Below are 49,694 nucleotides of genomic sequence, written 5' to 3' on the forward strand. Positions count from 1 at the left end.
TCGACTTTGCCCCGGGCCATCCCCACATGGAGCCGTCTTTGCGGGTTCCCTGCCCGTATTTTGTTACCATATCTTCATGCAACCCCAAAAAACTATCGTACGGGCACCTCTTTCGCCCATCAGGATTGGCACACGGAATTATAATCACCCTGCATTTCTGCAGCTTATTTCTTAAAGAACTCCAGTCTTTGCCACGGTAATCTTTTCCGGTTTCCATAATATGAACCAGGTTGACCAACCCAACTATCCCTTCCACTTCCTGCCCATGAACCGGACCGATAATGAAAATAACCGGTTTGGTGTCCTCGCCTTTTTCTGCATAATAGGCCGGGTTCCAGGCAGCAACAGCTGAATTGTAATTTGCCTGTGATTTAAAATCGTCCTTTTCGCCATAGTAAACAGCATAAACAGGAAATCCCCCCGGGGATGTGGCTATTGTTTCTACTTTCCCATGCTTTACAAGTTTCAACTCGTCTTCAATATCAGATAACCCGGATTTAAAAAATTCCGGAAGGTCAGTATTATTGGGAGGATCGCCCGCATCGATTGGTATCTGGGAATAGGAATTTATGAATGAAAATAAACTGATTAAAATGGTTCCAAAATAAAAAAGTACTGCTTTCATAGTATGAATATTTAAAATGATTAATGCACTGTTAAAAAATTACTCTTTTCGATAACCAAATTCCGGTGAAATAATATCCCCGAAAGCTTGCTCATCTCCAAAAGCAGGTCCATACCACACCCCACCTCCGAATGTTACGATAAATATCTTCTCCGGATTTCGTGGATCCATATCCACCCTTTTGCCCCATTTGAAATTGTATCCGTTGATGCGTTCCCAGGTTTCACCCCTGTCGGTTGAGCGGTACGCGGAGCTGTTAAAACCACAGGCATAATAAACTTTAGTACGATGGTCGTAGGTTATGTCGTGAATGTGTTGGTCTTTTTGCAAAACCGGCTTCCAAGTTTCCCCTTCATCTTTTGAAAGAAATATCCCGCCGCCCATATCAGGGTTAAACCGGCCACCGGTACTCCTACCCCACGCAGACAATAGCAGGCAGGCAGGATCTTCCGGATCAATCACTAAACTGGTTGGCCCGTTTGTTCCTGAAGGCAGATGTATTGGGTTCCAGGATTCGGCATGGTCATCGGATCGGTAAATTGCCCCGTCTCCCTTAGTACCAATGCTACCATCGTCACTTCGCCTGCTTTGGATAAGAAACAATACACCATCTTCCCTCCGGACAATCCTCCAGGCGAATGGCTCTTCATTTTTTAAGCCTCTATTTTTCAGTTGCCAGTTGATACCTCCGTCGGTCGATTTATAAACCCCTTTGCCAAAAGCACAGGAATACAATGTCCGGGACTCTTTATTGCTCGTTGGGTCGATTAGAATATGTGTAATGGCCGCCTCTCCGATATCGGCGCTAACCGGGCTCCAGCTTTTTCCTCCATCAACGGTCATCACCACCCCTCCTGTAAACCTGGCAATTCCATCCCTTCGCCACATTTTGGGGCGGGGCAGATCGTGCGTGCCACTCATTGCAGCCCAGGCTTTTCCCGGTACATCGGGGTCAAAAGTCAGCCAGTATGTGCTGTTTTGCCAGTTGCGGGGGATGCCGTTATTTTTTGTACCACTTGACCAGCTTTCCCCTCCGTCGTTGCTTACCATCAGGCCAATGTCAGTATTTGCAAGAAAAATGTGGTTCGTGTCAAAAGGATCAAATACCACAGCATAACCGGTATTCACTTCCAGCCCTCGTGATATCCAGCCGCCACCAGGCTTTTTTTGGGTGTACACCTGTTCCCATGTTTCCCCCCTGTTCGTTGTTTTGACCGTTCGGCCAAAGTCAGTGGCATAAGCCACATCCGGATTGGATGCCGATACGCCAATGGAAAAAGGATTTTCTCCCCATGTGGGCCCGAAACGTTCATTCAACCATCCTCCCCTAAAATTAGCGGAAGGAATATTTCCATTACCGGTTATTTGGTCTTTCCACGAAAGTTCCCAGGTAAGTCCGTAATCTTTACTCACTGCCACGCCCAGGCAGTTGGTATCGTTAGCTGTTTTCATGTTGGCGTAGGAGACATATACGACCTCCGGATGTTGTGCGCTGGTTGCGATACTCCTCCATTCCGGGAAATCATTCTTTCCATCTTGAAATGCGACCAAACCACCCTGCCGGTTTTCCCAACTTTCGCCTCCGTTTTCAGTATAGAAAATACCTGATTTACACCCCTTCGCATTAAAGTATCCTTTTCCTGAAATGGCATAAATGATAAACCTCTTTTTAAGCCGGTCGGCTCCCCCGGCAAATTCTGTAAACATGTCAACACCATCCGGTCCGCTATTCGTTTTCCAGGTGTTGTTTTTTCTCACCTTTATAAAATTCTTTCCGGCGATATAGATCGTACGGTTTTCTTTCGGCGTAAACGGATCGATATAAATATTTTTTGCTTCCCCCTCCAGTGCAGTTGATTTTGACCAGCTTTCTCCACCATTGTCTGAAATAAAAAAGCCCGATAATTCATCCACTGTGATAACGGCATACAGCTTTTTTGAGTCTTCCGGATCAACTGCGAATGCGTAAACCTTCCGATATGTACTGTCGCTGGTAACTACAGTTTCCCCGGCATGGTCCCCTTTGGAAACGACACCGGTAATTTCACCGGGAGGCGGATATAGTACACTCCAGGTATTTCCGCGGTCGGTGCTTTTGAACAAGGCAATGGAGTTAGCATAAACGGTATTAGGATCAATCGGGTCGAACACATAAAAATTTACGAACCCACGAAGGTTGAACCTGTGCCAGGATTCCCCTCCATTGTATGTTACAAACGACCCGGTCATGTCGCAACTTACAAAAGCATATTCCGGATCTTTCGGGCTAACAGTGGGATGAAACATGGCGCCACCACCGCCCGCACCAACAAATCCCCATGCCTCATTTCTTCCGTTGGAGTTCACAGGCTTACTTTCCTTTGTTGATGAAGTACAACCATAAATGATGGCCATTGCAACAATGAATACCCCAATCAAAACACAAGTTCTCCCAACCGGATGCTGTTTGGGTTCCGGTTTTATCGCGTAATCCATAAGCATATTTTCAGTTCCTACCATTCTTTTTCCGGTATTCCGTGCCAAACGCTTGAACCGAAGGTGGTGATATATATTTTCTCCGGTTCGTTTTGGTCAACTATAATTCTGTGCCCCCAATGAAAATCGTAATCTTTTATTTTCTCCCAGCTTTTCCCATAATCGTCACTACGCCAGGCTGCGTTATTAAATGTGCAGCAATAAATTCTTCCGGGATGATAAGGGTCAGTTGTTACATCATACACATATTGGTTTTTATCAAATAGGGAAGTCCAGGTTTCCCCTCCGTCTTCTGACACAAAAACTCCTCCCTGCATATTGATCACTTCATTCCCTCCGGTCTCCTCTGCAATATCTCCTCCAACCAGGTCGCTCAGTTGAATATCGGCCCAACACCCCAGATAAATCCGTTTTGGATTCTGCGGATCACAGGCAACTCCATTAGGAAAAATGGGGTCTTCGGCAACATCAAGCTTTTTCCAGCTTTCTGCTTTATTGTTTGACTTGTATATTGCCCCGGAATAATATCCCCGTCCTTTTACACCATCGGTATGTTTGGGCGTAGGACTTACCGTCAGGAACAAGCTTCCGTCGGGCGCCATGGTGAGTTCAAAAGCACAGGTGCTGCCATCAATACCTGTGTTTTTAAGTTCCCAAGACTTGCCATCATCAACTGATTTATATACTCCTTTGTTATATACAGCTGCGTAGATTGTCCGGTTATTGGGCGCCGATCCCTGGTCAAGTACCATTGAAGTTACAGGCGAGTCAAACCCCATTCCTTCATTGACCGGCCTCCAGGTCTTTCCACCATCAAGAGACAAGCATATACCTCCTTTTGCTGACTCTTTCCAATGCGGATTACGTGTCATTTTACCACGGGGAAAATCGTGCATCCCGGACCAGCCCGACCATATCTTATCTTTTATATCGGGATCGAATACAACCCAATAGCAGGTGTTACTCCATTCAACAGGCACTCCTTCGACTGATCGGCTCCAGCTTTTTCCACCATTAAATGAATGGTGGTATCCAATATCGGTGTAACTAATAGCTATATGACTGCTATCAAACGGATCAAAATGAACACCAAATGAAGTAGTTACATCCATTCCTCTGCTCGTGAACGTTCCATCAGGTTGTTTCTCGCTGTATATTTCAGCCCAGTTTTGCCCTCCGTCGGTAGTTTTCATTGTCCGGTACCAGTCAGTAACAATAGCCGTTTGCCCGTCGTACGGTGCAACCCCCACATCCAACAAACGGATATATTCGCCTCCAAACGCATTTTCCACCCAGGCATCTTTTAAGTTTGAAATTCCGATGCCGTCTTTTACTCCATATTGCCCGGAGCCTCCCCCACCTTTCCAGACCCATTCCCAGGTTTTACCGGTATCATTTGTTTTCAATACACCATACCAGTATGCCATTGTTCCGTCCTCTTTTTTTTCCTGATAGCGATTGCATACAAGGTAGGCATGCCGGGCATCAAACTCAGCACATGAAATCATTGAATAGCTTGGCATTAACCCGGATTTATCGTTGGTAACAATTGAATCTGTTAACCGGTTCCAGGGAATTCCAAAATCGTTGGAAAACCAGACTTCGGTATATCCAAACTCTCCCTGTATCGGTTTATTTTGATTGTGGTGCAATGCATAAAATATTTCCTTGCCGTTGCTTTGTTCGATTCCTGCGGCAAAGGAGAATGCCGGTGTCATTTCTTTTGGAAGTTTCTTTTCTATAAATGTATTTGAGGATTTATCGAAAATACAGATTGAATGTGACGTAAAAATATAAACGTCATTCTTTAACCCGGTTTTATTGGTATAAATAAAATCAATTTGTTGATTAAGATCTTTTTTGTGCCACGATTTGCCTGAATTTGAGGAATAATAAAAAAACGATCCCATACTAAAATAGATTGCTCCTGCAATTTCCGGATCTACACAAATAGTCTTTATCCTTTTAAATTCAGCACCGTATAATGATTTTTCGTTTGTTTTTACCTGGTAATTTGCATGGTCGCCGATGTACTCTTCCCGAATAACATCTTCCTTTGAAGGGAAGATTTGTTCCCAGTTTTTTCCCCCATCAGCAGAGTATTTTAAAACATTCGAGCCGATATAAATCTTATTGGCATCCTTTGGGTCAAAGGCATAGGCTGTTGCTCCATTGGGCACATTGATTTGTTGATACGAAGCCCCTCCGTTTTTAGTAAGGTAGGAACCTGTCATGTCGCAACGTACCATAAAATTATCAGGGGAATGATATGAAAAAGTTGGGATAAATGTTGAGCCTCCTCCGCCAGGGCCTAATTTTTCCCAATTCACGGGTTGTTCAGCGACTTCCTTTTTTGTAGTATGACAGCCAACCAGCAAAATCGCCATGCACAAAAGGTTTATTCCTCTATTCCAAATGCAATAGGTCATGGGTTTAAATTCGTTATTTATTATTTTGAATCAGGCGTTTAAGTACTGCTGTTACATTCATTATCAGCTACCGGGATATAGTACAGCCCGAAGGAACAAACAGGGCATTCTGTTTGATTCTTTCTTTGCATTACTGAACTCTGTCGCTCGTTTCCACCCAAAATGGAATTGAGTATGTTAAACCTCAGCAACGCTTAAAAATATCAAACAGAAATACCCTATATCCTGTTAAACTAAAATCAAAGCAGTAATTATGTCATTAAAAATTACAACCATCAAATTTTTATTCACTATACCCCGGATTTTGTTCCAGTAACTCGTTTAATTCCAAATCAACTTCAGGGATTGGGAATAAATAATCATCCTCACTAAAATTGGCCAGGTAATCGGGCCGGGTTGTTACTTCATCCAGTATCCTTTTCCGGCAGATGTCAAACCAGCGGTCGCCATTTTCGAAAACCAGTTCCCAGCTTCTTTCCTGTATCACTGCCTCATCAAATTCTGTTTGCGACATAGAGGTGGTCATTTTGGGATGCAAAGGGTTTTCAACGTACCCGTTTGCCCTGTCGATCACTTGATTGACAGCATCTACCGCTTGCTGGGTAGGCCCGCCGTTGGCCATATTGGCCGCTTCGGCATAAATTAAAAGCACATCGGCATATCGAATTATTGGCCAGTTAGCTGTTGATGCGTATCCGTTGAAATCATCCAATGAAATGTAAAAGAAGAATTTTTTACAAAATGGCGTTTGTTCCGGGAAATCAGAATAATGCGTTCCATTCCATTCGGTCATAAGATAAGCATCTTTTCTTGCCTGTGCCGGCCAGCTTTTTTCGAAAGTGGTGTCTATTGCAGCATCGCCCCAACCGCCATCACCATACACCGAAGGAGCCCAAATCTGAGGATCGGTAGTTTTATCATCAGAGGTAGAATTGTACCCCCACATCATTTCCGGTCCGTATTCGTTTTCCGGTTTGAAAACATCAACGACATCCGTAACTAACCAATATTTACCTGATTCCATAACTTCCCGGGCCATCTGCTCTGCTTTTTGGTAGTTCGAGGTTTCATTTAAAGGGAATGTAGCCATGGTTAGGTAAACCTTTGCCAATATACCTTTTGCAGCTCCCTGGGTTGGTTTGCCGGGTGCGTCGGGCCAGGACAAGGGAAGTTTTGATGCGGCAAATGTCAAGTCACTCACGATTAAACTATACACATCAGAAACTGAAGACCTTGGCATCGGGTTGGAAATCGGGTCCGGCGATTCATCCGTAATTAACGGAACTCCACCAAACATCCGTACCAACATAAAATAATTGTGGGCACGTAAAAACATTCCCTGGGCAAGCAGCCTGTCAATCGTTTCCTGATCTTCGCCTTTTACACGTCCTGCTTTGATTGCCGCAATTGCGCCATTGATACTTTGAATGGATGCGTAATGAACATTCCAAAGCCCATCTCCATTATCGGCGCCAATATTTAAGTTTCCTCCAACAAACTGGTCGTCATGGCGGAAAGGGTTATAACCATAACCATAGCCAGACCAATAGTCCCATAGGTGATTTAAGGATGCCGCGTAAGAAGCCTCGACCTGTGCAGCCGAACTTGAGAAAGTTTCAGGAGAAACAAAACTAAAAGGTTGTTCATCTAAATTTTTACACGAAAAACCTGTAAAAAAGACGGATAGAAGTAAAGCACAACGCAGTGCGAAATTTATATTTTTTTTCATGATAAAACAGTTTAGAATGAAACATCAATTCCGAAAGTGAATGTTTTCGCAGTGGGGTAATTACTCAGGTCAACACCGATCTGGGCATCGTTTCTATTGTATGCACTCACTTCAGGATCGTATCCTGAATAATCTGTAAGAGTAATCAGATTGGTAGCGCTTATATATAATTTCGCACTGCCCAGGCCAATTTTTTGTGTTAAGCCGGCAGGAATGTTATAAGCCAGTACGATATTCTTAAGCCTGACATAAGAGCCATCTTCAACCCACCGCTGCAAACGTTCGGAATCTCCACTTCCCAGATTAATTGTACTAACAAGGGCCGCATCCATCCTGGTTTTTTCATCAATAAAAGCGGGTACATCCGTGTTTTGGTTTTCAGGAGTCCAACGGTCAAGTAACCGTGCACTTGTTCCTTCACTTCCTCTCTCAAGACGTATTCTTCCCTGGTTAAATATATCGTTTCCTTTCGAGCCTTGTATAAGGATAGTCATATCGAAGTTTTTATATGACAAGCTATTAGTCCATCCAAAAATGAAGTTCGGCATAGAGTTCCCGATAATTTTTATGTCTTCTGTATTAATTTTACCGTCTGCATTCGTATCCGTGTATTTAATATCGCCAGGCAGCTGCCCGAATTTTGCAGCCTGAGTTGCTTCACTTTCTTTCCAGGTGCCCTCGGTTCCGTATCCATACATTTGGCCAAACGGCTCGCCAACGCGCAGCTGCATAAAACCATTTTTAAGACTATACCCGCCATAAGTTGTTCGAAACCTCAACGTTTCATTTTCACCTAAATCCAGTACTTTATTCCGGTTCCATGAAATATTAAACCCGGTATTCCATCTAAAAGCTCCCACGAAAGGATCGCCGGTGATTGATAATTCGACCCCTTTGTTTTCCACAGAACCAACATTGTCGATAACACTTCTAAGCCCGGTATATCTTGGTAAGGTGCGATTTAAAAGTAAGTCTTCTGTCTTTTTCTTATATATATCAACAGTAGTAGATAACCGTCCTTTGAAAATGCTTGCATCCAAACCAACGTTAAGCTGCGTTGTACTTTCCCACTTAAGGTTTGGATTGGCGGCGCTGGCAATTCTGAACCCTAAATTTGTTGAGCTCCCCCCGTTGTATGGGTAGTCGGAACCGGATTCCATTCTGGCAATTGTTTCATACGGGCTAATTGCCTGGTTTCCTGTAATCCCCCAGCTTCCTCTAAATTTCAGGTTTGTAAACAGGTTTAAATTCTGAACAAAGGGTTCTTTAGACACCCTCCATGCGAGAGAGGCAGATGGGAAATACCCCCATTTATTGTTTTTTCCAAACACAGATGAACCATCCGCACGGTAGCTCGCTGTTAGCATATATTTATCGGCATAAGCATAGTTAACCCTGCCTAAATAGGAGTTAATCACCCTTTCAGAAACACTTGAATATTTAGACGAAATTTCATCTGCTCCGCCTAAATCATTTATTCCGGTCTGGTCAACGGTAAACTTTGAGGCCACTAAACCGGAACCCTGATATTTATCGTACTGTTGCTCTGCAACAGCTATTGCCGTTAACTTATGAGTACTATTAAAGGTTTTATCGTAGGAAAGAATATTCGAATTTTGATAATGCGAATTTACTTGTTCGGTGAGAGTACCATATCCCACAACCCCTCCAACGGGTTTACCTTCCCAGGTTTTGCTGTTGTAGTAACTCTTATCATTAACATTGGAAATAGCTGCTCCTCCCGAAATTTTCAATTTCAACCCATCAATAATTTCATATTCAATGTATGTATTGACATTATTTCTGATGGTGTGATTCTGGATATCGGGCTCCACAGTTGCAGCCAGCGGATTCCAGGTGTCGTACGCTCCATATCCAACCGGGTGGCTATTGTAATTTCCGTTGGCATCGTAAGGAGGCGTTGTAGGATCCCAGCGGGGGGCAATGTTTACCGCCTGCCCCAGAAAACTTAATGCAGTCCCGCCGCCATAAGGAGGAGAACTTCCAAATTCTTTTGAACCTCCCCAATTCAATTCAAAGCTCACCTTTTCAGTAATGTCAGCGCTAAAGTTTGCCCGAAGCGTAAAACGCTCGTATTCAGAATTCAGCAAAATCCCTTGTTGATCCAGGTATCCCCCGGATACCATATATCGCATATTTTCCGTTCCTCCCCCCATCGACAATTGATGATTTTGGATTGGAGCTATCCGGTATATTTCATCCTGCCAATCGGTTCCGCCGGTTCTTTCCAGTTCCTGAATTTGCTGTTCCGTAAAAATGGGCACCGGGGTTCCCGACCCGTTTTGGGTGGCTCTAAATGCATTACGTGTCCTAGCATAATCAGCAGCCCCCATTATATCAAGCTTAGATCGAATAGACTGGGAACCGTAACTATAACTGTAGTTAATGGTGGGTTTCCCTTTTTTACCCCTTTTGGTTGTAACCAGGATTACCCCATTTGCCCCCATCGATCCGTAAATGGCAGTAGCAGAAGCATCTTTCAAAATCTCTAATGATTCAATATCATTGGGATTAATTGAATTAAGGTTTCCACCTTGCAGTCCATCAATTACCACCAGGGCATTATTCCCTCCATTGATTGAGTTCATCCCCCTGACACGGATGGTTGTTTGTGCACCGGGAGCACCGGCAGTATTCAATACCAAAACACCGGAAGCACGTCCCTGCAAAGCCTGGTCGACCCGTTGCATGGGCATTTGCGTAAGTTCATCTCCTTTTACCGAACTTACAGAACCAGTAATGTCACTTTTCTTTTGAGTGCCATAACCTATGGCAATAACTTCTTCAATACCAATTGTACTTTCATACATTACCAGGTTGATATTGGTTTTTCCTGAAACATTAACTTCCTGCGTTTCCATGCCCATAAAGGAAAACTGAAGAACATCCCCTTCTGCAACATCAGATAAAGTGTATTTTCCTTCAGCATTTGTAATGGTTCCCTGTGTGCTTCCTTTGACTATAATTGTCACACCTGGCAAAGGCAAACCATTCCTGTCTGTCACCTTTCCGGAAATTTCCTTTTTCTGTTGAACAGCATCCTCTATAACAGACACACTGGGCACCCTTACTTTTTCTTCTTTGGATACTCCAATAACTATTTGTCTGTTATTTATAAAATAGATGTTATTGGTACCTGCAAATAACTTATCCAAAATGGATTCAATTTTCTCATTTTTAACATGGACAGAAACTTTTCTATCTAAATCTATTTGCTGTTTCTGATAGAAAAAAATGAATTCACTTTGTTCTTCAATCTCAGAAATTATTTCCCGAATTGTTTTGTTTTCCAATTCTAAAGAAAATTTAGTTACCTGAGAATAGGAATTGGAACTAACAGCAACTGTAGTGCTTAAAATGATAAGAAACAGAATTAAACGCATAATTTGCATTACTTTAGAGAGATAAACATACAGTTCTCCCCATGGTTTTAGCATTTTTTTCATAAATTTGTTCGATTTTTATTTATAACAATAAGGATTACTTAAAAACCGGGATTTGTTTTGCCGCTCATCCCGGTTTTTTATTTAGTTACATAAGTTTATATCATAGGCATTACTCTTTTATTTTAATTACTATATTATTTTCTCGCTTTTGAATTTCAAATGGAATAGAAAACGAAATATTCTCAAGTACCTGGTGCAGCTCTTCTGCTAAATCGAGTTTCCCTGTAAACAATGTTTTCTTCCCGTTTCCTTCTACAATTATTTTTTGATTATAAAATCGCTCCAGTTTTTTCAGAACTTCGCTAATGGTTTCATCTTCAAACATGAGATAGCCATTTATCCAGGAAGAATACAATTCGATATTCACTTTATCTTTCTCGATCAAACGGTCTTCTTTATTGTACGTTATGCGTTCTCCGGGATTAAGATCAATTTCGCGGGCAAAAGTTTTGTTCTCTTTAGCCGACACTTTCCCTGAAAGTAAAATGGTTTGGGAAGTTTGATCCCCCGGATAGGAAGTTACGTTAAAACGTGTACCGGTTACTTTAATCCTCATATCCGAAATGATGACATGAAAAGGCTGCGAAGGATTGGATGTAACATCAAAAAATGCTTCTCCTGATAAATATACTTCGCGCTTATCATCCTCAAAACGGGAAGAATATAATAACTGGCTTCCTGCATTTAGCCAAACAGTTGTTCCATCGGCCAATGTAACTTTCGATTGTTTCCCGTATGGAACAATCAATCGGTTCGGTTCAGCATCTCTTGTATTCTCATTGTTTTTCAGCAGCCTGTCATTTACCCGTATTTCTTCCCCTTTTTTACCGTAAACAATCTCTGAATGATCGGAGTCTATTTTTATTTCTTCCCCATTATCCAAAATAAGCTTGGTTTCAGTGTAACCGGTTAATTCATTTGTTGGAAGCATAAATTCTGAATTATTCCCGGAAAAATAATACCATACCGAGGCCACCAGAAATATTACTACAATTGATGCCGCAATGCGTAAAAACAAATTTGGATGAAAACGTCTTTTCTTTTTGCTTTCATTCAAAATATTTTCCCAGGTTTGTAATTTCCGGATTGGTTCGGTTTTTATTTTTTCATCGTCGAAAAAGCGAATGAGTTGACGCGCCTTGTCAAAATCCTCCTTACAATCAGGAAATTCCTTTATCATCATCCGATAGTAGTCATCCAGATCTGGTCTTTCATTCCTTACCCAACCGCAAAAATCGATATTGAGTAAAAAATCTCCGAGTGAATATTTCTTGAAATCTTTTTTCATACTACATACAATAAGTAGCAGTTAGCTATAATACATAGACATTTTTTTACAAAAAAGTCATATTTTTTTCTGTCACATGATACAAGAACAGTCTCAAACAGCTAAATACCAATCCAATAGAATTCCCAAATCTTCCAACAGATTAATGTCGTGTGAAAGGTATTTGGTATTCATTCATCACTTTTCTATAATGTCGTTCGATGTGTTATCCTTATAACATATCATTCCGGAAAAATATCAGGAGAACGATATATTCCGGGACCGCATGAGCATAAAAAAAACAAGATTGGAATATTCACTATTTCCAAATTTCTCTTTTAAACTTTTGATTGTTCGGTACAGCAACGTTCTGCAAGATTCGACGCTGATATTCATCAGTTCTGATATCTGAGCATATTCAAACCCACAGTTAAACCGTAAATACAAAGCTTCTTTTTGTTTATTGGTAAGGTTTTCTTTTACCATATTCAAAAACCTGTCGCGTGTTTCTTCCGTATCTTTCGAAATAACAGTATGCTCAATACTGTATGTGATATTAAAATTTATTGTGCCCGACTCTGCAACGGGAATCAGCTTCTGAGTCTTTCGTTGCTGATACAATATTTGATTTTTTATGGATTTTAACAGGAAGAACTTAATATTGTTAATCTGTTTCCCATTCCCTTTATTTCGAATTAAATCCACAAAAATATTTTGAATACAATCTTCAACAAGGTAGCGGTCGGATGAATATTTCATGCCGAAATTTAACAGGACATCAAAAAAGTCGAAATATAAAGCGGAAAGTGCTTCCCGATCTCCGTCAATGAATTTTTGCCATATATCCTTATAAGAATCATTTTTCGTACTTCCAGACATAGACATACCTAAAAATTAATGATAAAAACAAAATATTCATTTTACTACCGGTACCATGCAAGTTATATCCCTGAAAAGTGTTGGTCTTCCAACTAAGGTATAAGTTACATTTTAAATCCCTGAGCGCCAAATTTAATAATTTTTAACATTGAAATTCAGTTTGGCTCGAACGAATCAAGGGATCCTCCCATAATCCAACTTAGTTTGAATTCGAATCAGAATATGTTGGGGTAAATAATAAGCAGTAAATAAGATTGGGTAGCAGGATTCAAATATTGTTTTGATACTAACTGTTATTGATAGGTTAAACTGCATCTTAAAAACCAACTCTCTTTCCCAATATAACAGTCAATACGTTTTTTATATTTCTCTCGTAACATAGTAAACGAAGCCCGGCGAAAAGGCGCCACCATCGAACTGCCGTGTGTAAACCACAGCAACAACGCCACATCGTTCGCCCTGTTTCATACTTCATTCAAAGAATTCGCCCTTTCCCAGCTTCCGTACGAAAAAAATTGAAGATGCCTACGACGAGATCGAACTGGTGGGCTTTCTGGTAAGCATGGATATTTTCGACATGCTCCAGACCCGTTTCAGAGGGGAAGTACAGGCCAAAAATAATGCATTGTGTAGGGAAAAAGGTGCGGATGGCAGGACGGCTTGTGACTATTAAATACGTGCGTACAATAAAGAATGAAATAATGCATTTTGGTACCTTCTTCGATTCCACCGGTGAATTTTTTGATACAGTACATTTTCCACAATCATTGAAGAACTATCCGTTCCGTGGCGACGGTGTTTACCTGATACTGGGCAAAGTGGTGGAAGAGTTCGGATTTCCCTCGCTGGAGGTGAAAAAGATGGCAAAACTGCCGTACAAGCCCAGCCCCAAAGCCTGAGGTGCTATACATATATTTGGGCAGGCTCTCCCCGCTCCTGCCTTCAAATACTCTAAATTCAACAGAAAATTCATAAATTGGGGTATTGCAACTTACATTTATCGTATTGAAACATGAGCATTACAATTAAAATAACAGGGGCTTCGGGTTATTTGGGAAAAATTATTTCCGGGGAACTGCATAAAAAGGGTTACGAAGTTTCGGGAATTGACCGTGAATTATTGTACGGGCCTGCAGAAAGGATTGGCGACACAATAAAGAATGCTACCGTTCTCATTAACCTGGCGGGAGCGCCGGTTTTACAGCGATGGACAGCCAAAAACAAAAAAGAAATTTATGACAGCCGGGTGTTAACAACAGAAAACCTAGTACGGGCCATTAAAATTCTGCCCCCCGGGAAGCGCCCCCAAAAGGTGATTTCAGCTTCGGCTGTCGGTATTTATATGCCCGGGCACACACATACGGAAATCAGCCAGAATTTTAACACCGGCTTCTTAGGTCGGGTGGTTACCCATTGGGAGGCTGCGTGGAATAGTCTGCCCGAAAATATCCCGCTCACCATTTTCCGTATTGCCGTTGTACTGGGAAAAGAGTCGGCGACCATAAAAAAAATGCTGTTGCCTTTGAAATCAGGCCTGGGCGGAAGAATCGGCAGCGGAAAACAGCCTTTCCCTTTTGTACACGAAAAAGATGTGGCCCGCGCTTTTACATGGGCTGCGGAATCTCCCGGCAGTAATGGTATTTACAACCTGGCTGCGCCTCACCTTATTACCAACGCAGAATTTACCCGTGCGTTTGCCAAAACGCTTCACCGGCCAGCTATTCTCCCTGTTCCAACGCTGGCATTGCGAATGCTTTTCGGAAAAGCTGCCACCATGCTCACAGAAAGTCCCGCTGTTATCCCGGATGCCCTGAAAGCGAAAGACTTTCATTTTCAATATCCCACCATCGAAACAACTTTACAGGAGATTTTAAAATAGCCTTTGGTTTTTTAGAATCAGTCAAAAAAGTTGTGGTTCAATTTCGGGATGGATAAAAAAAGGTCGTTTCGCCAATGTAACGTTTGTGGTTATTTCAGCAACTTCGGAGCCCTGGTATTCTGCTGGTGACAGGAAATAAGTGAGGTAGCATTAAAAATGAATGCTCTTGAGGAGGCACAACGAGTTCATTCATTTTAGCGGAACGAATAAAAAAAGCCACCCCAAAAAACAGGGTGGCCATGTAAGGTGAAAGAATTATAAAATTAAATAAAAGAAGCTTTTCTGAGATAATTGTAACTCATCTCAACGCTTTCCATCGGATCGAATGTACGAAAACTATCCTGTTCAACAAAAAACAATTTCATTCCGGCAGTATTTTTCTCATCAAAAATACGTTCAAAATCAATTCGTCCGTAGCCTGCCGGAGCAAAAAACATATCCTCTGTTTTCACCATATCTTTTACATGCCAGAGTTCAAAGCGTCCGGGGTATTTCTTTATGTATTCCACCGGGTCATAACCGGCACGGGTTACCCAGTAAAGGTCAAGTTCAAACGTTACCATTTCAAAATCGGTTTCTTCAAGCAGAATATCCATCCCGGTTTGTCCATCCATCTTTTCAAACTCAAAAGCATGGTTGTGGTAACCAAACCGAATTCCGTAATTATTGGCAATTTCCCCCATGCGGTTCAATTTGGCTGCGGTGGCCTTATATCCATTTATATTCTTACGAAACTCCTCCGGCAAAAAGGGATAAACAACATACTGGCATCCTGCTTCGGCCGCGTCTGCGAAAACCTTTTCGGCATCTCTGTTTTCAAATACCGTATGGCTGCTGTGCAAGGGCATTCCCAATGCATCCAACTTTTGGGCAAACGCTTTGGGCGACAATCCGTAAAAAGTGCCCTCAGATAAATTATAACCGGCAGCTTCAACGGAGTTGTATCCAATTTCAGCCAGCCTGTTGAGTGTTCCGTCCCAATCCTCTTTTAGTTGGTCGCGGACTGTATAAAGTTGTAACCCGATTGTTTTTCCAAATATTCCTGAACATGAAACAGCAGGAAGTACCATACTCCCCGCAGCAAATGCAGCAGTCGTTTTAAAAAAAGTTCTGCGATGTATCATTTTAAGCAAGATTTTATTGTGTGCATAGTTCTTTTAACCCCAAAATCCTGTTTTGGTTCAAGAATCATTCGTAATGGGCAATTATTTTTTTGTTTTTGAGAATACTTACAATGGCATCTATAATTTCATCATCCTGCAACGATGCGTAATTAAATATAATATCGAAATCATCGTTATTGGCTTTTCTTCCAATCACCTTTTCAATAAACGAGTCCCTTTTATCATCCATTTCTTTAACAAATTCAACCGCCTCTGCCTGACTCACATCTTTCAGTTGCATTATCCGGTTTATTCGCCATTCCATAGGGGCTTCCAGCCTTACATTCAACTTGTTTGGCACATTCTTCAGAATAACTCCTGCCGAACGTCCGACAATAATAGTCCGCCCTTTACATGCCAGTCTGCAAACAACTCCCCGGAATGTTTCAATCAGGCGGGTATCGGAAATGTCGTAAATGGTTTCGTTTGAGAATGCACGAGCTACCTGCTTCAGCATTTTCACCGCTTCATCTGTATCGTCATATCCGCCGGTTCTTACACTTTCAACCATCCCCTCCACAACTTCCTCAAAAATATCTTTGTCTACCCATTTCCATTCTGCATCGGTTTTGGTGTCGGACATATAACTGTAACCGGTCAAAATTTTAGACAGTTTGATAGCTATTCGCTGCGCAGAGCACCCCGACTGCCTGGAAATAGTAACCACCGGCCCCGGAAAATCCCCGGTTTCAAGATCACAACATGTAATACTTTTCATAAAACTTTTAATAAACTTTTCCATATTGTCGGATTATTAATTGTCTTTCTGCTTTTAAATATCCTAAGTTACAATCAAATTTCTTAATATCTGACGATACATGTTGTAGAATAGGTAAAACAGAAAATGTTTTTCAACAAGTTTATTTTTAAATTCCGAATATTTTTTTGCGGATTATATAATTTTAATTGCTACTTTCGATTGTACAAATTTTAGGTATAGTATACAAATGAAACGTTTTTGCCAAAAATTACTAAACCGCTTAAACAGAAAAACATGAAACTCGATTTTCAAAAAATAGAAGAAGCAAACGATTTGCTCAATCAACTGATAGAACATCACCCTCAGGCCATTTTTTTGACGGACAATAACTTCAAGGTAAAATATTTCAACAAGGCTTTCCAGAAACTGACCAAAAGTGACAAGGGAGATATTCTGGAACATGAGTTTTGTGAAATCATGGGATGCACCGAACGTGGAAATATTGTCACAAGAAACGATAATTTTTGCAAAATATGCCAAATGAGAGAATTACTCTCGGGCTCCAACCTTTCGGAACTGTCCTTGATACGAGATTTTAATATTCACAATAAAATGGTGACCAAACATCTTCACATAGATGCCCACCGGGTTGTCATGAGCGGACATAAATACCGGCTTGTGGTAATTGAAGACCGCACCCAAAAACATTGATTTTACACGGGAAGGGAACCCCTAAAATACATATTATAAAGAGTTGCGCCGGATAAACCGGAAGGGGCTTTTTATGCGCCGGAAGTTTTTTGTCAGAATCATTTCGGCGGCAACACGGCCAATTTCATCATGGTTGGTTGAAATGGTGGTGATACCATCTTCCAGAATTTCCTTCACCGGATTATCATTATATGCCACCACACCAACATCGGTTCCAAGCTTCCATTTTTCCAGTCGGCAAATTTTGATAAAACGATACAAATCGTCGTCTGAAACAATCACATAAGCCTCCCCTTTTCTTACATCATGAGAACTTAACTGGTCAATAACAGCAAACTTCATCTCATTCACCTGGCAAAAAATCCGGAATCCCCGTATGATATATTTCGAGTAGTATTGGTCCGAAGGAAAAATGAGATTAATTTTCCGGTATTTCCGAACCAGTTTAATCCCCTCCTCCAGAGCCGACTGTATATCTTTTTCATATTCCTGATAAACGATAGGATAATCTTTTAATGTCTCCAGGTTACGATCAACCAGCAACACTTTTTCCCGGGGAATCGTTTGAATTACAGCCGCTACATCAGAATTTTCATTTTTAAAATGCGGCAGGATCACATAGTAATCATACTTGGAAACGTGGTTATCAATAATACTTTTAAATTGCTGCAAATCATAATTATAAATAAAAACATCCACGATTGCTTTATTCCCCAACGTTTCGATAAATGAATAATAGATGCTTCTTTTATAATTACTCAGCTTATTAAAAATAAGTGCCACTTTAATCTGTCTTCCCACATTACATTCTTCCACGTAATAGCCTTTCCCCCGTACCGAAGATAAAATCCCCTTTTTACGCAGAAATACGTAAGCTTTCTCCACAGTATCCCGCGACAGAAGCAATTCTTCGCTGGTTTCGTTGATAGACGGAATGCGCTGCCCCTGCTTAAAAATTCCTGATTCAATATCAGAAACGATCAACTCTACCACTTGCTTGTACTTTGGAACTTCAGACTGATGGTCTATCCTTAAATAACCGTTCATTTTTTTCTAAATAGAAGGACAAAAGTAAAAAGTGTTTTTAAGAAAACCTTCACGAAGTTACTTTAAATTGTCATACTGAACTTTTCGTATACTGTTGCGTTCAGATAAAAAAATGAATATGGTAAATATTATGAAACTGATTTCTGTTTTGTTATTGTCTGTTGTGGTATTTTCCTGCAATCAAAACGGGAAAGCGCCTTCAGAAATAATTGCTGACAGTGACAACGGTGGCCTAACCCTCCCGGAAGGGTTTTCGGCATTGATAGTGGTAGACGAAATCGGCCACGGCCGGCACATCGTTGTAAACGATAACGGCGATATATATGTCTCCCTAAGAAATCACAGCCAAAACAAAGGGATTGTTTGTTTGCGTGACACAACCGGTGACGGAAAGGCTGACGTGGTGGAATATACCGGAGAACACACCGGAACCGGCATTAAACTGCATAAAGGGTACCTTTACTTTGGCGCTGATAGTGCCATTGTTCGCTATCCGATGCAGGAAGGGAACCTACTACCTGGCAGCCAGTGGGAATTAATTGCAAGAGGTTTCCCGCAGGAAAGACAACACGAAGCCAAGCCCATGGAATTCGATGATCAGGGAAATATGTATGTTACGGTTGGCGCACCCTCCAATGCCTGCATGGCTCAGATGCGGACCAAAGGCTCGCCTGGAATGGATCCTTGCCCGATACTTGAATATGCAGGCGGAATATGGAAATTTAGGGAGGATGTCCTGAACCAGGAACAGTTAACCGATGGGGTACGTTATGCCACCGGCATAAGGCATGCCGTGGCTAATTGCTGGAACAGTGAAGTGAATGAGTTGTATGTAGTGCAACATGGCCGCGACCAGTTACACCAGTTTTTCCCCGAAATATATGATTCCAAACAGAGTGCCGAACTCCCTGCAGAAGAATTTTTTCTGGTTACGGAAGGATCTGATTTTGGCTGGCCCTATTGCTACTACGACCCACTTCAGGCGAAAAAGGTACTTGCACCTGAATATGGCGGCGACAGTGAAATACAGGAACGCTGCGAAAACAAAACCGATCCTGTTATGGCATTTCCCGGTCATATTGCTCCAAACGACCTGCTTTTTTATACGGGCAATATGTTTCCCGAAAGATATCGGAACGGAGCGTTTATTGCCTTTCACGGATCATGGAACCGGGCGCCTGAACCGCAGTCGGGTTATTTTGTGGTATTTGTGCCGTTTGAAGGCGCTTACCCTTCGGGCGACTGGGAAGTATTTGCCGACGGGTTTGCCGGAGAAGGCATCATCAACAGCACCCGCGATGCCGAGTTTCGTCCCTGCGGACTGGCACAGGGGCCTGATGGCTCGCTTTATGTAGTGGACAGCAACAAAGGAAAAATCTGGCGTATTATTTATTCATAAAAACCATACAAAGAGAGATGAAGTTTAATGTAATTCTGAGCACACTGTTGATAATTTTACTGAGCGCCTGTGGAGGACAGGAGAAAAATGAAGATGAACAACAGCAATCCCCAAATCAAACACAAACTGACAGCCCCAAATCGGCAACAATGGCAAACCACCCCGGCAAAAAAGTATATGATGCGGTATGCCTGGCCTGTCACATGGCTGACGGTTCGGGTGTTCCCGGAATGTTCCCGCCGCTTGCCCAGACTGATTGGGTATTGGAAGACAAGGAGAGGCTTATTCACATTACCCTTGAAGGATTAAGTGGAAAAATAGTTGTTAACGGGGAAGAATACAATAGTATTATGCCCCCCAATTCGCACCTTAGCGATAAACAAATTGCAGATGTTTTGACCTACATTCGTCAAAGCTTTGGAAACGATGCAAGTGAAATTACAATAGAAGAAGTACAGAAAGTAAGAAACAGGTAATATTCAACCCTGACGGGGCAGGTATCCAAACCCTGTCAGGGTTAAACTTATTCTCCCAATATTTTAATGGTTGTCCTGCGATTCAGGCGGCGTCCCTCCGGCGTACTGTTATCTGACACGGGTTGTTTTTCGCCGTAGCCGGCCCATTGCAACCGCTCTTTCCGGATACCCTGTAAAACAAGGAATTCTACCACCGAGCGGGCACGCTTCTCCGAAAGTTCCAGGTTTTTACCTGCATCGCCGGTATCGTCAGTATGCCCCTGAATCTCAACATCCAGCCTGGAATTTTCGTTCAGAAACACCACCAGCTTTTGCAGTTCAGGCTCCGACTCCGGTAAAATTCTGAATGAATCCGTTTCAAAGTAAATGTTGTATAAATTCATTTCGGCTCCTACTTTAACCGGTGTCAGACCAATCTCCAGTTCATACGGTTCGTAAACCTGTCTTTGTTCCCTTAAATCGAATGTATTGGAATAAAAAAGGTATCCTTCTTTTGATACTGAAAACGAATAATTTTTCCCCACCGGAAGACAGAGTAAACATTCACCTTGAGTATCTGTCATTTCCATGCGAGGTGATTTATCCGGATGCACAAGGTTCAATAATTCTATTTGAGCCTGCACAGGTTCCCTGGTTTCGGCATCGAAAACAAAAGTCCTGACATACGTTGCCGGTGAAGGACGAATGGATTCATCGAGGCGAAAAGAATAAATATCGAGGCCACTGAGGCTGTCGCGGGCCGAGGAAAAAAAGGCGGTCATCCCGTCGGCGCTGATATGCAACCCTTGTTCATCGTTGGATGTATTCACCGGGTATCCTAAGTTCTGAGGAGCAGAGAAAACCGAATCATTTTGAATGGAGGACATAAACAAATCGAAGCCGCCCATCCCAGTGTGAAAATCGGAGGCGAAATAAAAATTCATATTTCCGGCATGAATAAACGGTGAAGTTTCATTGCCGGAAGTATTGACGCTATCTCCCAGGTTAACCGGCGCCTTCCACTTCAACCGCCCGTCCGGACCAAACCCCAGGCATTCGGCGCGCCAAAGGTCTTTTTCTCCCTTTCCCCCGGAACGGTTACTCGTAAAATACAGAAACCGGCCATCGGAAGAAATGGATGGCTGTGCCTCCCACCCCGCAGTATTCAGCGGGCTGCCTGCATTTACCGGCGGGCTCCATTGCCCGTTGTTACGCAGCGAATAATAAATATCACAACTTCCTGCCCCGCCAGGCCGGTTACAGGCTGTAAAAAAAAACAGGTTACCGTCGGCAGAAAGACTTTGGGCGCCTTCATTCTCCGGAGTATTTAGTTCACTGACAGGTTGTGTTTCGCTCCATTCTTCCGGTCCGGATACAGAAAAGAAAAAGTCCTCTTGTGGTGGTTGCCCTGCCCGTTTCACCAAACGCGTAATAACCAACTGCTGCTGATCAACACTCAGGCTTGGCCAGTATTCGTCAAAAACTGAGTTTACCGTATTGGGAAGACGCTCGGGATAAAACTCCACCGGATTTTCCATGGCATGCAGAGCAAACCGGCAATTTTCCATTTTCCTGTTCACTTCTGCTTTACGTTCAGTACTCAAAGAAGCAGCATCAAGGTATGCCTGAAAATAATCCAACGCTTCCCCGTAATTCCCGTTTGACAACAATGCATCTCCCAGACGGCGCATGATCAGGGGCATTTCAGACTTTTCAAGGGCCTTTTTTAACTGGAATATCTCACGGGGCGTATCTTTTGTTTCATAAAAAATATCAGCCAGCAACAGGCGGGCATCCAAAAACTCAGGATTACGTTCCAATATTTTTTCACAACGCTCAATAGCCAGAGAATAATCCTGTTGTGCAAGAAGCTGGCGCGCTTCGTCAAAATGCTTTTGTATCCTCTTCTGATGTTGGGCAAATCCCCCAAAAACAAATAACAGAAAAGAAATAAGGATTAAATATTTCTTCCACCATTTTGTTTCCCCAATCGAAAAAAAACTTTTACTCATCTGCCTGATAACTTTTTAGCTCTTTTCAAAAACAAATTAAAAATGCCGCCGTTTGTTTCTTTTGTATTTGTATTTTTTTTTATTTTGGCTTTGTAAACTATTAAAAATTAATTGTCTTATTTTTTTGAATGAACTTTAAAAATGAAACGGAAAGTAAACAAAAAAAATTACACCGAAGTAGATAACTTCGAACGGAAACAAAAAAAGCACCCTGAAAAAAGGGACAAAAGCTCTAAAAGAAGGCTTTCCATTTATGACGAGTTTGATGATGAAGATCTCGATGATTATGCATCCAATTACGAAGATCTCGATGAAGATGAGGACTTTTAATCGCTACACTATAAGAAGAAAAAATCCATCGTAACATATTTTACCTGCTCCCTTCTTTTCGGATTGGATAAGAATGTATTTGCATTAGTCTGCAAAAAACGCTTCCACTCCGGGATAGTTGTATTTTGCCCGTGCAATTTTTTCCGGGAAACAAAAGTAGGAAGCTTCGGCAATAGCGCAAACTTCACCTTCGCCGTCGAAAAGCGTACATTCTATTTTTGCTATACGTTTTTCCACAGCAAGGAGCTTTGCTCTTACGGTAATTTCACCTTTCGAAATAAACACAGGTTTCGGGTAATTAATGGTAAGGTTTGCTGTCACGCCGGCCGTTTTCAGCTTTATAAAAACAAGCCAGGCAGCTGCTTCGTCAAGCAGGGTAGCCTGAATTCCGCCGTGTAAAACACCGATCCAGCCTTCATACGACTTTTGCGGTATCCACCGGGCCACCAACTCTTCACCATCTGCCCAAAACTCCAGATGTAACCCCCTGTCGTTGGCAGGCGAACACCCAAAACAGTTGTATGCATCTTTTGAAGCTGAAGGGGAAAAAGGATTTTTTATTTTTCTCATTGGGTACAAAAAAAGGCCGGCAAAATTGCCAGCCTGAAATGTATAAAATCTTCATTTAATTATTGCCAAGAATCAGCGGCAAACCATCTTTCCCGCTGCCAATCACAACCACCTTTGAATTTTCCGATTTTGCCAAATCAATGGTAGCTTCTATCCCCCGCTGTTGCAAAATGCGGTCGGTTAAGCTGGCATTAATAATCTGGTTATAATTGGCAATTCCTTCCGCTTCAATGCGCCGGCGTTCCGCTTCCGATTCTTCCCGCTGGAGCCTGAATTCATAAGCCAGGGCTTCCTGTTCCTGTTGAAGTTTATTTTCAATGGCTCCTTTAATCTGTTGAGGAAGGTTTATCGACCGGATAAGCAACGCCCGCATTTCAATAAAATTTTCTCCCAAAACATTCCGGGTTTCATCCTTTATCGTTTGCTCTACTTCTGCCCTCTTGGTAGAGTATATCTCCTCTGCCGTATAACGGCCGGCTACCTGGCGCACAGTTGATCTGACTTCGGGAATAACCAATACATTGATATAGTTGCTCCCAAACTGCTGATGTAGAAAACCAATCTCATTGTGAATCGGATTAAACCGGACTGTTACATCTGTATTAATGGATAAACCGTTTTTATCGAGTACATCCATTGTTTCTTCACGCTGCTGTTCCCGCACATTATAAACATACAATTCATTCCAGGGAGCGATAACATGAAATCCCTCCCCATAAACATTTTCAGTATCCAGGCCGGAGGTGTACGGACGGAAAATTATCCCGCGTTCACCGGCCTCAATAATAAAAAACATACGCCCGCCAAAAAGCAAAAGCACAATTAAAATTACGACTACTCCAACAACGTAAGGTGTTTTCAAATTGAATTTCATATTATGTATTTTAAGTTTTTAACTGTATTCTAGATAATCCCTCATTCAAATAAGCCTCCTGTGAATGAAATATATCTGGCATGGTTTGTTTCACAATTTATTTCTTTTGAATACGTCACAAATGTAAGAAGATTAACGGGCAACATAAACTTAAAATCTGATTTTATTCGATTTTAAATAGGGTTTCCCCTTTACAATGTTTAATATTATATTTGAAAACCTAAATCATTTTTAATAATGAAACAATTTTTGTCTGCTTTTTTCCTATTCATTTTTTCTGCCAACCTGGTAGCACAGGATTTTTTCAGGGAAAATTTCGATACAGGGAAAACTTATATTCTACTTGCCAATCCGACGGTTAGAAACCTTGAAACAGTCACCTTTTTAATCGACAACAATTTGCTGAATGTGAATAAACGAAAAACCCGGTTTGTAGGGATTTATCACGAACAGCAGGCTTATGATTTTGAGGCATCGCGGCGTTACGTTGAAACCCGGGGGCTAAATCGTTTTTATTTGCACGAAATACGCGGAAAACTTGATACCACAAAGCTCTACCTGGAAAACGGGTATACCGCTGAAATGAGAAATCTTTTTGAAAACTCCACCGGTATTTTCTTTTTTGGGGGACCCGACATTCCTCCTGCTGTTTATGGCGAAAAAAACACCCGGTCGGTTGTTACCGATCCCGCAAGGCATTATTTCGAAATCACATTACTATTTCACTTGTTGGGAAGTTATCGTAATAATCATTTTGAACCGTTCCTCCATAAAAATCCGGACTACTTTGTCAGCGGTTTTTGCCTCGGTATGCAAACCATGAATGTGGCCACAGGCGGAACGCTTATCCAGGACATCCCGGCAGAAATTTACGGAGCCGAAACTCCGGAAGCTACTGTGCAAAACGGCAAGATGAATATGCACCGAAATTACTGGCAAAAAATTTCGACTGATTCGTTACTTATGACAATCAATTTCCACCCGATCCGGTTTACGGAACATCCTTTTTTCGGGGAAAGTGTGAAAGTAGCCAAAACGAAAAAACCATTAATTTACAGCAGTCACCACCAGGCTGCTGAAAAAATAGGAAAAGGACTGGAAGTAACCGCAGTTTCCAACGACGGAAAAATTGTGGAAGCACTTACGCATACCACTTACCCACATGTGTTTGCCGTACAGTTCCATCCTGAAGTACCGGCACTTTACGAAAACCAGCAGCAAAAAAAATTTCATCCGGACGATACTCCCCAAACTTATCATGAACTGATTGGGAGACAAAATGTAAAATTTCACAAAAAATACTGGAGGTATATTTCAAAAACATTGAAAAAAGCTGCCCGGTAAGATTATACCGACCAGGTAATTTTTATAGAATCAGTTTCAGGAGTTCCGTGTTTTATTCATTTCTGCAACCTGTTCAAGAAGATCCGATTTTTGATAAAAAACATCATGCGTAAAATTCAAAAACTTTAAAATTTTAAACGCATTGAATTTTTGAAAAAAACGGGTTTGAAAGCTTTGAAGCGTGGAACAATTTGCATTCAGGTCACTAATTTCCTGCCAGAAATCACCTTCCGTAAGAAATGTTTGAACCGGTCTTGAAAGTTGTGAGAGCAGGTTTTGGTATTCCCTTTTTTCTATGTTGAAAAGTTGGTCCTTTTTATCAAAAAACTGCTTCAAATCAGAAAAAGACTGAAAGTCATACGTTTTTGTCAGGTCTTCCTCCCCTTTCATCCATTTTTGAAGAATGGGGCCGGTACCGAACGGAACCCGGTCAGACAAGCGCGCGGAGGGATGCACGCACGTGGATGTAATCTCTCCCACCCGGCCAATCTGTGCAAGGTTTTGCAAAAAATAAAAATCTTCACCTGCCTGCCTGCGGTTCATTCCGCCCCGCTTTACATAAGCTCCGGCAGTAACAGCAAATGCAGATCCGACTGTGAACATAGGATTTGGATAGCCTGTAAACCCCAGCATCATTTTGTAGTAATTCATGTATTTTTCGTAGAGTCGAATCCCCTGTAAATGTTTTGCATCAAGTCCGGTGGCTTGATGTTCAAAATGAATGGTGGCGCCAACATGCCCGGGATATGATTTGAAATAGTTCTCAATTTCGGTAAGGTAGTTTTTTTCGACCAGCGTATCGGCATCCAGCGAAACAATGAGCCCTTCCGGTTTATTCAGCAAATTGAAACGCCGAACAGCTTCATCCATTCCCCTTTTACGGGCCAGACCGGCACCCGCCCACTTCTTTCTCAATGCCACAGGCCCTACGGCAAAGAACGTTATCTGGTCGCTGGTATTCTGCGAAATCCATTTATCCACCTCGTATTTTGTTTGCCGGTTTTGTTCTTTAACGGATTCCGGGGCTGCTTCTGAATGGTTGATCAAAAGGATTACTTCCACGCTTGTTTCAGGCAACGCACAACAGGCAACCGAGCGGAGCGTTTGCAAAACATTGGGTTCGCGAAAACAGGGAATCACCACTGAAATCCCCAGACCGGAATCCGGAGTCTCCCGGATCAGTTCAGGAGCCTGATTTCGTTGAAGATACTTACTTGCAAACATACATGCAGTTTTATTCAGAAGGTGAATTTAAACAAAAAAATCCGGGAAGAAGTTTCCCCGGATTATCATTCAATATTTTGTAAAAACAAATTTATTCTGTTGCCGATTTTCCCGAATAGCGTTCATTCAGCGCCTTCAGCACATCCGACGTAATATTATGGGCTTCATCTCCTATCAGCACCTCTGCGCCGTTGAAAATGTAATCGTACTGTCTGTTTTTATTATAGGATTTAAGATAGTTCATCAAGCTATCCAATATTTGTTTATTATTGGAAGTCTGCAATTCTGCCAGTTTTCCGGACAACTCCTGATCGAGCTTCATAATTTCCTGTTCTTTCCCTACCAACCGGTCACGCTCCTGGATAGCCCGCTGCTCGGTCAGAAAACCTCCTCGTTGCAATTTATCCTGGAAAGCAGCCGCCTCTTTTTCAAAAGACTGACGTTTACTTCCGAACTCGCTGTTGTAAGCTTCCTGCTTTTTGGAAAAATCATCGTGCAGGTCTTGCGCCAGTTCATAATTTAAAATAACCGAATCAGCTTTTACATAAGCAATTTTCATTGAGCCTGTTGCAGACCTGACAGCCTGTTTGTCAACAGTACCCAAACTTTCACCCTTTCCGGAAAAATATAAAATATAAAGTACCGCAACAGCTATAAGAGCTACAATTGAAACTATTAAAGACGATCCTTTCATCATTATTGAAAATTTAAATTTGGTTCTTCAAACGCGCAAAGATAATTTTTTCGGCTAAAAGCAACAGGGGAATATGTCATTTTTTAATCTGATAAATAATAAATACTGAAAAAAAAACCTGTGTAAAATCATAAACCACCACTGATAAACATCATTGAAAAAAACTGCAACGGAGCAGTAATTTTATCCCATAAACAATTCATTCATTAAAAATAAAATGCTGAATAAACTGATTGCCGATATTTTGCCACATATGCCCAAAAGACTGGTTTGGGTTTTTTCGAAACGATACATTGCAGGGGAAACCATTGAAGAAGGATTACTCGCATCGAAATTTCTGAATCAAAAAAATATGGAGGTTACCGTTGATCTGCTGGGTGAGTTTATTGAAACTCAACAAGAAGCCGAGGCAAATAAAAATCAGTATCTTGAAATCATTGAACGGTTTACCGAAGAAAAGGTGACGGGCAATTTTTCGCTGAAGCCGACCATGTTTGGGTTACTCTTTGACAAAGAAATTTGCTACACCCACATTCGGGAAATTGTAAAGTTTGCCGTAGAAAAGAACAGTTTTGTCCGCATCGATATGGAAGATTCGCAATGTGTGGATAGAGAGATTGAATTGTTTCAAAAATTACATAAAGAATTTCCCAAAAATGTGGGATTAGTTGTACAGTCATATCTCAGAAGAACTCTGTCTGATCTTGAAGCGCTGAAAGAATTCCATTCGGAAAATACACCATTGAATTTCAGACTGTGTAAAGGAATTTACGTGGAACCGGAAAAGGTTGCGTTCAAAAATTATGAAGAAATCCGGCAACATTACCTGGAAGACCTGGAGTTTTTGTTTAAAAATGGTATGATTACAGGAATTGCAACCCACGATAAGTTTTTAGTAGAGAATGCTTTCCGTTTAATTGAGCAATACCAGGTACCAAAAGAAAGGTACGAATTCCAGATGCTTTATGGTGTTACTCCCGAACTGCGACAACAAATCATCGATAAAGGGCACCGAATGCGGGTATATGTGCCCTTTGGAAAACACTGGTTTAACTATTCAACCCGCAGGCTAAAAGAAAACCCTAAAATGGCACAACAAATTATTAAGGCACTTTTTATACGAGGTTGATATTTAAATTGAGCGGAAAATAATCTCCTCCAATGGTCGCTTAGGAACATGATGAATTTCGTTTTCATCACGCCAATACTTGATATCTCCTTCTTTTGCTGTATCCAGTACCACCTTTTCTGCAGGTTTTCCCAGGGCAATGAGCCAAAGAATTTCGAGGTGTTCGGGCAGTTTCAGAATTTTTGCCACTTTACTTTTGTTAACAGACCCAATGGTGCAACCGCCAAACCCGTCTTCCACGGCTCCGAGTAATATACTTTGAATGGCAATGCCATCATCGCAATAATAATTCTCGGCCAGCGATTTGTCGAGAAGTATCGCTACATAAGCCACAGGGCGCTCTTTTTCCTCAGGCCCGTTCCAGTCTTTCAGATATCCTGCCCAGCCCAGGTTCGGAAATATCTGTCCATTCATTTTTTCATCGGTACAAATGGCATATTTTAAAGGCTGCATATTTCTCCCGCTGGCAGAGAGCCTGGCCAGTTCAATCCATTGTTCAATTTGCTCCTTCCCAATCTTTACCGACGCATCGAACCTTCGGTAGCTACGGTTTTTTATTACCAGGTCGCGTATCATAATTTTCGATTTTTATCGAAAGGTAACAATTGATTTTAATTTTTGATAATACCTGTTGATTTTAATAAAGAAAAAAGGATAAGGAAGAAAGTTACCATAAATTAAAAAGAAGTAATGCTGACCAAACTTAACCACTTTGACAATGTAACTTCACCTTATCCTCTTCTATTAACGCATCAATATTCTTTGTATTGTTTTCAGGTGTTCATATAAATTTTTAGATTTGGAGAACAGAACAGAATGGTTACTGTTCTGTTTAACAACAAAAATCAATGACCCGGTTAAAATTCAAAATTGACAATAACTCCAATACCCTGAAATTTCAGCAGTTGGTTGATGCCATTGTGAATGCCATCAGTCAAAATCAGCTAAAAGAGGGAGATATGTTGCCTTCGGTTAACCAGATTATGAAAGAAGCCAACCTTTCGCGCGACACTGTTTTTAAAGCTTATGCCGAGCTTAAAAAACGGGACGTGGTGGAATCTGTTCCCAACCGGGGATACTTTGTTACCCGGAAAATCATTAAAGTTTTTCTTTTTCTCGATACGTTTAAAGCCTACAAGGAAGTATTATACGGTTCTTTTCTGAAACACCTTCCCCAAAATATCAGCGTTGATTTACATTTTCATCATTACAACATCCACCTTTTTGAAAAAATCATCCTGGAGAGTTTGGGAAAATACAGCAAATACATTATTATGAATTTTGATCACCCTAAAATTGGGGGAATCATTCGAAAAATTTCAGCAGACCAGTTGCTTGTTATTGATTGGAAAATCCATGCCTCCCCGAATCACTCTGCTGTTTTTCAGAATTTTGGTCAGTCTGTTTATGATTGCCTCGGGGCCAACCTCGATAAAATCCGGCAGTATAAAAAATTCACTTTCTTTTATCCGCCGTTCACCTACCATCCCAAAGATGCCGTCGAATATTTCGGGATATTTTGCAACGACCACAAAATAAAACACGCTGTAATTTTTGACGAAGAAAAGTTCAGAATTGAAAAGGGGGAGCTGTATTTTCTGGTAAGCGACCGTACCCTGGCCCGTTTTCTGGATCAATGTGCCGAAAAAGGTTTTGAGCCCGGCCGCGAAGTCGGCGTAATTTCCTACAATGAAACCCCCATGAAAAAATATGTAAAAAATGGCATTACTGTCATTTCCACCGATTTTGAACTGATGGGACAAAAAGCTGCGGAATTTGTGGCAACAGGCAAACCAGTTACATTTGAAGTGCCCACGACGCTGAAACTCCGCTCTTCGCTTTAAAATATAGGCACGAATTTCCTTTGAGAAAATTATTCGAATCGCAAGGGTTGAGGAGGTGTCGGCCTGAAACTGTAGAAATCCTTTTTGAGTTGCTCTTCAATAATAAATCCGGTAAAACTCATGTCTGACGGGGGAAAGGGATAGAAAGCCAGCCTTAACTGAAATGTTTTAAAAACCAGATTTTCGTTGTGCAGCCTCAACCCTACCCCCAGGCCACTATAATACTTCTCCGTAAAAATAAATGTCCGGTTCGAGCCAATGATTCCCACATCGGCAAAGCCGTACATTGCCATATTGAATTTATAAAACTGCTGGCGCAGGAATAGCACATACTCCAGACTCAGGCTCAGGCGTTGTTTTCCGACAGCATCCCGGCTTGAAAAACCTCGAATATGTTCTTTCCGGGTCAGGTCCAATTCTTCAATTCCAAAACGTCGGATTCCCAACATATAGTTTGCCTTTCCAAATAACCGGAACCGCTTCCGTCCTGCGTTCACCTGCCGCGATATAAAATTCAGGCTCCCTTGTATCAGCCCCTGCTCATAATCATTATTTTTAAAATAACCGCCAACACCACCAGACAAGTATAAATATCCCTGGCGGTTTACCAGTAAGTTTCCGTTTGAAAGATACAAATGAGCATAATGCCTGTTTCCAAATTCATTGACATCGAAGCCATATACAATTTCATTTTTAAAACCCTCCGGTATATCCTCGGTGATGCCATAGCTGTAAACAAGTTGATCCTGCATGTAACGACGCTGGGTAAAGGTTATTCCGGCCAGGTAAAATGTGTTGTTTGAAAAATACTGGCTTTCCTGAGATATTGGAACAGGACGATGGAAATAAGTACGGTTATAAATCCCGGCAGATAAAACCATTTGCGAATTGTGGTAATCATGTGGTTTTATTTGAAAACTTCGTCCGCCCCAAACATTAAAAAACGAAAGATCCATGGGGTCCTCTGTTTGGATCGGAGCATCTTCCAAAATACGGTCGGTGCGATACATTCTTACAGCCGAAGCTCCATAGCCCCATTTTATAGAGGGGGTGATAAATGGTTTGTCGAGAAGAAAACTGAACCCCTCCCTTCTGTATGTATTCATATACCCCGCCGAAATGTCGATAAACTTTCCTCTTATATTATTGATTTTATAAAATGTTTCGAGTCCGGTATACGGCTGCCGGTTAAGATGCCCCACAAACCGGAAGGAGATTTCATGCCCGACCCCGAAAATATTTTGATTATAAAATTCGAGAGCTGCCGAATTATTTCCATCCACTGCGCCCGACACGCCAATAGAAAACCGATCTTTGGTTATAACATGCACCTTCACAAGACCTTTATAAACAGAGTCTTGTTCCAAAACAAACCTCACATCCTGTATGTAAGGTAATGCCCTTATTATTCGTTCATTTTCATACAAAAGATCAGGATCCAGAAAGTCGCCAACTTCAAACAGGAGCATCCTTTCGATGGTATTCAAATTCGATTTTGAATGCAGGGCATTGGCTGCTTTTTCTACAAAAGATTTTGCTCTGTGTGTAGTATCAGTGAAAGTCGGACCAAAAACATCCAATGGTTTAACGGTAATTTCTGAAATAATTTTCCCTTCCATTTCACTGTAATATTCAAGGGACAGGGCTTCCCTGTCAACGTATGGACGGGGCGGAGAAATCAAAAAATCATATACAATACGCGTCAGTGTCTTCTGCTTTGCCTTGTACTCCAGACTGTCATAAAACTGCTCGTATTTCTCGCCATTGTTGTTTAAACGGGAGAGACTGTCCGGCTGGTTAGACTGAGACAACGCGTAAAGTCCGGGAAATATCAAAGTCAATACAAAAAAGATTCTCCCAATAATTAATATGAATTTACTCCCCATTTCAAAATGCCTCATTATAAATCCCCTAAAAAAAGAAGGGTCTTAATCGCTCAGAAAAATAGTGATTTTCACCACTTCAACCAGAATTGGCCGCTGTTAATTTTCGTTAAAGTTGGCCGGCAAACAACAAAAACGAGGGCAAATTTTCCAATAGATCCGTACTTTCTTTCATTTTTATTATCCAGAGTTTAAAAGTTAATTTTATACTTTTGTCTTGTGGGAAAACTTTATAAAATATACAAGCGGAATATATACGGGGTCATGGGAACCCTGATATTCCATATCTTGCTCTTTTCCGCTTTTCTCATAGCCGGCATTGAAATGAAAGGAACGGTGCAGGAAGAAGAATTACTTATTGAATTCCCTGACCTTCTGCCCGAAGAAGAACTACCGGAAGATGAAGTGGAACAACAGGAAAGTGAACCCACACCCAATGAAGCCTCTTCTCCCTTACAGGAAACGCGCAGCAACCGCACCAACGTCGCTTCAAACAGGCTCGCACAAAACGATGAATTTTTCGATGAAGAATACCTCCGGGAAGTAGAAGCAGCAAAGCAACTGGTGTCAGATGTAAACAACCAGCTTTCAAAAGAGGCAGTGGATATGGAAGATATTGAAATGCCCGTACAAACAACAGAAGGAATGAATCCTGACTCCATCCAAAATGTGGTGTACACAGGAGAAAGTAACATCGTCTATTACCTTAAAAACCGGCATCACCTGCGATTACCTATTCCGGTTTATCTTGCGCAGGGTGGTGGTAAAATAATTGTAGACATCTCTGTAAACCGCCAGGGGAAGGTGATACAGGCAGAGCCGCGTAAAAACCCCGCTATTCGCGACGAACAAATTTACATTTACGCCAAAGTAGCTGCATCCCGCACGGTGTTTAATTCAGACCCAAATGCACCTAATCCTCAACAGGGTACAATTCATTATACTTTTGTCGCTCAATAAAATTTCGGGTTAACATTCCATTAGCTTTAACATGATTTAACAATTTTGAGTTGCACAGGAGCAAAACAGCCCCTATATTTGCGGTACGTTTATTTTCATAAGTTTAGGTTTAGTTAGGTTAGTTAGTTTAATGAGAAAAGGATGGGTTGTTGAGCCCATCCTTCTTCATTTATAGATATCAACTCAAAGTATTCCCTCCAGACTTCCCCTCGTCCGTAAAATACAATAAAAACCACATCCTTAGAATTCAGGATCAACTAAAATCAGTTTAAATATTTTACTCATCATTTTCAAAAACTTTCAGAAATAGTCCTCTATTCTACAGAGAAGCAACAGTTTTATATTATTTTTACCTGTAAAATAATCTGTTCTATTGATTAACATTATACTATTATGAAAACGTTACAAAACAGGAGAGAATTTTTTAAAATTTCTGCCGCCGGAACTTTGGGGATGATGGCTTTGGGGCCACTCGCCTGTTCTCCGGGCGCCTCGGTGAACAGAAAAAGTTTCGGTGTAGGGTTACAACTTTACACCATCCGTGACGCAATGACTGCAGACGTGCAGGGTTCATTGAAAAAATTATCGGATTTGGGGTACAAAAACCTGGAGCTTGCCAATTACTCCGATGGAAAATTTTACGGATTTACCCCTACTGAATTCAAAAAAATGGTGAATGACCTGGGCATGGAAATTATCAGCAGTCATACCAGCGTGGAGGCCGAAGGAATTACAACGGAAAGCGCTAAGAAAATGGCCGATGACCATGCCGAATTAGGTGTGCAATATTGTGTACAGCCCTGGGTAGAAGAAAAAGACCGCAACGTTGAGTCGTATAAAAAAATGGTTGCCGACTGGAACGAAGTCGGGCGCATTATGAAAGACGTTGGAATTCAGTTTGGTTACCACAACCACAATTTTGAGTTTGCCAACCTTGACGGTATTGTTCCTTACTACGATATATTTATGCCTGAAATGGACCCGGATTTGATTACTATGGAAATCGACTTTTTCTGGGTCTCCAAAGCTGGACAGGATCCGGTAGAAATGTTCAAAAAATATCCGGGACGTTTCCAGCTATTCCACATGAAGGATATGTTTACCAAAGAAGCACCGTTTTACGATGTCACTAAAAATGATATTGCCCCTGTGGGTGCTGGTGTTATCGATTTTAAAAATATCCTTGCTGCCAAAGAGGTAGCAGGAATGAAGTACCTTTTTGTTGAAGACGACAACCAAGGAAACGGAAAGCCTTTTGAAGCCCTGGAAACGAGCATTCACAACCTGACAACAGATATTTTGAAGCAGGCATAAAAACGGTAAACAACTAATATTAGTTGTTTGCAAACCCTGCCCGTAAAAATGGCACTTATAAAACCGGTAACCTAAAATAAAAGTTACCGGTTTTTTTATGAATACAACAAATTATCAGCGGGTAGAACTGTTTTTATTTATCAACTTGTATATCAGTACCACCCCTGTAATTAATCCTGCCAGGCAAATAGTCAATACGGCTAATAATAATAAAGTTTCCATCTTATTGATTTTTAAGCTTCTGTAATTGAAACCGATTGGCTCAAAAATCAAACCAAACACCACAAAAAGCTGAACAACAATAGATTGAGCACTAAAAAATATTGATTCTTCTTACTATTTTGGGACAACAATCCAATAATAGTATTTTTTACCCTTTCCCGGAAAATTATTACTCCTTCTCCAACTCCCCGGAGCATTTCATACAAAAACGGGCTTCTTTCTGATCCACTTCTTCAATATAGATACTGGGGTGCATAACACAGGCCGGGTTTACGCAATGCGACAACCCGAATGTATGCCCCAACTCGTGAATGATTTCTTTGTAAAACCGTTCAAAAAGTAATTGTTCATCTTTGGGGAGCCCATACAGTTCGTTTTTCAACCGGAAAAGTGATACAACTCCTGCACTTCCTTTAAAAACAGCCTGACCTATCACATAAGTAAGAATTGGAATAAACAGATCGACACGAAAAAGTCCGATGGCTTTCGCATCAGTTCTGCGATATTCGAACTGAATATATTTTATCAGTTTATCAGCATCGTATTGCCTGCGCATTGGGTCATAATATTTTGTCAGTTCTTCATAATTTATTGAAATATTTACCGGCAGGCCAAAAGATGCCTTAACCACAGCAGCCGTTTGTTCAAGAAAGTTTTTGTCAAACTGCCCGAATGAAATCAATAAAATATGCTGGCCTAACAATGACAAAAATTTACAGGATTTATAAAATTCATTCCGCGTTGATATAAAAAATCATGCGTAAAAAATTCAAAAAATATCATCCTTTTCCCTTTTGCTTTTTCAGATCATATTTTTTTATCTTATTGTAAAGGGTCACACGATCCACTTTCAATGCTTTAGATGAGCGGCTTATATTCCAGTCAAATTTGTTCAGGATTTGAAGAATGTGATTCTTCTCCACATCCTGCAGGCTTTCGGAAATGTTAACCGGAGTGTCTGCCCTAAATGGTAAATCCTTTAATCTGACCTCTTTCCCGTTACCCACCACAATGGCACGTTCAATCATGTTTTCCAACTCACGCACATTTCCCGGAAAATCATACTGTTCTAAACGCTTCAGGGCGGCAGGCTCGATGGAAACCAGGTCCCGGCTCATGGAAATACAATATTTTTTTATAAAATGGGTTACCAGCATAGGAACATCTTCCGTTCGTTCACGCAACGGAGGAATATTTATATTCACCACGTTTAGCCTGTAATACAAATCTTCTCTGAAGGCTCTTTCTTCCACCATCTTTTTCAAATCACGATTGGTTGCACAAATAACGCGAAAGTCTGATTTGATCTCCTTGTTGCCACCCACCCGTACAAACATTTTAGATTCCAGTACACGTAGCAGTTCAATTTGCATCTTACCTGAAATTGTGGCAATCTCATCCAGAAAAATGGTGCCGCCATCTGCTGTCTCAAAGCGTCCCTTGCGGTTGAACATAGCGCCGGTAAATGCTCCCTTTTCATGGCCAAACAGCTCACTCTCCAGCAAATCTTCAGATAAAGCGCCACAATGGACGGTAACCAAAGGAAAAAACTTCCGTGCCGAATTGGAATGGATCGCACGGGCAATCAACTCTTTCCCGGTTCCGCTTTCACCAGTAATAATGACCGATGAGTTGGACTGCGCAACGCTTTCCACCTCCTTCAACACTTTTATCATGGCCTCGCTCCTCCCCACAATATCTTCAATGTTTTCAAGCGAAACAATGCGGTTCCGCAATGCTTCGTTTTCGGCTTTCATCTCCACCTGTTTGGCTGCATTTCGGATCAAATGCGACAGGTCGTCGGGGTCGAACGGTTTTGTAATGTAATCGTAAGCCCCGTCTTTTAAAGCCTGCACTGCCGTTTCAACCGAGGCGAATGCGGTCATAACAATGACAATAGCTTCAGGATTCAACACTTTAATGCGGCGGTGCATTTCCAGTCCATCCATCCCCGGCATTTTAATATCTGCCAGAATAATATCGAAACTCCCGGCCTCCAGCATTTCAAGCGCTTCTTTGGCATTTTCGGCACACCGTACCCGGAAACCATCTTCCATAAACCAGTTGTAAAGCGAATCCCTAACAGATTCTTCGTCATCTACAATCAAAAGTGAAACATTATTATTTCCCATTTTGTAAAAATTAATCTTTAACCAATGGTAAAACCACCGAAATGGTTGTTCCTTTGCCCGGCTCTGACTCCACATCAACCCTGCCCTGGTGGCTTTGCACGATACCATGCACAATGGCAAGTCCCAATCCAATTCCGCTTGCTTTTTGTTTGGCCGAAAAAAAAGGCTGAAATATGTGAGGAATGTCCTCCGGTGAAATACCAACGCCGTTATCGACAATATCCAGCTTAATATATTCTTTATCGGGATTGCTTGTTCTCATAAGTATTTCCCCGTTTTCCGAAACAGCTTCCGAAGCATTCACCAGAAGGGCCACACAGACCTGCTTTATCTGGTTTTCATTGCAAAAAACCAAATCGTTTTGGGCATCAAAGTCTGTATAAAAATGAATATTGGCCATCTTCATCCGGTGTTCAACCAGTTCATACGTTTGTTTCAATACCTTATGAAGAGGTACATTTTTAAAGTCCTCCTGCCCCTTTCTTGAAAAATCCATCAACCCTTTTACAATTTCTCCGCACCTTTTGGTTTCCATTTCAATCATTTTCAAATGCTTTTCCAGGGCAGCGGAAAGCCCGGCATCCAGTTCCATCCGGCTAATTTTTTTTGAAACCAGTTTGGTGTAGGTCAAAATACTAGAAAGCGGGTTGTTCAATTCGTGTGCAACCGAAGACGACAGTTTTCCCAAAGAAGCAATCCGTTCAATATGAATCAGCTCATTTTGAATATCTGAAAGTTCTTCCGATTTCTTTTGCACCTTGTATTCCAGCTGATGCGACCAGTTTTCCAATTCTTTGTTCGCGGCATCAAGGTTATCGAGCATATTATTGAAAGCCTGCGACACCATCCGCATATCGTCAAGCAGATTAGGGTTAATCTCCAGTCGCCTGTTACGGTCCCCTTTTGAAACAGCCTCGCTTGCAGAAATAATAGCGCTCAGGGGCCTTCTTATTTTTCGGTTGGTTAAAAATATGAGGATAGACACAAGTATAAACGTTATTAATGAAGCCAAAAGAAAAAACTCGGCCGAAGATTTTGACACCGCGGTATCCAGGGATTCCAGCGGAACCTTTATGATGAGAGAACCGAGCACCTCCTCTTCCGGGCCATGGTAATGACAAGAGGCTGTGTAACAAGATCTCTCATTAAGAATTGGCGACCTGATAAGTAACTGCCTGTGTCCATCACTGTTCTCGCTCATCTCACATGCACTCTTGTAGTCGATAATCCGGTAGGCTTTTTCCTTTTGAGGAAACATAGCGCCAAAATCAGTATGACAACTGATACAATCCGGATCGCTGTGTCTCAATGTATCGGAAAAGAAGGAAGAATAGACCAGTTCATTTTCATAATCATACAAATTAACCTGATCCACTCCGGAAATAGTATTGATAATATCCAGTGTACTTTGCAGGGCCGTATTATCATTCTTTAACATCGAATAATACAACGAGCTTTCAATAATGGAACCAATATCGTTTCCCCTCTGTCGTATTACCGTATCAAGGTATTCCCCGTAAACTGAATTAAAAATAGTTCCGTAAGCGATAAAAAGAAAAAACGAAAGAATCGCGATAATGTAAACCACACGGGCATAAATGGACGACTGAAATCGTAAATATTTATACACAAAGGATCTAAATCTGTTATTATCCGGTTTTTGGAACAGTACCATTTTGCTTTTCTTTTATCTGAAGTTGAAATATTTTTTCAACTTTAGCTGCTGCAAATTACAAAAAGAACTCCTCTTTTCCCCGGTCTGCGTTTAGTCTTTAAAACATATTCAGAGTTTTGACACATCAAGAAAATGTTTCTGAAAATCTTCCCACACTTCCGGACCAAACTCCTGCAAAACAGCTTCACAAATTTCTCCTCCATCCTGGAACACAACCTGGCCATATACTTTTGCATGTACCGAGACGGCAAAAAAATCTTTCAATCGTAAGAGTTCCCTTCTCAACCAACTCCTGTAATGCTGCCCCATTTTGAAAAAACGTATCTCGCTGAGCCAGTTTAGCGGTTCAATCAAATAGATCCATCCTTCATTGTAAGGAGAATTGTTGATCCTCTCCGGTTCATCGGTTAGCGCTTCGTTTATTGCTTTGACTGTTCCTGAAACAGGGGCGCAGATATCAAGGTGTTTACCGTCCTGAATGAGCGTCACTACAGGCTCATTCCTTTTTACAGAATCTCCCGTTTTTTTCATCTTAATACGGGTATATTTTCCGGTAAAGTGTTGTAAAAAATCATCTATTCCCACTCTCACCTTTCCATCTCTTTCCATAAAAATCCAGGTATGGGTTTTATCGAAATATAGACCTTCCGGAGTACCGGGAAAATTTTCATTAAATGTCCTGCTCTTTTCAGGGATAATAACTGTAGATGCATTACTATTTTTTGTTTTGACTAAATAAACCAGGTGAATCAGTAAACCAAGTCCGACTAACAAAACAAAAGCAAGAATTGCCCCCCTCCTAAGCGAATTATCTCCCACTGAAGATTCCGTCACAGCAGGTTGTACCAGCAACTTATCCAACTTTCCTGATTTTTCACTAAAAGCCAATTCAGTGTATCCCGAATGCCCCAGGTACTGCTGCCCATCGGTTAACACCCAACTTACAAAATCGGTTAAAGCCTCATTATCTGGCGTTGCAGGAAGTACAGCATAAATATTGCGTACCAGCGACCGGGGATATTTCCCAATCCAGACTCCACGCCTGAAATCGTTCAAGTTATCATATATTTTTTCGCTAAAATCAATAACACCATTTCCGTTTTTGTCAACAGGGAGTAACTTAACACCATCTGCCAGCCCCTGATATTCAGCATCCAAAACATCGGAAAGACGCACATAACCAATTGCTCCGGGATTTCTTTGGATTGCATCCACCACTTTCCCTACAGGTACCCCATGAAAAGAAGATACATTCATTCCTGAAAAATCCGACAAAACTGACTGCACAGAGGGATCATCGGATACAAAAATGGAAACAGGTGTTGATACATTGTTACCGAGCAACATTCCCCAGCTCTTTGCGTCGGAAGAATGAAGTAATTCGGCCAGTTTTTCTAAAGAAACCCCCTGCCTGTCCACAATCCCAACAAAAGGATTTTGGGAATGCATTACAGGAACAATCACATTCCGGCCAATTACCAGTTTCAAAAATGCTTTGTTTTCTATCGATTCGTTGCCCTCAAGGGTGAATCCCAAATCTGAATCCACTCCAAAGTCATGCTTAAATTTTTCTGAATCTAAAGCTTGAACCCGAAGCTCTGGCCCCGTGTGAGAATCGGAGTATTTCTCAATCAGCAGATTAGAAAGACTGAAGGTTTCATGAGTACTCCAAACAGGAATAACTTTCTCATGAATCCTATCTGACTGCACGTTTTCACCACTTATCAGAAAAGAGTAAAACAGCAGTAAACCTATGGATAAAAGAAATGTCTTCATGGCTTTTTATTTTTGGTTATTAAAAAATGAAACGTAATCTGTTATCTTATAACTTATAAAACATAATCCAACTATAATACCAAACTAAAACCACCACACAACGCACTATGCAACAGCAGATTAAAACACAAGCCATTAAAATTTTAAACAGCACAAGTGTTGAATATATTTACACTCTAAAACAATTGTTGGTTTTTAGGTTGATTATCAATGCTTTTACGCAGGCGTAAATATTTTCAACACTTGTAAATATTTTCAACATATTAATCAAAACAAACTCACGAAAACAGGTAAACTCATTGCTTAAATCAATTTATTTCTTCCTGTAGTAGCAGAAAGTTCAAAGAATAAACTTCGGGACATGTCAGACAACATAGAACACCCCAAACGTCAGTATCTGTTTTTTCTTGTTTTGCCCAAGTGCAACAATTTACCGGGCCGGTGTTCTGGGATAAGTCCTGTCCCAACGGGCTTCTCCTATTTTAAAATTTTTCAAGATCTCCTTACCTCTTTATAAAATTTTGAAAATGTTTATATTTGTATAACCTTAAAATCTATTAAAAATGAAACAAATACTTATTTTACCTGTGCTAGTACTGTTTTTTATAATAAACATTGCAGCACAGTCTCCAGCCATTATTCCTCTCCCCAAAGAGATAAAAACCGGCAATGGATATTTTTCCCTGAACCAGGAATGTACATTGAAATTCGACACATCAAATGAAGAAGTAACCCGGATTGCCGGCTTCTTTAACGAGTATCTTGAAAACATATACGGGTTTAAAGCAGAGGGAAAAAGAAATGCAAAAACGATTTCTTTTAAGCTGCAAAATAACCTAAAAAAACTAGGAAAGGAAGGTTACCGATTAAAGGCAGAAAAGAATAACATTGAGATTGAAGCATTTACTCCCAACGGACTGTTTTACGGAATGCAATCACTAAAGCAGCTTTTGCCATTGGAAGCCACAAATGACCAATTAAACATTCCATGTATTGAAATAAAAGATGAGCCCAGGTTTGCCTGGCGTGGTAACATGCTCGATGTAGGGCGTCATTTTTTCCCGGTCAGCTTTTTGAAAAAATACATCGACATCCTGGCCATGTACAAAATCAACACCTTTCACTGGCACCTCACTGAGGATCAGGGATGGAGACTGGAAATAAAAAAGTATCCTTTGCTTACTGAAATCTCACACTGGCGCGATGAAACCATTGTTGGCCATGCCCTCCGCTCGGATGAATATGACGGAATTGGGTATGGCGGATTCTACACACAGGATCAGGCCAGAGAGATTGTCCGGTATGCTGCTGAGCGCTACATTACAGTGGTTCCTGAAATTGAGATGCCCGGCCATTCCAGCGCAGCACTTGCAGCGTATCCCAACCTTGGCTGTACCGGTGGCCCTTACGAAGTTAAAAAGACCTGGGGTGTCCACAAAGATGTATATTGTGCCGGAAAAGAAGAGACTTTCACATTCTTACAGGATGTATTGAATGAAGTGCTTGACATCTTTCCTTCCGAATTTATCCACGTTGGCGGAGACGAATGCCCCAAAGACGCCTGGGAAGTATGCGAAAATTGCCAGCGTCGAATCAAGAAAGAGGGACTGCAAGATGAACATGAACTGCAAAGCTGGTTTATTACCAGGATGGATGGTTTTTTAACTTCGAAAGGACGGCGTCTGATCGGTTGGGATGAAATCCTGGAAGGTGGCCTGGCTCCGCAGGCAACTGTAATGAGCTGGCGCGGAATTAAAGGAGGCATTGAGGCAGCCAAACAAAAACATGATGTTGTGATGAGCCCCACCACTCATATGTACCTGGATTATTACCAGTCGGAAGACAAAAATAGTGAACCTTTAGCGATAGGCGGTTTCTTACCTCTTGATAAAGTTTATGGTTTTGAGCCCGTTCCGGAAGAACTATCCCGAAAGGAAGCGAAGTACATTATAGGGGTACAAAGCAACCTTTGGACGGAATATGTATCAAATACAGAATATGCAGAGTATATGTTACTCCCCCGATTGCAAGCGCAGTCAGAAGTAAGCTGGACACCCAAAGAACAAAAGGACTTTGCAGATTTTGAGAAACGGTTACAAACGGATTACCATCGCCTCAAAAAGCTGGGGATTAAATATCGGAAACATACCCTGTAAAAACCGGAGAAGAACAAACAAAAAAGGGCTTTGTAAAAACAAAGCCCTTTATATTGTCCGCTATAATCGTTAGATAACTTCCACATCAAAAGCCACCGGACCCCGATCACTTTCTTTAATTTCAAATTGCACTTCCTGGTCTTTATCCAGTCCAAATTGTGCATCTTTGATTCCGGTACGGTGTACAAACACATCTTTACCGTCTTCAGTATGGATAAAACCATACCCCTTTACGGCATCGTACCATTTTATTTTTCCTTGCATAAGAATTGGGTTAGTAACGACTTCCCCTGTTGAAACCACCACCGCCTCTGCGGTTACCTCCACCACGGGAATCATTTGATCTTGGACGTGATTCATTCACTTTAATGTTACGTCCGCTAAGTTCAGCATTGTTAAGTTCGCCTATGGCTTTTTTGGCTTCTTCTTCATCGTCCATTTCAACAAATCCAAAACCTTTACTGCGGCCGGTTAGTTTATCAGAAATAATTTTAACCGATGCAACTTCGCCATACTCTTCGAAAATTTCTCTCAAATCTTCCTCAACCACATTATACGGAAGATTTCCAACATAAATGTTCATTTGTAACTAAAAATTAAATTAATAAAACAGGCGCCTGTCGCAGGGTACAATCAAACCCAAGTGTTGTTTTGTTCCCGGATTTAAATGAATATCGAATTGAAAAAAAATTAGAAACCAAAAAAATCATGGTGATAAAACAGGAAGGAAAATCGTGCCCGGCTGCAGAATACCTAAAAAAAATTACAACAAAATAAAGATCACTTTGCTCATTGTCAGACAACTGAAATTAAATAAAATCCCAAATTATCATCTAATTCACTCCGCAAAGTTAAACTAAAATTGGAATTATCAAACTTTTGAGCCTTTTTATCTTCAACGAAACCACATTTATGCAATAATTATAATTATTTTATTGTATTCCAGCATGAAACATTCAAGACTCCAGGAGGTTCCGGATAACAACACTGGCCATAAAACAACCAAACACTGGCGGCATATAAGAAATGGTTCCTACCGTCGACTTTTTGTTTTGGCCTTCTTCCAACCGAACAGCCTCTTCTGACACCTCTTCGGGAGAAAAAACTACCTGCACTCCTTTTTTGATTCCCAGTTTCGACAACCGCTTCCGAATCATTCGGGCCAGTTTACAGTTATACGATTTTGAAATGTCGGCTACCTGCACTTTTGAGGGGTCAAGCTTACCACCTGCCCCCATAGAGCTCACTACTCTCAGCCCGCACTGAAGACTATGGCTGATAAGAAATGCTTTTGGCGACAGTGTGTCAATGGCATCCACTACGTAGTCGAAAGACTGACTTTCAATAAGCTCCACAGCCTTTTCGTCGTGAATAAAGTTATTTACGACAGTCAGTTCTACGTCAGGGTTAATATCATAAAACCGCCGGGCAAGAACGTCGGTCTTGGCCAGTCCGGTAGTACTCACCAATGCAGGGAGTTGCCGGTTTCGGTTCGATTCCTGTACCGTGTCACCATCAGCAAGGGTCATTTTTCCCACACCTGCACGACAAATCATTTCAGCAGCATAAGCCCCCACTCCACCAAGCCCTACCACTAATACATTTGCCTTTTTCAGCCGTTCCAGTTTTTCAGGTCCGACAAGCAGTTGGGTACGTTCTAACCAGTTCATCTTTATTTAAATTTTATGTTACAGATGGCTTTCACAGACCCAAAGGACAAGATGTGTAAACCAATACTTTCCAATAATATCCTCTCTTCCCAGTACTTTTAAAGCCAAAATACTTCAGATAACGGCTTTTTCAATTCAGCCAATGAACTTTCATTAAAGGGTACAAAGTAATCATTTTTGATTATCAGATTAATCATTTTGAATAGAGGTTTTTATATTATTTAGTCATAATAAAACCATTTGGGGAGTGAAAATTGGAAGCAATTCAAAATGAAAAGCTCCGGCCCTTTTAATAAAAAACATAACTCGTTTTTTACTACATTTTGTTGGCAGACTTATATACCAATTCATTTTCAGAAAGTGATTCTAAAAATGATTGACTGTTAACAACTACCCTGTTTCCCAAACAATCAAACGTCAGACATTCTGAAACTTCCCCTCCAAAGTCGATGACAATAATGTCATTCCCTTTATATTCCTTTATCCACACGCTTTTAACATATTCTGAATCCCGGGGATTACTCTCACTCAAAACCCTTGCATTCAGCCACTCCAGGCTGTTTAACGGATCTTCATTTCCGCAGGCATTTATTTCTTTTAATGGTGTAACGTATGTTTCGTTGTCTTTTTCAATACAGGAAAAAGCAAAAAACAAAACCCACAGAATTAATACGATCCTTAATTTCATTTTATATTGAATTTTGGTTTTACAGAAAGACGTTCAGGATGAAGAAAAGGTTGCGTCTCGGATTCTCCTGAAAAATCAAAGCCAACATAAAGCGACTTTCTCCCACTTTTGGTAAGTCTGTATCTTGCCTTTCTGTTTCGATATATTATCGAAGTAGTATTTTGTTCCGGTTTCTTCCAAAATTTCGCGTACTTTGTTTCAAACTATTTTTAGGAATATGGAGGACTTATTAAAAAAACACTTTTTAGATTACTTTGCAGTGAGAGATGATGTGGATGTGACGGCCGAACGATTGGGAAAAGAGCATGCGCCCCATCTCCAATGCGAAAAAGGATGCGATTTATGTTGCATGGATTTTAGCATCCTTCCCATTGAATTCTATGCTATTCTCGAAGAATTAAAAAGCAATAAATTTGATAAAACAAAAATCCAAAGCAACGCGCCAAACAATAAGGACAGCTGCATTTTCCTAAAAGACCACGCTTGTACTATTTATAAATCGCGGCCGCTGATTTGCCGCACACACGGTTTACCACTTCTTTTCGCCAACGATGACGGAGAATGGGAACTCTCCGCCTGTGAACTTAACTTTACCCAATTCAATTTTGAAAAATTCTCTGTCAGCAACACTTATCCTCAGGACAAATTTAACAGCCGGTTATTTTTACTTAACCGTAAATTTATTTCTGAATTTGGGAAGGGGAAAGATTTTGGCGAATTCGATTTATTACCTTTGAAAGAACTGGTAGAAAAACTATAAATATTAAAAATGGATACTCTTTCTTTATTCAGCTTAAAAGGAAAAACAGCATTGATAACAGGCTCTGGAAGCGGCATTGGCCTTGCTTTGGCAGAAGGATTGGCCGGAGCCGGAGCAAAAATAATCCTGAATGGCAGAAACGAACAGAAACTGGTCAAAGCAAAAGATAAACTAAGTCAAAACGGGGTTGAAACAGACACTTTGATTTTCGACGTAACTGATTCATCAGCAGTAAAGGAATCGGTAAATAACTATGAAAATCAAAAAGGGCCCATTGATATTCTTATTAACAACGCAGGCATAAACATTCGCGGACCGTTTGAAAACTTCGATGAAAACGAGTGGAAAAAAGTTTTGGAAACCAACATCGACGGTGCCATGACAGTATCGCAGGCAGTAGGATCGTTTATGATAAAACGAAGGGCAGGAAAAATTATTAATATCTGCTCCATGCAAAGTGAACTGGGCAGACCTTCGATTGTACCCTACGCCGTATCAAAAGGCGGAATTAAAATGCTGACAAAAGCACTGGCCGCAGAATGGGGCAAACACAACATCCAGACAAACGGCATTGGTCCGGGCTATTTTGAAACCGAACTCACCATCCCGCTCAGGAACAATCCTGAATTTGACAGCTGGTTACGTAGCCGCACACCGGCAAGCCGCTGGGGCCAACCAAAAGAATTGGTTGGCGCAGCAGTATTTCTCGCATCCGAAGCAGGAGATTACGTAAACGGGCATATTTTATATGTGGACGGTGGATTACTGGCCAGTGTATAAAATAAAAAAGCAGGTTGTTTAACCTGCTTCAAAACTATTTTTTCAAAAGTCGGTCAATATTCATCTTCATTAAAGAAAAAATCATCTTTACTGGGGTAATCGGGCCAAATGTCCTCGATACTTTCATATATTTCCCCTTCGTCTTCTATTTCCTGCAAGTTTTCTATTACTTCAAGCGGTGCCCCCGAACGGATAGCATAGTCAATTAATTCGTCCTTACTTGCCGGCCAAGGCGCATCTTCCAACTTCGAAGCTAATTCAAGAGTCCAATACATCTTAATGAATTTAAGCGGTTCAACTCGATTTTTACAATGCCGCGAATATAATAAAAAATAATACGAAAAACACCTTGCCCGTAATTTTTTAAGATTGTTTCCAGGGTCTCTCCTCTATCCCGCTAATGACAGCCAGTTTACGAGCAAGTACAAATAAAAAATCTGACAAGCGATTCATAAATATTATGATTTCGGGCTGAACTTCTTCCCGTTCTGAAAACTCCAGTATGCGTCTTTCGGCCCTGCGACAAACCGTTCGGGCAACATGACATTGGGCTGCTGCCACATCACCACCGGGCAAAATAAAATGCTTCAGCTCCGGTAACTCGTGTTCCAACTCGTCAATAGCATTTTCCAAAAAACCAATGTGCTTTGCAGTAATCGACAATTTTCCGGTGAATGCCTTGCCTTTTTCATCTGATGCCAGAAGTGAACCGATATTAAAAAGCTTATTCTGAATTTCTACCAGAATTTCACACACATTTTCCGGAATACGAAACGAACGCACCACTCCAATAACTGCATTCAGTTCGTCAACCGTTCCGTAAGCTTCCAGTCTCAGATCATACTTTTTCACCCGGCTTCCCCCCACCAGTCCGGTCATTCCTTTATCACCGGTTTTGGTGTAAATTTTAAATTCTTTTGTCATCTATCATCAATAAACCGGCTCCGGATTCACTGTATCCGATTCTATTTCGCCGTCTTTAAGTTTAATAATCCGGTGTGCATGACGGGCAATATCCATCTCGTGGGTTACCATTACCAGGGTATTTCCACTGCGATGAATATCGGCAAACAATTTCATTATATCTTCTGAGATCACGGAATCAAGGTTTCCGGTAGGTTCATCAGCCAACAAAATGGAAGGTTTATTTACCAGGGCGCGGGCAATGGCAACACGTTGCCGCTGTCCTCCTGAAAGTTCGTTAGGCTTATGATGCATCCGGTCGGAAAGCCCCACATCAGCAAGGGTGCCCGTTGCTCTGTCTTTGCGATCATGCTTTCTTATACCTGCATATACCAGGGGCAACATTACATTTTCGAGTGCCGTATTGCGAGGCAAAAGGTTGAAAACCTGAAAAACAAAGCCAATCTCGGTATTACGTATTTCTGCCAAATCATTGTCTGACAAACGGCTTACATCCCGCTTGTTCAAAACATAAGTCCCGCCCGAAGGTGTGTCGAGGCAGCCAATAATGTTCATAAGGGTCGATTTCCCGGAGCCCGAAGCTCCCATGATGGCCACGTATTCGCCTTTATGAATTTCGAGCGAAACCGAACGCAACGCCCTGACAACCTGCGTGCCCACCTTGTAATTCTTGGTAATTTTTTCCAAATGGATAATTGTATTTTTCATGTAATTGGTTTTCCAATTGGTAACAGAACGTATATTCCTGTTACAATATTTTGGAGAATAAAAGTAATAATTCCTAAAGACTATTTTGCTTTTTTTTAAAGATGTTAAAAAGAATACTATTACACATTTCTGCACTCCATACCCCCAACAAAACCCGTTCCATGATTTCATCATACAGGAGATTAAATTCTTCTGCTGCAACCCGGAGATTTTTCCCATTTATACACTCCCCAACCAACAGGCACATATAGGATACATTTTCTTTTATATCAAAAAAATACAGCAGAAAAACCTTCTTTCATTCAATAACAGGGGTACACAAAGCCGGGTCATTACAGGATAACTGATATATCGGCCAAAGGATAAGTATTACAGAAGGATGGTTAAAATAGGGTTATGTTTTTATTCCGGAAAACAGATAATTGTTGTAAATTGGAAGGAAAAACCGAAACTATGAAACGCGATGTATTACTTATTCTGGTAAGACACCGCCAGGAAACGGCTGAGAAGGTGCAAAAAATCTTAACAGGCTGGGGATGTTTTATCAAAACCCGCCTCGGAATTCACGACGGCGTGCTGGAAAACTGCTCCGACAGTGGACTGATTTTTCTGGAATTAACCGGAGAAGAGATTGCCAAACATGAAGAAATAACCCGGAAACTCAATATGGTGAAAGGGGTTGATGCAAAACTGGTGTCGCTGGAAATAGTAAGCTAAAAAAACGTTTTCATTTTCTCCCTTGGATTCTTTACTTCAGCACAATCCAGCCCTTTAAAGATTCCTCCCACCAACTGAAAGACTTCCCAACTTCCTGCAGTCCTTCCGCAGCAATGGCAATGGTATTCCTTAATGTGTTACTAAAAGTCCTCAAATGCGCTTCATTCCAGTACTCGGTTTGTGACGATTGTCGTATAAACGCATCCACCCACAATGAAATGACCTTGGGGTGTACCTGCGAAAAGTCCTGTAGCAAATATTTTTCGGTAAGAACACTGTCAACAATGGAAAGAGGTTTATAGTAAGAGACGATATATGGTCCTTCAAAAAGGTCATCTTCAAACTTGTTTAAATAGGCCGAAGCCCGCGCATAATCATAGTTCGACATCAGCCAATCAATTTGCTCTTTAAAGGCAAGGCTATCCAATTGAGAGAGGGGATCCTCCAGTACAGGAAAATACACCACATTTATACTACTGTCATTCAAATAATTTGTTAATTGATTTAATTCCGGAATTTTATTTAGATAACCTGATATCAATTCTGCATATCTTGCTGAATCTTCCTTATCCGGTTTTTGCGAAAACAAAATATAACTGTACAGGCCAAAATTTTCTTCTTCATACTGGCCAGAGATTAAATAAGTCCGGCCGGGTTTATAACTGGAACTACATCCAAACCAAAGTTGAAAAACAATTGATATAACAATAGCTACAACAACGCGAGAGAATTTATTTTTCTTCATTTTTAAAAAATTTCCTGACAATAAACCCCACTATAAAGACAATCAAGAAAATTACCCCGACAACTAAAACGGTTTCAATCCCGTCTAACTTTTTAGAAAACAAATAAAAATAGACCCACGCTAAAACGGATAAAACCACTGTAATTAAAAGTTCAATCTTGTTCTTTTTCATTAGAATCCTGCAAACTGTATTTCTAAAGCGAAAGTAAGTTAACGTCAGTTCGAGCTAAGCTAACGTACAACTTTGCGTCTGGTCAATAACTTCTTCCATTCTAAGGGTAGGTTTTTTAGGCAGAAAGGAGTAAGCTATCAGACCTGAAAGTAAGTTTGTCAGGAAG

44 protein-coding genes (1 of these 44 running past the window's edge) are annotated in these 49,694 nt (G+C 41.1%); 15 read left to right on the plus strand and 29 right to left on the minus strand.

The window, feature by feature from the left end; all coding sequences use genetic code 11:
- The 7 genes from D1164_RS10140 to D1164_RS10170 all read right to left on the minus strand — a co-directional run.
- On the minus strand, window positions 1–625 hold the 5' portion of the coding sequence (locus D1164_RS10140; RefSeq protein WP_119349851.1) for a M14 family zinc carboxypeptidase. It extends 536 nt beyond the left edge of the window; 625 of the gene's 1,161 nt are visible here — the first part of the coding sequence; the start codon lies at window positions 623–625; its stop codon lies beyond the left edge, outside the window.
- A 39-nt stretch (window positions 626–664) separates the two neighbouring features.
- On the minus strand, window positions 665–3,100 hold the full coding sequence (locus D1164_RS10145; RefSeq protein WP_147372132.1) for a WD40/YVTN/BNR-like repeat-containing protein: 2,436 nt from the start codon (window positions 3,098–3,100) through the stop codon (window positions 665–667).
- A 17-nt stretch (window positions 3,101–3,117) separates the two neighbouring features.
- The gene (locus D1164_RS10150) at window positions 3,118–5,487 is read right to left on the minus strand and encodes a sialidase family protein (protein WP_119349853.1); all 2,370 of its coding nucleotides are present in this window, start codon (window positions 5,485–5,487) and stop codon (window positions 3,118–3,120) included.
- Between the two features lie 325 nt (window positions 5,488–5,812).
- Complete coding sequence (locus D1164_RS10155; RefSeq protein WP_119349854.1) at window positions 5,813–7,258, minus strand: RagB/SusD family nutrient uptake outer membrane protein; 1,446 nt, start codon at window positions 7,256–7,258, stop codon at window positions 5,813–5,815.
- 11 nt (window positions 7,259–7,269) lie between these two features.
- Window positions 7,270–10,725, minus strand: coding sequence for a TonB-dependent receptor (locus D1164_RS10160; protein ID WP_119349855.1), 3,456 nt, complete (start codon window positions 10,723–10,725; stop codon window positions 7,270–7,272).
- A 109-nt stretch (window positions 10,726–10,834) separates the two neighbouring features.
- Window positions 10,835–12,013, minus strand: a complete 1,179-nt coding sequence (locus D1164_RS10165) for a FecR family protein (protein WP_119349856.1) — start codon at window positions 12,011–12,013, stop codon at window positions 10,835–10,837.
- 237 nt (window positions 12,014–12,250) lie between these two features.
- Entirely contained in the window at window positions 12,251–12,871 is a 621-nt protein-coding gene (locus D1164_RS10170; RefSeq protein ID WP_172594416.1) for an RNA polymerase sigma factor, read from the minus strand.
- A gap of 620 nt (window positions 12,872–13,491) precedes the next feature.
- On the opposite strand from D1164_RS10170, the gene D1164_RS10175 reads away from it, so the two are divergent.
- The gene (locus D1164_RS10175) at window positions 13,492–13,770 is read left to right on the plus strand and encodes a hypothetical protein (RefSeq protein ID WP_147372134.1); all 279 of its coding nucleotides are present in this window, start codon (window positions 13,492–13,494) and stop codon (window positions 13,768–13,770) included.
- A gap of 113 nt (window positions 13,771–13,883) precedes the next feature.
- Window positions 13,884–14,750 carry a TIGR01777 family oxidoreductase gene (locus D1164_RS10180; protein ID WP_119349859.1) on the plus strand — a complete coding sequence of 289 codons (867 nt, stop codon included), beginning with the start codon at window positions 13,884–13,886 and terminating at the stop codon, window positions 14,748–14,750.
- A gap of 263 nt (window positions 14,751–15,013) precedes the next feature.
- On the opposite strand, the gene D1164_RS10185 is transcribed toward D1164_RS10180, so the two are convergent.
- Window positions 15,014–15,874: a sugar phosphate isomerase/epimerase family protein gene (locus tag D1164_RS10185; protein WP_147372136.1), complete on the minus strand. Its 861-nt coding sequence runs from the start codon at window positions 15,872–15,874 to the stop codon at window positions 15,014–15,016.
- Between the two features lie 64 nt (window positions 15,875–15,938).
- On the minus strand, window positions 15,939–16,655 hold the full coding sequence (locus D1164_RS10190) for a cytidylate kinase-like family protein (RefSeq protein WP_119349861.1): 717 nt from the start codon (window positions 16,653–16,655) through the stop codon (window positions 15,939–15,941).
- A 252-nt stretch (window positions 16,656–16,907) separates the two neighbouring features.
- On the opposite strand from D1164_RS10190, the gene D1164_RS10195 reads away from it, so the two are divergent.
- Window positions 16,908–17,324, plus strand: a complete 417-nt coding sequence (locus D1164_RS10195; protein WP_147372138.1) for a PAS domain-containing protein — start codon at window positions 16,908–16,910, stop codon at window positions 17,322–17,324.
- Window positions 17,325–17,357: 33 nt separating this feature from the next.
- On the opposite strand, the gene D1164_RS10200 is transcribed toward D1164_RS10195, so the two are convergent.
- Window positions 17,358–18,371, minus strand: a complete 1,014-nt coding sequence (locus D1164_RS10200) for a GntR family transcriptional regulator (RefSeq protein WP_119349863.1) — start codon at window positions 18,369–18,371, stop codon at window positions 17,358–17,360.
- A gap of 112 nt (window positions 18,372–18,483) precedes the next feature.
- Here D1164_RS10200 and D1164_RS10205 point away from each other — a divergent pair, with 112 nt between their 5' ends.
- The gene (locus D1164_RS10205) at window positions 18,484–19,770 is read left to right on the plus strand and encodes a PQQ-dependent sugar dehydrogenase (RefSeq protein WP_206610980.1); all 1,287 of its coding nucleotides are present in this window, start codon (window positions 18,484–18,486) and stop codon (window positions 19,768–19,770) included.
- 17 nt (window positions 19,771–19,787) lie between these two features.
- The gene (locus tag D1164_RS10210) at window positions 19,788–20,246 is read left to right on the plus strand and encodes a c-type cytochrome (RefSeq protein WP_119349864.1); all 459 of its coding nucleotides are present in this window, start codon (window positions 19,788–19,790) and stop codon (window positions 20,244–20,246) included.
- A gap of 47 nt (window positions 20,247–20,293) precedes the next feature.
- Here D1164_RS10210 and D1164_RS10215 read toward each other — a convergent pair whose 3' ends face one another.
- Complete coding sequence (locus D1164_RS10215) at window positions 20,294–22,237, minus strand: OmpA family protein (RefSeq protein ID WP_119349865.1); 1,944 nt, start codon at window positions 22,235–22,237, stop codon at window positions 20,294–20,296.
- 141 nt (window positions 22,238–22,378) lie between these two features.
- Here D1164_RS10215 and D1164_RS10220 point away from each other — a divergent pair, with 141 nt between their 5' ends.
- A complete protein-coding gene (locus D1164_RS10220) occupies window positions 22,379–22,567 on the plus strand; it encodes a hypothetical protein (RefSeq protein ID WP_119349866.1) in 189 nt (62 codons plus the stop codon).
- An 84-nt stretch (window positions 22,568–22,651) separates the two neighbouring features.
- On the opposite strand, the gene D1164_RS10225 is transcribed toward D1164_RS10220, so the two are convergent.
- On the minus strand, window positions 22,652–23,137 hold the full coding sequence (locus tag D1164_RS10225) for a PaaI family thioesterase (RefSeq protein ID WP_119349867.1): 486 nt from the start codon (window positions 23,135–23,137) through the stop codon (window positions 22,652–22,654).
- A gap of 55 nt (window positions 23,138–23,192) precedes the next feature.
- Complete coding sequence (locus D1164_RS10230; RefSeq protein ID WP_119349868.1) at window positions 23,193–24,011, minus strand: prohibitin family protein; 819 nt, start codon at window positions 24,009–24,011, stop codon at window positions 23,193–23,195.
- 237 nt (window positions 24,012–24,248) lie between these two features.
- Between D1164_RS10230 and D1164_RS10235 the strand changes: the two genes are divergently transcribed.
- Entirely contained in the window at window positions 24,249–25,355 is a 1,107-nt protein-coding gene (locus tag D1164_RS10235; protein ID WP_119349869.1) for a gamma-glutamyl-gamma-aminobutyrate hydrolase family protein, read from the plus strand.
- 36 nt (window positions 25,356–25,391) lie between these two features.
- Here the strand turns inward: D1164_RS10235 and D1164_RS10240 are convergent, their stop codons facing one another.
- Window positions 25,392–26,579: a glycosyltransferase family 2 protein gene (locus D1164_RS10240; protein ID WP_119349870.1), complete on the minus strand. Its 1,188-nt coding sequence runs from the start codon at window positions 26,577–26,579 to the stop codon at window positions 25,392–25,394.
- 91 nt (window positions 26,580–26,670) lie between these two features.
- On the minus strand, window positions 26,671–27,276 hold the full coding sequence (locus D1164_RS10245; protein WP_119349871.1) for an OmpH family outer membrane protein: 606 nt from the start codon (window positions 27,274–27,276) through the stop codon (window positions 26,671–26,673).
- A gap of 214 nt (window positions 27,277–27,490) precedes the next feature.
- On the opposite strand from D1164_RS10245, the gene D1164_RS10250 reads away from it, so the two are divergent.
- Complete coding sequence (locus tag D1164_RS10250) at window positions 27,491–28,402, plus strand: proline dehydrogenase family protein (RefSeq protein WP_119349872.1); 912 nt, start codon at window positions 27,491–27,493, stop codon at window positions 28,400–28,402.
- A 3-nt stretch (window positions 28,403–28,405) separates the two neighbouring features.
- On the opposite strand, the gene D1164_RS10255 is transcribed toward D1164_RS10250, so the two are convergent.
- Window positions 28,406–28,978, minus strand: a complete 573-nt coding sequence (locus D1164_RS10255) for a nitroreductase family protein (protein ID WP_119349873.1) — start codon at window positions 28,976–28,978, stop codon at window positions 28,406–28,408.
- 272 nt (window positions 28,979–29,250) lie between these two features.
- On the opposite strand from D1164_RS10255, the gene D1164_RS10260 reads away from it, so the two are divergent.
- A complete protein-coding gene (locus D1164_RS10260; protein ID WP_119349874.1) occupies window positions 29,251–30,246 on the plus strand; it encodes a GntR family transcriptional regulator in 996 nt (331 codons plus the stop codon).
- 29 nt (window positions 30,247–30,275) lie between these two features.
- On the opposite strand, the gene D1164_RS10265 is transcribed toward D1164_RS10260, so the two are convergent.
- Window positions 30,276–32,132 carry a hypothetical protein gene (locus tag D1164_RS10265; RefSeq protein ID WP_147372140.1) on the minus strand — a complete coding sequence of 619 codons (1,857 nt, stop codon included), beginning with the start codon at window positions 32,130–32,132 and terminating at the stop codon, window positions 30,276–30,278.
- 261 nt (window positions 32,133–32,393) lie between these two features.
- Between D1164_RS10265 and D1164_RS10270 the strand changes: the two genes are divergently transcribed.
- On the plus strand, window positions 32,394–33,089 hold the full coding sequence (locus D1164_RS10270; RefSeq protein WP_147372142.1) for a hypothetical protein: 696 nt from the start codon (window positions 32,394–32,396) through the stop codon (window positions 33,087–33,089).
- 393 nt (window positions 33,090–33,482) lie between these two features.
- A complete protein-coding gene (locus D1164_RS10275; RefSeq protein WP_119349877.1) occupies window positions 33,483–34,403 on the plus strand; it encodes a sugar phosphate isomerase/epimerase family protein in 921 nt (306 codons plus the stop codon).
- Between the two features lie 391 nt (window positions 34,404–34,794).
- Here the strand turns inward: D1164_RS10275 and D1164_RS10280 are convergent, their stop codons facing one another.
- The 4 genes from D1164_RS10280 to D1164_RS10295 form a co-directional block, all read right to left on the minus strand.
- Window positions 34,795–35,334, minus strand: coding sequence for an archaemetzincin family Zn-dependent metalloprotease (locus D1164_RS10280; protein WP_172594417.1), 540 nt, complete (start codon window positions 35,332–35,334; stop codon window positions 34,795–34,797).
- A 70-nt stretch (window positions 35,335–35,404) separates the two neighbouring features.
- Entirely contained in the window at window positions 35,405–36,757 is a 1,353-nt protein-coding gene (locus D1164_RS10285; protein ID WP_119349879.1) for a sigma-54-dependent transcriptional regulator, read from the minus strand.
- A 10-nt stretch (window positions 36,758–36,767) separates the two neighbouring features.
- Window positions 36,768–38,432, minus strand: coding sequence for a HAMP domain-containing sensor histidine kinase (locus D1164_RS10290; protein ID WP_119349880.1), 1,665 nt, complete (start codon window positions 38,430–38,432; stop codon window positions 36,768–36,770).
- A gap of 108 nt (window positions 38,433–38,540) precedes the next feature.
- Window positions 38,541–40,208: a hypothetical protein gene (locus D1164_RS10295; protein ID WP_119349881.1), complete on the minus strand. Its 1,668-nt coding sequence runs from the start codon at window positions 40,206–40,208 to the stop codon at window positions 38,541–38,543.
- A 563-nt stretch (window positions 40,209–40,771) separates the two neighbouring features.
- Between D1164_RS10295 and D1164_RS10300 the strand changes: the two genes are divergently transcribed.
- Window positions 40,772–42,364: a beta-N-acetylhexosaminidase gene (locus D1164_RS10300; RefSeq protein ID WP_119349882.1), complete on the plus strand. Its 1,593-nt coding sequence runs from the start codon at window positions 40,772–40,774 to the stop codon at window positions 42,362–42,364.
- A 69-nt stretch (window positions 42,365–42,433) separates the two neighbouring features.
- Here D1164_RS10300 and D1164_RS10305 read toward each other — a convergent pair whose 3' ends face one another.
- The 4 genes from D1164_RS10305 to D1164_RS10325 all read right to left on the minus strand — a co-directional run bounded on the left by D1164_RS10305 (window position 42,434) and on the right by D1164_RS10325 (window position 44,722).
- The gene (locus D1164_RS10305; RefSeq protein ID WP_172594418.1) at window positions 42,434–42,628 is read right to left on the minus strand and encodes a cold-shock protein; all 195 of its coding nucleotides are present in this window, start codon (window positions 42,626–42,628) and stop codon (window positions 42,434–42,436) included.
- Between the two features lie 10 nt (window positions 42,629–42,638).
- Window positions 42,639–42,947 carry an RNA recognition motif domain-containing protein gene (locus D1164_RS10310; RefSeq protein ID WP_119349883.1) on the minus strand — a complete coding sequence of 103 codons (309 nt, stop codon included), beginning with the start codon at window positions 42,945–42,947 and terminating at the stop codon, window positions 42,639–42,641.
- A gap of 373 nt (window positions 42,948–43,320) precedes the next feature.
- On the minus strand, window positions 43,321–44,034 hold the full coding sequence (locus D1164_RS10320) for a tRNA threonylcarbamoyladenosine dehydratase (RefSeq protein WP_172594419.1): 714 nt from the start codon (window positions 44,032–44,034) through the stop codon (window positions 43,321–43,323).
- Between the two features lie 316 nt (window positions 44,035–44,350).
- A complete protein-coding gene (locus tag D1164_RS10325; RefSeq protein ID WP_119349886.1) occupies window positions 44,351–44,722 on the minus strand; it encodes a hypothetical protein in 372 nt (123 codons plus the stop codon).
- A gap of 217 nt (window positions 44,723–44,939) precedes the next feature.
- On the opposite strand from D1164_RS10325, the gene D1164_RS10330 reads away from it, so the two are divergent.
- Both D1164_RS10330 and D1164_RS10335 read left to right on the plus strand, forming a co-directional pair.
- On the plus strand, window positions 44,940–45,482 hold the full coding sequence (locus D1164_RS10330) for a YkgJ family cysteine cluster protein (protein WP_119349887.1): 543 nt from the start codon (window positions 44,940–44,942) through the stop codon (window positions 45,480–45,482).
- Window positions 45,483–45,491: 9 nt separating this feature from the next.
- Window positions 45,492–46,262, plus strand: a complete 771-nt coding sequence (locus tag D1164_RS10335) for an SDR family oxidoreductase (RefSeq protein ID WP_119349888.1) — start codon at window positions 45,492–45,494, stop codon at window positions 46,260–46,262.
- A gap of 53 nt (window positions 46,263–46,315) precedes the next feature.
- Here D1164_RS10335 and D1164_RS10340 read toward each other — a convergent pair whose 3' ends face one another.
- From D1164_RS10340 to D1164_RS10350, 3 genes are all read right to left on the minus strand, one after another.
- The gene (locus D1164_RS10340) at window positions 46,316–46,537 is read right to left on the minus strand and encodes a DUF2795 domain-containing protein (RefSeq protein WP_053183863.1); all 222 of its coding nucleotides are present in this window, start codon (window positions 46,535–46,537) and stop codon (window positions 46,316–46,318) included.
- A gap of 88 nt (window positions 46,538–46,625) precedes the next feature.
- Window positions 46,626–47,186: a cob(I)yrinic acid a,c-diamide adenosyltransferase gene (locus D1164_RS10345; protein ID WP_119349889.1), complete on the minus strand. Its 561-nt coding sequence runs from the start codon at window positions 47,184–47,186 to the stop codon at window positions 46,626–46,628.
- A gap of 6 nt (window positions 47,187–47,192) precedes the next feature.
- Window positions 47,193–47,894: an ABC transporter ATP-binding protein gene (locus D1164_RS10350; RefSeq protein WP_119349890.1), complete on the minus strand. Its 702-nt coding sequence runs from the start codon at window positions 47,892–47,894 to the stop codon at window positions 47,193–47,195.
- A 453-nt stretch (window positions 47,895–48,347) separates the two neighbouring features.
- On the opposite strand from D1164_RS10350, the gene D1164_RS10355 reads away from it, so the two are divergent.
- On the plus strand, window positions 48,348–48,611 hold the full coding sequence (locus tag D1164_RS10355) for a hypothetical protein (protein ID WP_119349913.1): 264 nt from the start codon (window positions 48,348–48,350) through the stop codon (window positions 48,609–48,611).
- A gap of 31 nt (window positions 48,612–48,642) precedes the next feature.
- Here D1164_RS10355 and D1164_RS10360 read toward each other — a convergent pair whose 3' ends face one another.
- Window positions 48,643–49,356, minus strand: coding sequence for a hypothetical protein (locus tag D1164_RS10360; RefSeq protein WP_119349891.1), 714 nt, complete (start codon window positions 49,354–49,356; stop codon window positions 48,643–48,645).
- Window positions 49,357–49,694: the final 338 nt, after the last annotated feature.

Source organism: Mariniphaga sediminis, assembly GCF_003573545.1.
GTDB classification, from domain to species: Bacteria; Bacteroidota; Bacteroidia; order Bacteroidales; family Prolixibacteraceae; genus Mariniphaga; species Mariniphaga sediminis.

What these genes read in the sequence shown, in the direction of transcription:
- D1164_RS10200 (WP_119349863.1), bottom strand. Translation starts at nt 18,371, where the DNA reads ATGAACGGTTATTTAAGGATAGACCATCAGTCTGAAGTTCCAAAGTAC.
- D1164_RS10155 (WP_119349854.1), bottom strand. Translation starts at nt 7,258, where the DNA reads ATGAAAAAAAATATAAATTTCGCACTGCGTTGTGCTTTACTTCTATCC.
- D1164_RS10300 (WP_119349882.1), top strand. Translation starts at nt 40,772, where the DNA reads ATGAAACAAATACTTATTTTACCTGTGCTAGTACTGTTTTTTATAATA.
- D1164_RS10330 (WP_119349887.1), top strand. Translation starts at nt 44,940, where the DNA reads ATGGAGGACTTATTAAAAAAACACTTTTTAGATTACTTTGCAGTGAGA.
- D1164_RS10270 (WP_147372142.1), top strand. Translation starts at nt 32,394, where the DNA reads ATGGGAACCCTGATATTCCATATCTTGCTCTTTTCCGCTTTTCTCATA.
- D1164_RS10160 (WP_119349855.1), bottom strand. Translation starts at nt 10,725, where the DNA reads ATGAAAAAAATGCTAAAACCATGGGGAGAACTGTATGTTTATCTCTCT.
- D1164_RS10265 (WP_147372140.1), bottom strand. Translation starts at nt 32,132, where the DNA reads ATGGGGAGTAAATTCATATTAATTATTGGGAGAATCTTTTTTGTATTG.
- D1164_RS10180 (WP_119349859.1), top strand. Translation starts at nt 13,884, where the DNA reads ATGAGCATTACAATTAAAATAACAGGGGCTTCGGGTTATTTGGGAAAA.
- D1164_RS10165 (WP_119349856.1), bottom strand. Translation starts at nt 12,013, where the DNA reads ATGAAAAAAGATTTCAAGAAATATTCACTCGGAGATTTTTTACTCAAT.
- D1164_RS10260 (WP_119349874.1), top strand. Translation starts at nt 29,251, where the DNA reads ATGACCCGGTTAAAATTCAAAATTGACAATAACTCCAATACCCTGAAA.
- D1164_RS10235 (WP_119349869.1), top strand. Translation starts at nt 24,249, where the DNA reads ATGAAACAATTTTTGTCTGCTTTTTTCCTATTCATTTTTTCTGCCAAC.
- D1164_RS10210 (WP_119349864.1), top strand. Translation starts at nt 19,788, where the DNA reads ATGAAGTTTAATGTAATTCTGAGCACACTGTTGATAATTTTACTGAGC.
- D1164_RS10240 (WP_119349870.1), bottom strand. Translation starts at nt 26,579, where the DNA reads ATGTTTGCAAGTAAGTATCTTCAACGAAATCAGGCTCCTGAACTGATC.
- D1164_RS10185 (WP_147372136.1), bottom strand. Translation starts at nt 15,874, where the DNA reads ATGATACATCGCAGAACTTTTTTTAAAACGACTGCTGCATTTGCTGCG.
- D1164_RS10175 (WP_147372134.1), top strand. Translation starts at nt 13,492, where the DNA reads ATGCATTGTGTAGGGAAAAAGGTGCGGATGGCAGGACGGCTTGTGACT.
- D1164_RS10245 (WP_119349871.1), bottom strand. Translation starts at nt 27,276, where the DNA reads ATGATGAAAGGATCGTCTTTAATAGTTTCAATTGTAGCTCTTATAGCT.
- D1164_RS10215 (WP_119349865.1), bottom strand. Translation starts at nt 22,237, where the DNA reads ATGAGTAAAAGTTTTTTTTCGATTGGGGAAACAAAATGGTGGAAGAAA.
- D1164_RS10225 (WP_119349867.1), bottom strand. Translation starts at nt 23,137, where the DNA reads ATGAGAAAAATAAAAAATCCTTTTTCCCCTTCAGCTTCAAAAGATGCA.
- D1164_RS10195 (WP_147372138.1), top strand. Translation starts at nt 16,908, where the DNA reads ATGAAACTCGATTTTCAAAAAATAGAAGAAGCAAACGATTTGCTCAAT.
- D1164_RS10285 (WP_119349879.1), bottom strand. Translation starts at nt 36,757, where the DNA reads ATGGGAAATAATAATGTTTCACTTTTGATTGTAGATGACGAAGAATCT.
- D1164_RS10305 (WP_172594418.1), bottom strand. Translation starts at nt 42,628, where the DNA reads ATGCAAGGAAAAATAAAATGGTACGATGCCGTAAAGGGGTATGGTTTT.
- D1164_RS10220 (WP_119349866.1), top strand. Translation starts at nt 22,379, where the DNA reads ATGAAACGGAAAGTAAACAAAAAAAATTACACCGAAGTAGATAACTTC.
- D1164_RS10205 (WP_206610980.1), top strand. Translation starts at nt 18,484, where the DNA reads ATGAATATGGTAAATATTATGAAACTGATTTCTGTTTTGTTATTGTCT.
- D1164_RS10250 (WP_119349872.1), top strand. Translation starts at nt 27,491, where the DNA reads ATGCTGAATAAACTGATTGCCGATATTTTGCCACATATGCCCAAAAGA.
- D1164_RS10355 (WP_119349913.1), top strand. Translation starts at nt 48,348, where the DNA reads ATGAAACGCGATGTATTACTTATTCTGGTAAGACACCGCCAGGAAACG.
- D1164_RS10335 (WP_119349888.1), top strand. Translation starts at nt 45,492, where the DNA reads ATGGATACTCTTTCTTTATTCAGCTTAAAAGGAAAAACAGCATTGATA.
- D1164_RS10360 (WP_119349891.1), bottom strand. Translation starts at nt 49,356, where the DNA reads ATGAAGAAAAATAAATTCTCTCGCGTTGTTGTAGCTATTGTTATATCA.
- D1164_RS10290 (WP_119349880.1), bottom strand. Translation starts at nt 38,432, where the DNA reads ATGGTACTGTTCCAAAAACCGGATAATAACAGATTTAGATCCTTTGTG.
- D1164_RS10190 (WP_119349861.1), bottom strand. Translation starts at nt 16,655, where the DNA reads ATGGAAAAGTTTATTAAAAGTTTTATGAAAAGTATTACATGTTGTGAT.
- D1164_RS10170 (WP_172594416.1), bottom strand. Translation starts at nt 12,871, where the DNA reads ATGTCTGGAAGTACGAAAAATGATTCTTATAAGGATATATGGCAAAAA.
- D1164_RS10150 (WP_119349853.1), bottom strand. Translation starts at nt 5,487, where the DNA reads ATGGCGATTTTGCTGGTTGGCTGTCATACTACAAAAAAGGAAGTCGCT.
- D1164_RS10320 (WP_172594419.1), bottom strand. Translation starts at nt 44,034, where the DNA reads ATGAACTGGTTAGAACGTACCCAACTGCTTGTCGGACCTGAAAAACTG.
- D1164_RS10340 (WP_053183863.1), bottom strand. Translation starts at nt 46,537, where the DNA reads ATGTATTGGACTCTTGAATTAGCTTCGAAGTTGGAAGATGCGCCTTGG.
- D1164_RS10145 (WP_147372132.1), bottom strand. Translation starts at nt 3,100, where the DNA reads ATGGATTACGCGATAAAACCGGAACCCAAACAGCATCCGGTTGGGAGA.
- D1164_RS10275 (WP_119349877.1), top strand. Translation starts at nt 33,483, where the DNA reads ATGAAAACGTTACAAAACAGGAGAGAATTTTTTAAAATTTCTGCCGCC.
- D1164_RS10325 (WP_119349886.1), bottom strand. Translation starts at nt 44,722, where the DNA reads ATGAAATTAAGGATCGTATTAATTCTGTGGGTTTTGTTTTTTGCTTTT.
- D1164_RS10295 (WP_119349881.1), bottom strand. Translation starts at nt 40,208, where the DNA reads ATGAAGACATTTCTTTTATCCATAGGTTTACTGCTGTTTTACTCTTTT.
- D1164_RS10230 (WP_119349868.1), bottom strand. Translation starts at nt 24,011, where the DNA reads ATGAAATTCAATTTGAAAACACCTTACGTTGTTGGAGTAGTCGTAATT.
- D1164_RS10345 (WP_119349889.1), bottom strand. Translation starts at nt 47,186, where the DNA reads ATGACAAAAGAATTTAAAATTTACACCAAAACCGGTGATAAAGGAATG.
- D1164_RS10310 (WP_119349883.1), bottom strand. Translation starts at nt 42,947, where the DNA reads ATGAACATTTATGTTGGAAATCTTCCGTATAATGTGGTTGAGGAAGAT.
- D1164_RS10350 (WP_119349890.1), bottom strand. Translation starts at nt 47,894, where the DNA reads ATGAAAAATACAATTATCCATTTGGAAAAAATTACCAAGAATTACAAG.
- D1164_RS10255 (WP_119349873.1), bottom strand. Translation starts at nt 28,978, where the DNA reads ATGATACGCGACCTGGTAATAAAAAACCGTAGCTACCGAAGGTTCGAT.